This window comes from Anaeromassilibacillus sp. An172 (genome assembly GCF_002160515.1).
GTDB lineage: Bacteria > Bacillota > Clostridia > Oscillospirales > Acutalibacteraceae > Limousia > Limousia pullorum.
Window position 1 is genome coordinate 1 of sequence record NZ_NFKS01000018.1, and the last position, 57,671, is coordinate 57,671.

Genomic DNA, 57,671 nt, shown 5'->3' on the forward strand with positions numbered 1-57,671 from the left:
TCTCTGTTTTTTCTGTTTTTCTCTATCATTTTTATCACCTGCTTCTATTTTACCACTTTTATCGAAAAAAGCCCAGCGAAAGCTGAGCTTTTTCGACAGGCTGAAGCCGGCATCTTAAATGATGCCGGCTTAGCTGTTTTATTTATTAAGTTTATTCTCGATAATATCCGCTGCTTCTTCCAAAAGATTTCCCGGATAAAGCTCTACTGTACCTGTATCGGCGCATTTTGCCATATCAGGGTCAATAGGAAGCTTTGCCAAAACGTCTGTGCCGTACTCCTTGGCAATCTCGTCAATGTGGCTTTCGCCGAAGATGCTGTATTTCTTGCCGCAGTCAGGGCACATGAAATAGCTGTAGTTTTCAACGATACCCAAAATCGGCACGTTCATCATTTCTGCCATCTTAACAGCCTTTCCAACAATCATGGAAACCAAATCCTGCGGTGATGTAACAACGATAATTCCGTCAACAGGCAAGCTCTGGAAAACTGTAAGAGGAACATCGCCTGTTCCTGGAGGCATATCAACAAACATGTAGTCAACATCCTTCCAGATAACGTCTTTCCAGAACTGCTTTACTGTATTTGCAATAACAGGACCTCTCCAGATAACCGGGTCTGTTTCGTTTTCAAGCAAAAGGTTTACTGACATAACGTCGATACCTGTCTTTGATGTTCTTGGAATTATACCGAACTCGTTTCCAAGGCACTTGCCTTTAATACCAAAAGCCTTTGGAATTGACGGGCCTGTTACGTCTGCGTCCAAAACCGCTGTTTTGAAGCCTCTTCTGTTAAATGTAACAGCCATCATGGAAGTAACCATGCTTTTGCCTACTCCGCCCTTACCTGAAACAACCGCAATTACCTTTTTAACGGAACTGAGGTCGTTAAGCTTTTCAATAAGGCTTTCGGGGCTGTTTGTCTTTCCGCTGCAATTCTCTCCGCAGCTTGAGCAATCGTGAGTACAACCCATTTTTAATCCCTCCGAATTTTTTTACTTTTCTTTATTATATCCTATAATACACACATAATCAAATTTCCAAAACGGGAAAATAAAAACCATACGGGCAATTCGCTCCCTATGGTTTTATTTTCTCTTAATTAAGTTTTAGAGAAATTAAATTACCAGTCGTATTACCACTCTAACAATAATACACCAATAATTTAAAATATCAAGTACACAGGAGAATTTTAGTCAACTTTTTCTGACTTTTCATCCTCTGCTTCATCGCTGTCCTCAGAGCTTTCCTCTTTTTCAGCTTCTTCGCCGTAATAGAAAGCTGCTTCTTCCGCATTGTTCTCTGCGTCCAGCATATCCTGCTCGCCGAGGATTTCCTGTTCTTCTTCCGGAAAATATTCTGTATTTTCCAAGTCAGCCATTTCTTCTTCGTTTACCTGAGTTTCCTCTGTTTCCTCAGTGCTATCCTCAGAAGCTGTCTTATCCTCCAGAAGTGCTACAGCATTTTCTTCTTCCTGCTGCTCTTCCTCTTCCGGAGCGATTTCATATCCGCTGACAAAAGTATAAGGCAAGCCGTAACCGAAAGCCACAGCAGCCACAGTCATAATCAGGGCATTTTCAGCAATAGCGCTTCCGAAAGGCATTGCCGGAATAAGATAAGCCAAAATTATGTAGAATGTTGGAAGAACAAGAAATACAAGGGTCATTGGACTGAAACGCAAAACCTGTTTGCCCTCTCCCACTCTTGTGGCATAGAAAAGAATCACACCGAAAACGGAATAAATCAAAACATTTATAATTCCGCTCATATTTGGATTCATTGTAGATGCCAGCTGAGAAAAGAAAAATGAACAAATAACATAAGCTGTTACAAGAAACGCTGAAAAGAACAGGTTTATAGTATCTCTTTTGTTGTTTTTCTTCACTTTTGAAACCTCCGACCGTTTTATAATTTCTTCAACAACGTATATATTATTATATCAATGTGATAAGTGTTTGACAAAATTATAATGGTGTACAAAAATAACAGTGCGTTTACATACAAACACCTTTTATTTTCTTAAAAACTATCATTTTGCCTTTGCCACAAGGCATACCCAGCCGTTGTCTGCGATTTCCTCAACGATTTCAAAATCATTTTTAATTGCATTTACCACATCGTCACGTCTTGTGTCGATTATACCGCTCATAATATACACTGTGTTTTCATCCATAAAGTTTTTAACCCCTGATGAAAGCATGATAATGGCGTCAGCCACAATATTTGCGGCGATAACATCGTATTTTCCGCTTACCTTATCTGTAAGGTTTCCGCACACAACATTAAATCTGTCGGCAACTCCGTTCATCTGGGCGTTTTCCTCTGCTGTCTTTACTGCCATCTGGTCGATATCTACGCCGAGAGCCTCTTTAGCTCCCAAAAGCAGACCTGCAATAGCCAGAATACCGCTTCCGCAGCCAACGTCAAGCATTTTTTCTCCGCCGTGGATATATTTTTCCAAGGTTTCAAGGCAGAGTCTTGTTGTTTCGTGGTTGCCTGTACCGAAAGCAAGACCCGGGTCAATATTCAAAACAATTCTTTCGCCCGGGTCGTAGTTATCTCTCCATGTAGGACGGATGAGCAGCTTCTCGCCTATTGGTGTGGGGTGGAAATACTGTCTCCAGTTATTGAGCCAGTCCTCTTCCTCACAGCCCTTTGTTTCTATTTTATGGTCGATACCCTCTGCTGTATATCTTTCGCTGAGAAAAGCAATAGCCTCTGCTGGATTTTCCTCAGGGCTTATATAAACGTGGATAATCGCACGGCTTCTGTCCTTTTGCAAAAGCTCCTCGTCAATCAAATCAATATGTGCAATCTCCTGAACCTGCTCCTCGAGTCCTGTGTAGTCCTCAATATAAATTCCGTAAGGTACAACCATCTGGGCAATATCTCCAGCCTTATCCGCATCCTGGGGCAAAACTGAAATATTTATCTCTGTCCACTCCATGCCTCTCTTCCTTTCTGTCTGTTTTAACGATTTTATTATATACAAAATTGACGCCATGTTGTGAAACAATTATTTTATAATCTCTTACATGGCGTCTGTTTATGCAAATGTATCAGTTCTCTTCAAACATTCTCTTTATCTTCTCAAAGAAGCCCTTTCTCCGGGCGTAATTTTTCTCTCCCGTTGAGTTGTCAAGCTTCTTAATAAGCTCTCTCTGAGCGTTTGTAAGGTTCTTAGGAACTTCGATTGTGACCTTAACATACTGGTCGCCTCTGCCTCTTCCGCCAAGGTGCGGAATACCTTTGCCTTTAAGCTTAAAGATATCGTTAGGCTGTGTTCCCTCGTGAACGCTGTACTTTATCTTTCCGTCGATTGTAGGAACGGTGATTTCTGCACCCAAAGCCGCCTGAGCAAATGTAATCGGGATTTCACACCATACATCGTCACCACGGCGCTCAAATATCGGGTGAGGTCTTACATTTATATATACATGAAGGTCGCCTGCCGGGCCTCCGTTTGTACCGCTGTTGCCTCTGCCGGCTACATTTAAAATCTGACCCTCATTGATACCTGCGGGAATAGTAACGTCAACTGTTCCGTTTCTCTTAACTCTGCCGTTGCCGCCGCACTTCTTACATGGGTTATCAACAACTCTTCCCTTGCCCTTACAGGTGTCGCAGACTCTTGAGGTCTGAACAACGCCGAAAGGTGTTCTCTGATTTATTGTAACATGACCAGAGCCGCCGCAGGTTGGACAGGTTTTCGGTGAAGTGCCTTTCTGTGCACCTGTGCCGTTACACTCGTCACAGGTTGTAATATGATTGTAATTAACCTGTTTTTTAGCGCCCTTTGCCGCTTCTTCAAAAGAAATATAAATTGTTGTTTCAACATCAGTGCCACGGACAGGGGCGTTAGGATTTGCGCTTCTTCTGCCGCCAAATCCGCCGAAACCTCCGAAAAAGCTGTTGAATATATCTCCAAGGTCAATGTCCTGACCGAAAGGACTGCCGCCTGCTCCGCCTGCACCGAAGTTGGGGTCAACTCCTGCATGACCGAACTGGTCATATCTTGCCCTTTTCTCCTTATCCGACAAAACCTCGTAGGCTTCGTTTACCTCTTTAAATTTAGCTTCCGCCTCTTTATCACCGGGGTTAAGGTCAGGGTGATATTTTTTAGCCATTTTACGGAAAGCTTTTTTTATGTCATCTTCTGAGGCATCCTTATTGATACCCAGAACCTCGTAATAATCTCTTTTATCTGCCAAATTTCTCACCTAACTTTTAAAAAATAATGCAGTCGTTTTGCACCGTAAAACCATAACAAGGTTTTGACTCTGACAATGTCAGACCTATAATAATATATTTAATAACACCGCTGTCTGTCAAGTATTTTTAAAGATTTTTTATTTTATCTTAAATCACAAGTCAAGGCGACAGCATTACTGCCGCCGCCTTTTAGTATTTTCAATCAATTAGTTCTGACCGTCAACATCTGTAAAGTCGGCGTCATAAACGTTTCCGTTTGGCTGTGCGCCGCCGTTTGGAGCCTGGCCGTAAGGATTGCCGCCCATGTTGCCCATGTCAGGTGCGCCCTGTGGGTTCTGCTGTGGAGCAGCCTGCTGATACATCTTTGAAGAAACCTCATAGAGCTTCTTCTGGAGGTCTTCCTTAGCAGCGTCAATCATTGTCTTATCGTTCTTAGCGATAGCGTCCTTAACAGCAGCAGCCTTTGTCTTGAGAGCTTCCTTGTCGGCAGCGTCCATCTTGTCGCCGCTCTCGTTTACAAGCTTCTCAGCCTGATATGCCATGTTCTCAGCTTCGTTCTTAGCGTCAACCTCTTCACGGCGCTTCTTATCCTCTGCTGCATACTGCTCTGCTTCTCTAACTGCTTTGTCGATATCGTCCTTGGACATGTTTGTTGAAGAGCTGATTGTAATCTTCTGCTCCTTGCCTGTGCCAAGGTCCTTAGCGGATACGTTAACGATACCGTTAGCATCTATATCAAATGTAACTTCGATCTGAGGAACACCTCTCATTGCCGGAGCAATGCCGGAAAGTGTAAAGAGACCCAGCTGCTTGTTATCTCTTGCAAATTCACGCTCACCCTGGAGAACGTTGATTTCAACCTGTGTCTGATTGTCAGCAGCAGTTGAGAAAATCTGGCTCTTCTTTGTTGGGATTGTTGTGTTTCTGTCGATAACCTTTGTCATAACGCCGCCCATTGTTTCAACACCAAGTGAAAGCGGAGTAACGTCCAAAAGGAGAAGTCCTTCAACTTCGCCGCCGAGAACGCCGCCCTGGATAGCAGCACCTACTGCAACGCACTCGTCAGGGTTGATGCCCTTGAATGGCTCTTTGCCGATAAAGTTCTTAACAGCTTCCTGAACAGCCGGAATTCTTGAAGAACCGCCAACCATCAAAACCTTATCGATTTCGCCGATCTGAAGTCCGCTGTCGGAGAGAGCACGTCTAACCGGGCCCATTGTGCTTTCAACAAGGTCTGAAGTAAGCTCGTTGAACTTTGCTCTTGTAAGAGTCATGTCAAGGTGCTTAGGACCTGTTGCGTCTGCTGTGATAAATGGAAGGTTAATGCTTGCTGTTGTGATACCTGAAAGGTCAATCTTTGCCTTTTCAGCAGCTTCTTTAAGTCTCTGCATAGCCATCTTATCGCCTGAAAGGTCGATACCTGTTTCTGACTTAAAGCCCTGGATCATCCAGTTGATAATTCTCTGGTCAAAGTCGTCGCCGCCGAGACGGTTGTTACCTGCTGTTGCCAAAACTTCCTGAACGCCGTCGCCCATCTCAATGATGGATACATCGAATGTACCGCCGCCCAAGTCGTAAACCATAACCTTCTGGTCTTTTTCCTTATCTATGCCATATGAAAGAGCCGCAGCTGTTGGCTCGTTGATAATTCTCTTAACGTCAAGGCCTGCAATCTTACCTGCGTCCTTTGTTGCCTGACGCTGTGCGTCTGTGAAGTATGCAGGAACTGTGATAACTGCCTGTGTTACTTTCTCGCCCAGATATGCTTCTGCATCAGCCTTAAGCTTTTGAAGAATCATAGCGGAAATTTCCTGTGGTGTGTAGCTCTTGCCCTCGATATTTACCTTGTAGTCGGAGCCCATCTCTCTTTTGATTGAAGAAACTGTGTTAGGGTTTGTGATAGCCTGACGCTTTGCAACCTGACCTACAAGTCTTTCGCCGCCCTTAAATGCTACAACTGACGGAGTTGTTCTTGAACCCTCAGCGTTAGGGATAACTACAGGCTCGCCGCCTTCAATAACTGCTACACAAGAGTTTGTTGTACCTAAATCTATACCTATTGTCTTTGCCATAATAAATTCCTCCCGATAATACTTATATCATAAATTAGTATGTTGTCTGTTTAATTTTTATCAGTCACAGTTGGCAACCTGCACCATTGCGTGTCTGATTACTCTGTTTCCTATTTTGTAACCTTTCTGGAAAACCTGAGAGATTGTGTTTTTACCAAGCTCTGCATTTTCCGCTGTGGAAATTGCGTTGTGAATTTCCGGGTTGAACTCTTCTCCGATTTCTCCGAAAACCTCAACCTTTAATTTAGCAAGTGATGCGACAAGCTGATTTTTTACAAGCTCAAGTCCTTTTTTAAATTCATCCGGAGCGTCGCCCATATTCATCAGTGCCATATCAAGGCTGTCTGCTACAGGCAAAAGCTGTTCAACTGCCTTTGCGGTAGCGTCGTCATAAATTGAAAGCTTTTCCGCCTGAGTGCGCTTTCTGTAGTTGTCGTACTCTGCGGCAAGTCTTAAATAGCTGTCCTTTTGAGCCGCCAATGCGTCCTGAGCCTTTTTAAGCTCTTCTGCATTTTTGTCCTGTGTTTCTTCCACAGGCTCCTGATTTGCCTCAGTCTCAGTCTGAACCTTGGTTTCCTGAGCTTCGGTGTTCTTCTCTTCTTTTTTCTTACCCATGTTTTCATCTCCTTAAAATGAAAGGGATTTTTATTTATATATTATAGTTAACTTTTAAACTTCAACCAGTTCATTTATAAGATTTCCGGCTTTCTCTGCTGTAAACTTTACAACCGACATAACCGCCGCAAAATCAATTCTTCCTATTCCTACCGCTGCTACGGCTCCCGCCGTTCTGCCTGCAATATCGTATCTCGATACCACCAGCGAGCAGTTTTTAAGCTCCGGCTCTCCGCTTTCCTCACCTATAAATATACGGTTTTCGGAAACCTTTGTATGGAGCAGTTCAGAGAGTCTTTCTCTGTCGTTTAAAAAACTAACTGCCGCCCTTACATCTGTCATATATTCTCCGCCGGAGAACATAAGATTAGTCATACCGGAAACTGTCATCTGGGTTTTTGTCGCCTGCTGAGCCGCTTCGCTTACCGAAACCAGCACGCTTGGCATAAACAATGAAAGATTTCCGAATGACGCCGCCGTGGTCTGGATAAAGGGAATGGTGATGTCCTCAAGAGGCATTCCCGCAAAGCACTCGTTTAAAGCCGCATCAAACACCCTGAGCATTTCAGGTGTCAAAACAAACTCTGTTCTGAAAAGCTGGGTCTTAATCATTCCCGAGGAGGTCACAAGCACCGTCATTCCCGTGTGCCTTCCTGTCTGTACAAAGTGGAGTCTGTGAACTCTCACGTCCTCAGAAGGAGGCGTTGTGGTTATCGCCGTAAGTCCCGTGACCGTTGCCACAACCTTTGAGGCTTCGGACAATATGCTTTCAGGAGCTTCAAAATGCGACTCCAGCGACCTTGTGATATACTCTGCAACCCTGGGGTTTATGGGCTTTATCTCCATGAGGTTATCTATATAATACCTAAGTCCCATCAAAGTGGGGATTCTTCCTGCGGAAGTGTGAGGCTGTTCAAGATAACCCATTGCGGAAAGGTCCGCAAGCTCGTTTCTTATTGTTGCCGAGGATACATTCAAATCCGTTTCGGTCTGAAGAAACTTGGAGCCCACCGGTTCACCGGTCATCAGATAGTTTTCTGCAACGGCGGATAAGATTTTTTGTTTTCTCTGTGTAAGCTGCATTTCACTCACCTCAAATCAATCGCCGTTATTCATTAGCACTCTATAAACCCGAGTGCTAACTACATCTATAATGTACCATTAAAGTCAGCAAAAGTCAAGTGTTTATTTTAAATTTTTTAATATTCATTTTCTATTCACCTTTCTTTCATATAAGGAAAAGTAAATCCGATAAAAGCTGTATATCACCATATTTAATGATTTATGATATTTTTTGACACATTACAATAAAAACCGATTGACAACCACTGTTAAACAAAGATATAATTAACATAAAGTATTTATTTAGTAGTCTGTTAAACTACAGCTATTATTCGCAGACAAAGGAGATTTTCATTATGATAATATTTACAATCATATGTGCGGTAATGTATTTTATCTCCGCAATAATTCTTTTTATGCCAAAGTTCAGAAAGTACCCGTTTTTTAAGCCTTTCGGTGTTTATATGGCATATCAGGGTATCTGGACTCTTTTAAGCTACCCTGTAAATCAGCTTTTCCCTACAAATCAGGTTATGACTGTTTTGAACTACATTGGAAGCTTTGTTTTCTGTCTGTATTTTCTCTTTATTTATTTCACCTCTCAGAAAAACAAAGGCAACTCAGGCAAAAAACCTGTTAAAGCCAAAAAGTCAACTCCTGTTAAAGAAAAGAAAGCTGAACCGAAACGACGTCAGCCAAGATACAAGGATGACTCCGAGGATTTCGATTCTGTTATAGCTTCAACAAAGAAAAAGCGTTATACCGAAAAAACAGAAGAACCGGAAATCACATCAACCTATATTGACGATGAACCTGTCGCTCCTAAAAAGAGCAGCAGATTTGAAGAAAACAGTAAGGGCGCATCTAAATACAGCATAGATGATGAGGACCTGCTTTACAGCGAGTTCGACGATGAGGACGAGAACAAAGCAGACGAGCTGGAAAACGTAGAAATCACCGACGAGGACTTGGAATATTACGACGATGATAATACAGACGAGGATACCGAGGACGAAGAAGAGGTTGATTTGTACGACGACTTCGATGACGATATGCTTGATGATGAGGAAGAAGAGGAAGAACTCCCCGACGATTACGACGACGATGACCTTTATGTTGATTTTGACGATGACGATGATGACTTAGAAACATTAAGGGGCAGAAGATACAGGAAATAATAAGAAATCCGGAGGAATTACATGGAGCAATTTACAGGTTATCTTTTTACCGCAGTATGGGCAGTTATAGGAATTTATCTTGTCTATATGGGTAAAAAGGTACACAAGTTTTGTTATTATATAAGTCTGCTGTTATTTTTCATGTTCGGATGGAGTCTTGCCGACCAGCTTATGACCGCCGACCTGTTTTCCGGCACGGCAGCCATTGTATACAGAGTTATAATAGCGCTGTTTTTGATTGTAGGTGTAATCATCTACTTTAAAAAAGTTCGCAGCAGCGATGATAAATAACATTAAATTAAAAAGGAAAGAAGTCTTAAAGTTGACCCAAAACGAAAATCACAAAATCATTCCTTATGAAGAAAAATATCTGAAAGACGCAGCCGCAATCTGGAACGAGGTTGTTGAGGAGCAAAACAGCTTTCCTCAGAATGTACCTTTTACAGAAACGGGAGCTGACGAGTTTTTCAAAAGCCAGACAAGAACCGCTTGTCTTTTTGAGGACGGCAAGATGGTTGGAATATACATTCTTCACCCCAACAACGCAGGCAACTGCGGACACATAGCAAACTGCTCTTACGGACTCACCAAAAGCGCAAGAGGCAAGGGCCTCGGCAGACTTTTAGTTGAGGACTCCATAACAGAGGGACAAAAGGCGGGATTCAGAGGAATACAGTTCAACGCAGTTGTAAGCACAAACTATGCGGCGATAAAGCTCTATCAGCGTTTGGGCTTTAAGATTTTAGCAACCGTCCCCGGCGGATACAAAAACCCAGACAACACATACACCGACACATACATTATGTTTCGTCTTTTAACTCCGCCTTGCAAAACTTCTCTTTAAAAATCAACCCCATTTCAAGGCGGGCGAAACCTTTTATTTAGTCTTTGGAATGGCTCGCTCACATTGGGGTTTATTTTTTGAATTTACAAATTCTAAATTAGTGATATAATATAAAAAAACAATGGGCCTGTAGCTCAGCTGGGAGAGCGTTCGGTTCGCATCCGAGAGGTCAAGGGTTCGAACCCCTCCAGGTCCACCAAAAAATCCGCAGTCTGCAAAAACACACTGCGGATTTTAAATTTTCTATAAAATATAAATATAAAATGTACAACTAAAACTTTTTTTGATTTTATGGTATAATGAAAATATCAACAAAAGAAAATGAAGTGATTATATGAAATACAAACTTATTGCCGCAGATATGGACGGGACTCTTTTAAACAGTGAGGGGAAAATAAGTCCTAAAACCTCAAAAGCCATAAAAAAGGCTGTTGACATGGGCGTTGTTTTTACCGTATCCTCAGGCAGACCTATTCAGGGTATACTAAAATACGGCGAATTTCTGCCCCTTAATTTTCCTGCAATCACCTACAACGGGGCTATGATTGTAAATCCCGAAAACAATGAAATACTTTTCCACAAAGCGTTGGAAAAAGATGACGCTTTAAAAATCTTAAAGTTAGGAGAGGAACGCTCCGTCACAATCTGTCTTTGGTGCGAAAACCAACTTTTTGTGAACCGCATTGACGAAAGGGTAAACAAATACAAAAGGCTTTCCGGAGTTGAACCCATTTTGATTGACAGTAAAGAAGCTCTTGCGGAAAAGGGCGTTACAAAAATTCTCTGGTACGACGATACGGAAAAGATAAAAAGTTTTCAGGAAACTTTACAAAAAGAGAGCTTTAATGAGGTCACATTCTGCACCTCAAAGCCTGAGTTTTTGGAGTTTTTTAACAGTGGTGTTTCAAAGGCGGCGGCTATGGAATTTTTGGGCAAGCTTTACGGCATTAAAGTCGAAGAGATGATAGCAATAGGCGACGGCGACAACGACCTTGCAATGATTGAATACGCAGGTCTTGGGATTTCCATGGAAAACGGCTCGGAAAAAGTAAAAAAAGCCGCCGGTTACATAACCGCTTCCAACGATAACAACGGCGTGGCTTTAGCAATCGAGAAATTTATATTAAATCATATTTAATGTACGCCTTGTTATTTTATTGAAATTTATGTTATAATCAGAACAAAGAAAAAAGAAGAGGAATTGAGCTTTATGGCAAACGTAATATTAAAAAAAGGCGAAGGCAGACTTTTAAAATCCGGCGGAATGTGGATTTTTAACAACGAAATCTCCAAGGTTAAAGGGGATTATAAAAACGGCGACATTGTAAATGTGCTGGACTTTGACGATTACCCAATGGGCAAGGGTTTTATAAACGGAAATTCAAAAATCAGAGTTAGAATGCTTACAAGAAATCCTGAAGCTGAAATCGACGAAAACTTTTTCCGTGAGAGAGTTAGAAACGCATGGGAGTACCGCAAAAAGACTGTGGACACCTCCTGCTGCCGTGTGATTTTCGGCGAGGCGGATTTTCTCCCCGGACTTGTTGTTGACAAGTTTTCCGATGTTTTGGTGGTTCAATCATTGGCTCTGGGAATTGACATTCACAAAAAACTTATAATGTCACTTCTCGTGGAAGAAATGAAAAAGGACGGAATTGAAATCCGTGGAGTTTATGAGAGAAGCGACGCAAAGGTAAGGTCTTTGGAGGGAATGCCACGCACCAAGGGATTTTTGGGCAAGCCCTTTGACACAGACGTTATCATAACCGAAAACGGTGTTAAATATCATGTGGACATTGAAAACGGTCAGAAAACCGGATTTTTCCTTGACCAGAAATACAACCGTCTTGCAATTCAAAAGCTTTGCAAGGGCGCATCTGTTTTGGACTGCTTCACCCACACAGGTTCTTTTGCTCTCAACGCAGGAATTGCGGGAGCTGAAAGTGTTTTAGGCGTTGACGCCTCCGAGCTTGCAGTTGAACAGGCAACAAAAAATGCAGAGCTTAACGGGCTTTCCGATAAGGTTAAGTTTATCTGCCGTGATGTTTTCGAGCTTCTTCCTGAGCTTGAGGAAAAGGGCGAAAAATTCGACGTGGTTATCCTTGACCCTCCGGCATTTGCAAAGTCACAGAACTCCGTAAAAAACGCCACAAAGGGCTACAGAGAGATAAATTTAAGAGCCATGAAGCTTGTTAAGGACGGAGGATTTTTAGCCACCTGCTCATGCTCCCACTTTATGACCTACGAGCTTTTCACAAAGACAATCGGTCAGGCGGCAAAAAACGTACACAAAAGACTCCGTCAGGTTGAATTTAGAACACAGGCTCCAGACCATCCAATACTCTGGGCGGCTGACGAGTCCTATTATCTGAAATTCTACATTTTCCAGGTTTGCAATGAGTATTAAAAACTTCACTCAATAAAAATACCCATGATTATGGATTTAAACATAATCATGGGTTATATTTTTATAATTAACTATTAAAAGAAATCTCTGTCCTTTTCGGATTTTAAAATTGTTCCGTCCAGGGAAACCTCGTATTCGTACTCATAGCCGTCTGCCTTAAACTCAATTTCATAACGGTTGTGGTCAAGCTCTATTTCCTTTTTTGTCACTGCGTCCGCTGAAATTCCTGCGTGATTATAGGCAATGTTCAGAGCCTCGTCAAAGCTTATTGAGCCAGCACTTGTTGATGAAGGGATGTTGTTAATGGTTTCTTTATCAAACTTTACAACTTCGCCTGTTGCTTTTCTCACGTCAACCTCATACTTATAGGTTCCGTCGGAAAAATCAATCTCGTAATCTCCGTCGTCAAGCTGTTCTTTATACATTGTCACGTTTTCCGCTGAAACACCTGCGTACTCATAGGCTATTTTTTTGGCTGTTTCCAAGTCAATCTCATTCTGAGCTGTCTGGCTGTCTCCGTTGCCCATGTAGTTTGCATCCTTTTTATATCTTACAACCTCGCCTGTGGTTTTACTTACATCAACCTCGTGTTCAAAGCCGTCGTAGATAAATTCGATTTCATAAACTCCATCGTCAAGTTCAGCCTTGTAGATATCTGTGTCTGAGGGTGATATTCCCACATATTCCAAAGCTATTGTCTTTGCCTCTTCAAGTGAGATTTCGCCTGTTGTCTGTGTATTTGAAGTGCTTTCAGCTGTTGTTTCAACCTGGTTCTGTGTTGTTGGCTGTGGTTCTGTAGCCGCCGGTGAACCTGCGCAGCCTGCAAATACAGAAACCGCCAATGTCAATACCACTGCCAAAACCGCTGTCTTTTTAAATAATGTTTTTTTCATAATCAATTCCTCGCTTTCTTTATTTGAAAAACTGTTTTATTTTGTTTTCATAAAAAGAATACGCAGAAAATTTTCTAAAATCGGGGTCTCATGAAAATTTTTTTAAATTTTTTTATTTAATCATCTATTTGATATTTTTGATTTGATGTATCTTTAAGATAATCGTCCCAAGATGATTTCTCAACCTCTATATCGTATTTCTCCTCGGCGTAATTTTCAAGGCTGTCCGCCGCTCTTTCAAGGGCAGGATTGTCGTCGTTATACTCATTCTCAATAGCCACAAAAATCTCGCTGTCCTCGTTAAGATAACTCATTGAGTAAGCCTTTTCAAGAAGCTCGATAGATATATCCGTAATATTTTTATTTTCTATATCAACCTGAGAAACTGCCTTTCCCGTTTCGTCAAGGCCTTCAATCTTCGTTACCTTATTTTCGCTGTCGCATGTGACTGCAATATCTCCGCCCATATAGAACCTGTAGACCCTTGAGTCACCGCCGCCGGAAATAACCCCGGAAAACAGTAAAAACCATGCCCCTATTCCCACAATGGCAATCAACGCTATAAACAGAGCCAAAAAGCCCATTCGTTTTTTTCTTTTAGCTTTTATATCCTCCATTGGCACAACCTTTGTCAAAGTCTGGCCGGGAGCATAATCCATATTTGCAACCTTAAAAAATCTGCCGTTTTCGTCAAGGACAATAACATAGCTTTCGTGTCGTTCCATTACAAGATATTTCATGGATTTTCTCCCTCCTTTTTAGGGTTTATTCCCTTAATGTGGTTTCTGATAATGTCGTATCCGTTGGTATAAGCAAGAGTAATTGCCACAAGGTATTTTCTGTGGCGTTCCAAAGTCTTTTTATCCACCTTGGTGTTCTTTGAAATCTCCGTTATGGGGATTTTTCTTGTTTTAAGAAAGTTTTCCATAAGGCGGCTGTCGTTTACCATGTATTCCAAAGCTTTAAAGCAAGCGTTTAATGTTCTTTTTTGCTTTGGGGTGTTTTCGGCGATTTCTGTTAAATCAACGGAAAATTTCTCAAGCTGGGTGGAATACTCCTTAATTTCCGCCTTTGTATCGCTTAAAGCCTTAAACTCCTCCAGCTCGTTTTTTGTTTCCTCCAAAGTATCAACAAGGGCGGGACTGTCCTCGTATTCCGTTTCCGTATCAAGAGAAATCAAGCCACGGTGACGTTTCTCTTTTCTGTAAAAATCTATAAGCCTGTGTTTAATGTGCAAACGGGCATAATTTATAAAAGGCCCTTTAAAACGGCTGTAGTCAAGCACCGCTTCATGAAAAGCAATCATGGCAATACTCAGCTCATCGTCCTGACCCAGCACCGCCTCTCTGCCTAAAAACTTTGTGGTTTCAGACTTTATAAAACCCATGTAAAGGCGCACAAGGTTGTCCGCTTCACGGGAATTGTTTTTCGCTTTGTAAATCATTTCCATCAATTCGTTGTTTTTATCCGCCATTTTCTCACCCCTGACTTATTATTCACTCTTATAATAATAGATTACGCAGAAAAAATCAATTTTTCGGTGTTTAAAATAAATTTTTTATATAAAAAGAAAACCGCAGACCTACTGCCTGCGGTTTCTCCGTTTCTCACCAGATGTATTTCACGACAATACAATCTGTAATTATGTGCCAATTTGCGGGACGGGCACATAAAAATAAAACAAGGAAGAATGAAAAAAATGATGAAAAGAATGTTCAGTGTTAAAAACACCTGAAATGTCTTCAACTGTGTTAAATTATAATATATTTTTTCATAATTGTCAACTAATTTTAATAAAATTTTCAGAATACATCACAATTTCACCCTGTTTATTACCTCACAAAAGTAATCAAACCACACATCGAAGTGTTATATTCTGTTTGAGTTTTTAGCATAGTTCATTAAACGCTCAGCTATTTCATCTGTGAGATATTCTCTGCTTGCTCTCCACTTCCAGTTGTCGCCCAAGGTGGAAGGTGTATTCATTCTTGCTTCGCTTCCCAGCCACAAAATATCCTGAAGCTGAATTATAACTGTGTTTGCCTTTGAATTATAAAGGGCTGTGAGAATCATGTCAAGAACTTCTTCGTCGGAAAGCTTCAAATCCTCTGCAAGCTTTGCGTCCTGCTTGTATTTTATAGTAAGTCTGCGGTCACGCTCTTTTTTCTTTTCCTCTTCCTCAAGCTTTTTGTTATACTCTTCAAGCTCTTCGGCAGTGAGTTTTTCAAGGTCGATTTCTTCCTTTTCCTCTTCCGGCTTTTTCTCCTCTGAGGTTTCCTCCGGCTCTTCCTCTATTTCCGGAACTTTGTCGGGATAACATTCGCTGTAAATTCTGCCCAATGTGAGAGCAGGTTCTTTCTCAAACCAGCCTCTAAGTGTATCGTTGTCGTGGGTTCCTGTATAGGCAACGCAGTTTTCGCAGTAGTTGTGTGGCAGATATCCGTTCTGGTCGTCGCCGTCAAAAGCAAACTCGAAAACTCTCATGCCGGGATAACCGCTTTTTTCCAAAAGCACATAAACGCTGTCTGCAAGTGAACCCAAATCCTCTGCAACAATCTCAGGGTCACCAAGCTCTGCTTTAAGCTTTTCAAAGAACTCAATTCCGGGGCCGTTGAGCCATTCGCCGTTTACTGCGTCCTCGGCAGGATACGGAATTGCATAGTATGTATCAAAAGCACGGAAGTGGTCTATTCTTGTTATGTCGAAAAGCTCGGTTGCCGCCTTTACACGCTTTATCCACCATTCATAGCCGGTTTCTTTCAGGTAATCCCAGTTATAGAGAGGATTTCCCCAAAGCTGACCTTTAGCTGAAAAATAATCCGGCGGACATCCTGCAACACGCACCGGCTTGCCCTCTTCGTCAAGCCAGAACACATCCGGGTTTGCCCAGGTGTCTGCGCTGTCCATAGCAACATAAATCGGCATATCGCCCAGAATTTTTATTCCCAGATAGTTTACATAGCCTCTGAATTTTTCCCACTGCTGATAAAATTTGAACTGAACAAATTTCCAGAAAAGAATTTTATCTGCGCACTTAACCCTGTATTTTGCCAAAGCCTCAGGCTTTCTGAGACGGATTTCCTCGTCGTCCCATTCTGTCCAAGCCTTGTTTTCAAACTCTGCCTTTACTGCCATGAAAAGTGCGTAGTCCTCAAGCCAGTCCTTGTTCTTCTCGCAGAAGCTTTCATAGGCATCCTTTTCCGGATTGTTTTTGTTTCCGAAAAATCTTGCGCAGGCATCCTCAAGGACAACAAATCTGCACTTGTAAATTCTCTCGTAATCAACATAATTTTCGTGTCCGCCCCAGTTAAAATATTCGATAAGGCTCTTTTTCAAAAGACCCTCTTCCCACAATGCTTCAAGGTCGATAAAGTATGGGTTTCCCGCATAGGCGGAAAAGGACTGGTAAGGTGAGTCGCCGTAGCTTGTTGGGCCTACAGGCAGTATCTGCCAGATTTTCTGTCCGGATTTTTTGAGAAAATCTGCAAAGTTTCTTGCTTCCTTTCCCATTGTTCCTATTCCATAGGGTGACGGCAGAGATGATATAGGCATCAGTATTCCCGCCGCTCTTTTGTTGTTTACAGTTTCCATTTATATCAGCTCCGTTTCGGTTATTGCAAAAAAATATATAATAAAGACTTTTCCCTTTTCAATTTAAAAAATCAGAAAAGGAAAAAATCAAAGCTTGTTAATTTTACCATATAATGAAATAAAATTCAAGTCTTTTTGTATTTTTTCTACAATATAACCAAAATATGCCTATAAAATTATAGCTTTGAAACCTCTTCAAAAGCCAACAGCAAAACCGTTTTTGCCGCAGCTTCCCTTATGTTTTCTCTTCCTGAGGTTTTGAAAAACTCCCCTCTCACCGCAAAAACGCTGTCATTTACACACACACCCATGTATACAAGTCCCACCGGTTTTTCAGGTGTTCCGCCTGTAGGGCCTGCAACTCCTGTTGTGGATATTCCAATCTGCGCCTTTGCAAGGTTTTTCACGCCCTGTGCCATTTGGCAGGCGGTTTCATAGGACACTGCACCGTATTTTTCCAAAACAGAATTTTCAACGCCCAAAACCCTGTTTTTTATCTCGTTGGCGTAGGAGCAAACACCGCACTCAAATATTTCAGAAGCTCCCGAAACCTCGGTTATTTTCTTGGAAACAAGGCCGCCTGTACAGCTTTCCGCTGTTGAGATTTTTATTCCCTTTTGGATGAGTTTTTTTACAAGCTCTGTCTGGATTTCATCCTGTGAAATTCCGTAGGCTCTGCATTTTTCATCAACGTACTGTTCGTTTATTATTCTTTCGGTTTTCATAAAGCCGACCTCCTTTGCTTTTATACATTATACACCTTTTGAGATAAAAGGGAAAGAAAGCTCGGTTGCAATTTACTCTCAATTTTGTTATTATATATGTTAGAATTTTCTAAGAAAAGAGGCAGGTTTTATGCCCAGATTTTTTATAGACCGCCCTGTGGACAGGGAAGAAACAAACATTATAATTGACGGAGAGGACGGACGCCATATTGAGCGTTCTCTGAGAATGGCGGCAGGTGAAGAAATCGCCGTCTGCGACTCCAATGAACAGGAGCATTTCTGCAAAATAACATCAATTCAAAACGGCGTTGTAACTGCGGAAATCCTCTACAGCCAGCCCTGCAAAAACGAAGCTTCAATAAAGGTCACACTTTATCAGGCTCTTACAAAAGGCGACAAAATGGACACCATAATCCAAAAGGCAGTTGAACTTGGAGTTTACAAAATTGTGCCGGTTATTACAAAACGCTGTGTTTCCCGACCCGACCAAAAAAGCCTTATGAAAAAGTGCCGGCGCTGGCAGAAAATCGCCCAGCAGGCGGCAATGCAGTCCCACAGAGGAATTATACCTGAAATCGGCGAACCTCTGGACTTTAAAAAAGCCTTGGAGCAATGCAAAGAAAACAGCAAAAACATATTGTTCTATGAAAAGGGCGGAGAAAAAATTTCCGACTCCGGAATTAAGGACATTGAATCTCTGGGAATTTTCATAGGAAGCGAGGGCGGCTTCGACCCTGAGGAGGTTTCAGAGTTTTTGAAAACAGGTGGAACCACCGCTACCCTTGGAAAAAGAATTTTGCGTGCGGAAACAGCTCCTTTGGCGGCTCTAACAATAATTATGTACGAAACAGGAAATATGGATTGAGAAAGGATTTTTAACATGACAGGAATTATCTGCGCCATGGCTATTGAAGCCGACGGCATTAAAAATATGATGAGCGACATAGAAAAAACAACCGTGGCAAAAATCGAGTTTACAAAGGGAAAAATCCACGGCATGGACGTTGTTGTGGCTGAATGCGGCATAGGCAAGGTAAACGCCGCCATGTCAACCCAGATTATGATTGATTTATACAAGCCCCAGTCCATTGTAAACAGCGGTGTTGCAGGCTCTCTCAGCGAGAAGCTTTCCGTAGGGGACATTGTTATCTCAGACAGGGTCTTACAGCACGACATGGACATAACAGCCCTGGGCGACCCTTTGGGACAGATAAGCTTTAACGATGAACAGCTTATCTACATTCCCTCCGACAAAGACGTGACAAACAGACTTCTTTCCGCCTGCAAAAAGCTTGAAAACACAACTGTTTTAACAGGAGCCATAGCCTCCGGCGACAAGTTTATTTCCGATGTTGAGGAAAGACTTAAAATCGGCAAAACCTTTGAAGCAATGGCATGTGAGATGGAGGGCGCATCCGTCGGACAGGTTTGCTACAGAAACGGAGTTCCTTTCTCAATTCTGAGAAGCATTTCCGACGACCTGAAATCCAACGAGGGAACAGACTACATGGAATTTTGCAAATCCGCCGCAGAAAAATCCATAGCGGTTATTGAAGAATACATATCAAATATTTAATTACATTTGCTAAAAACAACTTTTAGAGGAAAAATAAAAATGATAGAGGCGAGATAAATGGACAAAGTTGTAATACTTGATTCCACTCTCCGTGACGGAGCTCAGGGAGAGGGCATTTCATTTTCATTGCAGGACAAGCTTGCTATAGCCACCGCCCTTGACAATTTGGGAATAGATTACATAGAAGCGGGAAACCCTTTTTCAAATCCCAAGGACATGGAATTTTTTGAAATGGTTAAAACCAAGAAAAAATTTAAACATTCCACCCTTGTGGCATTCGGAAGCACAAGGCGCAAGGACAAAACCGTTGAAGAGGACAAAAACATAAAGGCCCTTTTGGATACCGAAACCTCAGCCGTGGCGGTTTTCGGAAAATCATGGCTTCTCCATGTTACAGAAATCCTTGCTACAGACGGTGAAACCAATCTCAGTATGATATACGACACGGTAAAATATCTCAAAGACAAAGGCAAAGAGGTTTTCTTTGACGCAGAGCATTTCTTCGACGGCTACAAGGACAACAAAGAATACGCCGTAAAGGTTTTGCAGACCGCCTACGATGCAGGCGCAGACGCCCTTGTACTCTGCGACACAAACGGCGGAGCTTTCCCCGATGAAATCTTTGAAATCTGTCAGGAAATGAACAGCCTTTTCCCGGATAAAATAGGAATACACACCCACAACGACAGGGGTATGGCTGTTGCCAACACGGTTATGGCGGTAAAAGCCGGAGCTACCCACGTTCAGGGAACATATTTAGGCTTCGGCGAAAGATGCGGCAACGCAAACCTTTCCACCATAATCCCAAATCTCACCATAAAGCTTAACAAAACCTGCATACCCGAGGGAAAGCTTTCCAAGATTACTCCCTCCGCCAGAAAAATTGCGGAGATATGCAATATAAGTATAAAGAGAAACGAGCCTTATACAGGAACTGCCGCCTTTGCCCACAAGGCAGGTATGCACGCCGACGGAGTTTTGAAGCTTCCCAGAAGCTTTGAGCATATAAGTCCGGAAACCGTGGGAAACACAAGAAAAATTCTCATGAGTGAAATAACCGGACGTGGCGCAGTTTTGCAGGAGATTAAAAAAATAAATCCTCACATAACAAAGGACAGTCCCGAAACTCTCAAGGTTTTGGAAGAGCTTAAAAAGCTTGAGGCTCAGGGCTATCAGTTCGAGGGTGCGGACAGCTCCTTTGAAATGCTTATCCGCCGCTGTCTTGGAGCTTACAAGAACTTTTTCGAGCTTCTCAATTATAAGATTGTAACAGGCAGACCCTGCGAAGAGGGATGTTCAGCCACCGCCACAGTAAAGGTAAAGGTGGGCGACAAAACCCAGCTTATGGCGGCAGAGGGAAACGGCCCTATCAACGCCTTTGATAAGGCTCTGCGTTTCGCCCTTGAGGTATTTTACCCAAGCCTTGTGAAAATGCGGCTTATCGACTACAAGGTTAGAGTTATGGAGAGCAAAAAAGCAACCGCCGCACCGGTAAGAGTTTTGATAACCTCCACCGACGGCAAGCGTATCTGGACAACAATAGGAGTTTCCGGCGACGTTGTGGACGCCTCAAGACTTGCCCTCACCGAGTCAATAGAGTACAAGCTCATAAAAGACACAGTAGACAACGCAGTCACCCTTATTCCGGTAAATGTTTAAAACAAACGCCATGCAGTTTTTATTTCTGCATGGCGTTTATTGTTTTGTTATTCTTTTTTCAAAAGCTTTTTATAAAGCTTATCAATGCAGATAGCTCCGAAAGGTGCTGTTATAAGTATTGCTATTACCGCAAGGGCTAAAACCTGATTTCCGCAGGCAAGACCCATTGAAAGTGGCACTCCGCCGATTGCCGCCTGTACTGTGGCTTTTGGTGTATAAGCCACCATGCAGAAGCCTCTCTCTTTTTTATCAAGCTTTGTTTTAAGCAGACAGCAGAAAACCCCTGCCATTCTGAACATCATGGCGAAAACTACAACGCACACGGACAAAAGTCCCGCAGTAGCCACATAGTTTAAATCAACAGTTGCGCCAACCAGCACAAAGAGCAGAATTTCAGCCGCTACCCACAGCTTGTTGTATTTTGAGGAAAGTCGAACCGCCAGCACATTGTACCATTTATAAAGGGCAACGCCCATGCTCATTATAGCCAAAAGTCCCGATATAGGAACTATTCCCTCAAGTTCATTTTGCAGTTCAATAAGCAAAAAGGAAATACTCAAAAAAATCAAAAGCTTTACCGAATCCCTCATGTGGAACTTTTTGAAAAACCATATAAGGGCAAGTCCGCATACAAGACCCAAAGCCACGCCCAAAAGGATTGATATTGGAATTTGAACAAAGGACACGGGAGAAACCTCTCCGCCGCTTTCTATGGATGTAAAGGCTGTAAACAAAACTATTACGAAAACATCGTCAACGGAAGCGCCTGCCAAAATAAGCTGAGGTATACTTTTTTTCACACCGTAGCCCTCTTCCATTATTCTTAACATTCTGGGAACTACAACCGCCGGAGAAACCGCCGCCAGCACGCTTCCCATTATTGCGGCTTCCGTAACAGAAACCCCAAGCAGCGGTACGGCTATTAAAATTACACCTACAATCTCGAAACATGCAGGCACAAAGCACATCAAAATTGCCGGGCGTCCCACCTTTTTCAAATCCTCAATATTCAGCGAAAGACCTGCTCTGGTGAGAATTACAACCAGCGCCACCTGCCTTAAATCAGCCGATATTCCCATAATTGACGGGTCAAGAAGATTTAAAGCATAGGGACTTAAAATCATTCCGGTTATTATCATGCCCAGCAGTGAGGGAAGCTTCAATTTATTAAAAATACTTCCCATAAGCAGACCCACAAGAAAAATTAACGCCAAACTTCTCAACATAAATTTTTAACTCCTCTCCTTGGAGGACTCTGTCCTCCAAACCTCCTGCCAAAGGGACGGTGGTCCCTTTGGAATCCCTTTACCGCTCCAGGCAAGCTTTCTGCTTTATACATTATTATAAAACAAAAAAAGCCGACAACTTCTGCGTGGAAATTTCGCAGAAGTCATCAGCAATAATTGCGGTTCGGGATTTATCCCGGGGAGAACTTCATTCCCCTTACCTTTTTATAATAACATATTTATTTATAAATTACAAGATAAAACAATTATCTTTCGTCCATTGTCTTGTACTCATGTCTTGGCTGTACATTTTCATAAGCAGGTCTGATAATCTTGCTTGGATTTACCAGTTCTTCAATTCTATGTGCGCTCCAGCCTGTAACTCTTGCGATTGCAAAAAGCGGTGTATAAAGCTTAAGTGGCAGATTGAGCATACTGTAAACAAAGCCGCTGTACAAATCGATATTTGCAGAAACGCCCTTGAATGTATGTCTGCGCTGGGAAATAAGCTTTTCTGCTGCCTTTTCAACATTCTGATAAAGAGCAAACTCATCCTCTTTGCCCTTTTCCTTGGAAAGGCTCTCAACATAACCCTTGAATACCATTGCACGTGGGTCGCTCTTTGTATAGATTGCGTGACCCATACCGTAAACAAGACCGGTTTTGTCAAATGCTTCCTTATCGAGAATTTTTGAAACAAAGGCTTCAACCTCGTCGTAGTCGTGGAAGTCCTTGACATTTTCCTTGATTTCATCAAACATCTGAACAACCTTAACATTTGCGCCGCCGTGCTTAGGGCCTTTAAGTGAACCCAAAGCCGCCGCAATGGCTGAATATGTGTCTGTGCCTGAACTTGTTACAACGTGTGTTGTAAAGGTGGAGTTGTTACCGCCGCCGTGCTCTGCATGAAGTACCAAAGCCATATCAAGAAGCTTTGCTTCAAGCATTGTATAAGAGCTGTCAGGTCTGAGCATGTGGAGAAAGTTTTCCGCAGTTGAAAGATTAGGCTGTGGAGAATGTATGAACAAGCTCTGATTGTCGTGGTAGTAGTTGTATGCCTGATAGCTGTAAACAGACAAAACAGGGAAAAGTGCAATAAGCTGCAAGCACTGTCTTAACACGTTTTCAATAGAAGTGTCGTCGGCTTTAAGGTCATAGGAATAAAGTGTCAAAACCTCTCTTGAAAGGGCATTCATAATATCACGGCTTGGAGCTTTCATGATTATATCTCTTACAAAGCTGTTTGGAAGAGTTCTGTAGTAACCCAAAAGCTCGTTAAACTTTTTAAGCTGTTCCCTGTTTGGAAGCTCACCAAAAAGAAGCAAATAGGTTATTTCTTCAAAGCCAAAATGCTTATCGTTAATAAAGCCGTTTACCAAATCGCTTATATTATAGCCTCTGTAAAAAAGCTGGCCGTCAATAGGAACTCTTTTGCCGTCCACAACTTCAAAGGCGTTAATTTCTGAAATCTCGGTAAGGCCTGTCAAAACACCTTTACCATTTTTATCTCTAAGACCTCTCTTTACATCGTATTTATTGTAAAGCTCAGGGTCAATCTTTCCGTTTTTCTTACAAAGTTCACTGTATTCTAAAATTTCCGGTATTAAATCGCTGTAGCTGTTCTGCACTGCAATCACTCCCATGAATTTGTTTTTACCATTTGTTATTTTACCACCATATGCAGGAATAATCAATATATTTTTCAATTAAAATTAAATATTTTACAAATACTTGAATTTTCTAAGTTTTTAAAAATAAAAATGAATAAATAAACTCAAAATCCTGCATTTACAGTTTTATTTTACCCTAATTTTCCGTTTTTTACCAAAGTTTCCCTCTTTTATGACTTATAAAAAATAAAATATAATCAAAACTTATATTATTTTAAAAAACACAGCTATATTTCTCCGCAATATTGACTAAAAATTAAATAAGTGTTATAATCAAACTGTAATTTTTTGACCAAAGGAGGACATACATATGTTATTGGTTACTACAGATTTTATCCCCGGCGTTCAGTTTGAGGCTTTGGGAATTGTTACGGGAAGCACCGTAAGGGCAAAACACATGGGAAAAGATTTTGTGGCTTCATTTAGAAACATCGTGGGCGGAGAAGTTACAGAATATACCGAGATGATGAGAGAATCAAGAGAAATCGCAACTCAGAGAATGATGGACGACGCCGCAAGAATTGGCGCTGACGCTATAGTAGGCGTAAGATATACAAGCTCTGAAATTATGCAGGGTTCAGCAGAAATAATGGCATACGGAACAGCGGTAAGATACAAATAATTATATTTACAAAGAACGCCGGCAGGAAAACTGCCGGCGAAGTTTTTATTCTGTCTTTTGTCTTTTACCTGCAAACAACATAACACCTATTAAAATAACAGATATTCCGCAGATAAATATCAGCAGCATATTGTTATTATTTTCCTGTCCTGTCTGAGGAGGCGGAGGAGTAGGCTCAAAGCTTTCTCCTTTTGTCTGGGTTTCAACATCCATCACCCAGTCGCCCTCCGCATTTTTATACGGAACAGATACAAGGAAAGAATTTACCAGTCCGTAATCTGCGGAGTCTGTCTGAACAATCAGATATATTCCCATATCCAGATTATCAAATTTAACCACTCCGTTTTTATCGGACTCTGCAGTAATTCCTGCAGCACCGTTTTCCTTTGCAACTGCGCTGAGTTTAGACGCAGCGTTTATATTGTCCTGAGCAGTTTCCAATTTGTTAAAAACCACACCTGAGGACTTAAACTCTTCAGTCAAGGTCCATTCAACAGCATTGCTTCCAAGAGGCACGCCAACCTGATAGCAGGTAAGCTCTACCCCTTCAAAATCTGTACCCAGATCGTTTAAATTCACATGGATACTGCCCTTTTCGCCGGTTGCTGCGGCGCTGACACTTACAAAGGAAACAAGCTGACAGAAAATCAACACAGCTGCAAATATCAACTTTTTAAATTTGAAGTTGCTTTTCATTGTTTCCTCCTTTCCCTTTTACGGCAGGGAAAAAGAAGAATCTTCCCCGCTAAAATCAATACTATTATAGAAATTATAAATATTATTTTAAGCATGCCGCTTATGCCCTCTTCGATATGCTCAGTAGTGCTTTCCGCTTCTTCATCTACAGAGTAAACCCTGTGTCCCGTTACAAGAAGCCTGTGAGAATTAACTCCGTACGGCGTACATGTCACTAAAGTTACCAAATCCTCGCCCTGTTTTATCACAAGACTTTCCGTTTCATGAGGCAATACCGTTTCTATTGAATCAAAGCGATATTCAAGGGTCTCATCCATCACTTTTATATAAAAGTAATCTGCTGTATCAAGCTGGTCAAGGTTTGTGAAAAGCTCCTTTGACGGCAGTCCACTGTGAGAAGACAGGATTGCATGTGTGCTTTCTCCGCCCACCGGCAATGAGCTTCCATAAAGGTGACCCGCTCCGCTTTCCAAAACAGATGCTGATGTGCCGTGATAAATGGGTATATTTACATCTATTTTCGGTATGCTTATATATCCCATTATTCCGTCGCCGCCCGGATTTAAAAGACCGTTATATTCTTCATCAGCTTTATATGCAGTTGAAAAAGCGTCGGTAATTCCGGTTTGACTTTGGGCAAGCCGCTGGTTGTATTCATTTGCCAAAGAGATAATCTCAGCTTTCTCATCTTCCGACATATTTTGTACTATGGATTCGTAATTGTTAATTACCCGGCTTTCGCTTCCTTTATTTACCCATTGACTTACAAAAGGATAGTTTATAATCATAAGCCCCACAAGTACAAACAGAAATAAAATTCTCTTTCTTGTGCTATCCTTCATATTTTTTCCTCCATGAACGGAGTTTAAAGAAAATCATAAGCAAAATAAGGAAAATTATCAAGCCCACAATTACTCCGTAAAAATATTGCCTCATCCATTGGCTTCCGGTTTTTTTCTCTGTTTCCTGAGAAACCGCCTCTGCCTCTTGGTAAGGGATTCTCTCTCCCCTTACCAAAAGTCTGTGAGAATTTACACCATATGGTGTACAGGTTACAAGAGTAACATAATCTTTGTCGTGATAAATTGAAAGTTCTGAAACGTCATCAGGCTCGGTAATCTTTATCCGGTCAACCTGATATGCCAAAACCTCGTCAAGCACATATATGTAGAATATGTCGCCTTCCTCCAATAATTCAAGGTCGGTGAAAAGTTTCTTTCCCGGCAGTCCTGTATGTGCAGACATAACCGTGTGTGTTCCCTCTCCGCCCATCGGCATTGAGGTGTATTCAAGATGACCAACACCGCTTTCCAGAACTTCTGCGCTTGTACCGTGATAAATACTCAGCCTTACATCTATAGCAGGTATGTACAGAAATCCCATAACTCCGTCGCCGTTTAAATTAAGCAGAGAATTATATGGCTCTGCCTGTGCGTTTCTTATTGCGTCAGGGTCAAAAGGGTCGGTAAGCACAACATTGGCATTTAAAAGGCTCTTATTATATTCTACTACTTTTTGTTTTTCTTCTTCTACCGCTCTGTCCCCTTGATTTTCCACATCCGTCACATAATCTGTTATAACCTCGTCCTGACGAAGCTCATAAAGATAATTGCTGACAAACGGATATGCCGCAAGACATATGCCTATGGCGACAACAAAAACGGTAATTGTCACCCTTACGGATTTTTTCATTTAAGGGGATCAGTCCTTTCTGCCAGTATACAGGGAGCGTAAAAACTCCCTGTACCTTTCAATTATTTGCGGATTTTTAATTTATTGTATTCCTTAAATTATGTTCTCTTTTTACGTGTGATAACATAGAAGGTTACGCCGCCGCCGATTACAAGAACACCAAGGATTGCGAATATCCATGCACCCATTCCGCCTGTTGTAGGAAGCTGGAAGCCTGAAGTATTGTTAATTGCAAATGTAACAGCTGTGTTGCCTGCTGTCAAATTTGCAGCTGTACCGTTTACTTTTGAAATATTTGCAAGTACACCTGTGTATTCGCCGTCATTGCCCTTAGCAGGAACAAGATTAACCTTTACAGGTTCTTTAAGAATGTTGTAGCCTTTTGATGTTACAGTTTCTTTCAAATAGAGGTCAACACCTGTAGGAACACCCTTTATGTAGAGCTTGCTGTTTCCGTCAAGCATAAGTTCTGTTGCCTCTCCGGAACCGCTGTATACATAGTTTCCCTTATCGCCTGTAACTACAATACCCTTTGTGCAAGCTTCATCTGTATAGAGCTTAAATCTAACATCTACTGCCAAATCATTTTTCTGAGCATTGTCAAACAGCTTGTTTGCTTCCATACCGAAGATAAATTCTTTTACTTCTTTCCATGTTGTATCAATTTCATGGCTCTGTCCTGCCTGGAATGTAAGCTTAACCTTGTTTGGGTTGCCTGCTTCTCCTACAATAGCCTCAGAATTTACTGTAGCTGTGTAGTAAACATAAACTTCACCGTCACTCATAGCTTTTGCAAGATTTGTAAGCTTTGCAAGACCGTCCGGAGTAAATGTAATGCTGAATGTGCTTCCGCCTTTATATCCTTCTGTGCCAACATCTACGCCCTCTGCTACTGTATAATCTGTTCCAAAAGTATAACTTACATTATTCTTATCTGTGATTACTATGTTAGCATCAGAGAATGTTTCCGGAAGGGTAAGACCCTTGCTTATTGCGTCGGTGATTACATATTTGTCAATATCAATAGCTGTATTATCTTTACTGTCTGTAAGGTCAGGAACCTTTGATATAAATTTAAACTCTACAACATCGTTAACATTTGTTACGTCAGTATCATTGAGAACTTCTCCGTCAGCATATCCAAGTGTTCCGTCATATGAGCGAACAATCTTCTTGTCGATATCAGCTGTACCTGTTACGTTCTTTGCTGTTGCATTGATTTCTGCAAGCCAGCCGTTATTATCTACATCATAGATAGGAGCGGAAACAACGTAAGGAGCCTGCTTTCTTGTGATTGTGATGTATTCCCAGTCAGTAGCATCGGCATTTTTAATCTGTGCCTCTGCAACGCTTGATTCAACTACAAGATAAAGACCATATTTTTGTCCTGTAAAAGTAGCAAGACCGTTATCATTTGTAGTTTTTGTATTATCGTCTGTAATATTGTAGCCCAATTCATCATTATAACCTTCAGGGAATGTCTTCATAAGGGCTTCATTTATTTCTTTGTAGTCCTTAACAAGAACGTATTCTCCTCCGTCCTTTGTTACGGTGTAGTCACCGATAAGTCCTATAGTTTTTGCCAATGAATCTGAAATACCATATGCCATAAGGGTATCAGTTCCATCCTGTACCTGGAAGATATCACCAATCTTCCAAATGCTGAAATCTACTCCTCTTACAGGTGCATTTGTATCTGCCTGTGCAGGATCAGAATTATCAACCTCAACGTACTTGCTGATATTGATTGTTGCGTTAGCCGCTGCTGTTGGCTCTGCACCAATAAGTCCATTGTAATAAGCCAAGTCTGCTATTGTTACATCAGACTCATCCAAAGGTTTTGCGGCTGCGGACGCTGTCATTGAGAAGCATCCTACTGCCAATGCCGCTGTCATAAAGAAAGCAATCAGTTTTTTAAACAGTTTATTTGTCTTCATTTTTTACACCTTTCTTTCTAAAATTTTGTTTTTATTCTATTAAGCAGATGTACTCTAATCTGCATAATATTAAAGCTTTGATTTTGCCTTACGGCGTTTTCTGTCTTCTCTTATTACATAGAAGAATGCTACGAGAATAAGAGCTGATACTCCTAAAATACCCGGATTAAAGAATCCGCTTCCGCCTGTTGTCGGGATTTCAAGGGATGCATTGTTTCCGATTGTGTATGTTATTTCGGCGTAGTAATATAGTCCGTTTATCTCTGTATCATACAACGGATTTTCGCCCTTAGTATCACTTCCAAGCGGCAGATATACTTCTATAGGATTGATAAGCTTGTTATAACCGTCTGCGGAACTAAGCTCTGTAATCTTATAATTCACATTAAGGTCAAGCTTGTCGAATACAGCAACACCGTCAACTCCGTCAGCTCCGGTTACTTTTCTTTCTACTTCTTCCCAGCTTTCAGTTCCTGTGGCTGAATCATTTACCTTTTTCTCCAGGAGGAAAGTAGCTCCGTTAAGCTTTTTATCATTCTCATCAACCTTATTGATTGTTATCTTGCCAAATCGCTTATTGGTAAAAAGTACGTAATCCATATCGGCAGGCTTGCTGTTAGGAATAGTTACCGAGGCGGTATTTCCCTCTGTTTCCGTTCCGTTGTTTACCTTATAGAAAGCTGTATATTTTCCGGAATTTTCGGTTATAGTATAGGTTTTACCCTTCTTCAAACCATAGATTACAATATACTGATTATCGGAAAGTTCAAAGTTTGTTTTTCCCGAAGCAATTACCATCTGACCTTGCTCTGCAAGCTCATCCTGCACCGCAGCTCCGTCACCCTTATTATACTTTTTATAATAAAGATTGATATTGTCCATATCTCCGGAAATTGTGAAAATAAACTTATCATTTACAACAGCTCCGTCAACATACTTTTCAACCACCTTTTCAATCCTAAGCTCTGTAAGCTCATTGGTGATTGAGTATGCATTTTCTTTCGTCGGGTCTGTATTATCCTTATTCAATTCAGTATCACCGTCAGTTGGATATGCATTTTCAGATGTTTCTACTATTCTGTAGATTGTCTGCTTAGCGTCTCCCTCTCCGGTAGTTGCTGAACCCGGCATAACCTTTGGAACAAAGTTCCATACTGCGTGCCATGCTATGTCCTCATAGCAAGCCGGCAGGTCACTTTGGTTAACATCATCAGGCTCACCATTTAAAGTAACCTTTGCAGGGGTCTTAAATGAAGTCCACTGACCGGCTGTATCCTGATACTGAAGCTCAAAGGTAACAGGTGAAATCATATCAATCGGAGTTATTTCTCCGTATGTATCCTCCCAATTCTTTGTGGCTTCAAGCTCAATGGTTATCATATGGTTTGTTACAGATGAGGTATAAAGGTTATTCTCTGCATCAGGCTGAGTATCTTCGTCATAAATAGCCTTATAGATATCTCTGTAGATTTCCTCATTATTTATGACTATGCTGTTGTAAACTTCTCTTGCACAATACTCAAACTCCACAATATCATAACCTGTGTTGCCCTCATTAGGTAAAACACCCAATACCGGAAGATTAGTAACTGTATTGCTCTTGTTATCCTCGCTGTTTTCACCGGTAATTGTTATGGCAGCAGCATTGCTTCCATATTTAAAGTTTTCCCAGGAACTGCTTGGATTGTTCTTGTCTTTATATTGTATATTAAAGACAATCTTCCATCCGTCACCGTTTGGTTCTCTTGTACCATAAATATTCTCGGCGTCATCCACCCAAGTTTTCTCAGCCTTAAGATTTGTTTCGCCATACAGGTTAACAAAAGTGCTTTCCTTTTTGGTATTTCCATCATAGAAGTTAATATATGGGTAAATAGATTTATCCGTTGTAATATCCTGTGTATTTGTATACACTGACCTTAGTCCTGCATCGTGGATATTATTAAGAATTTCTTCACTGGAAACAACAGGTTCAAAAATATTTAATGCAGTTTCCTCATAAATACCATTGATTGTATCCTTAAGAATATATGACTGTGTATCAAGATAAAAACCTATTCTTGAAACGTCTGGATAATCTTTTCCCTTTTTATTATAAAGTTTAAATGTCGGTGTGAATTCCTCATAATAAACGGTAGTATTTGAAGAATTTATAAAGCTGAGTTTACTTTCAATCATATAATATTTGAGATAGTAAACATTGCCGTTATACATAACTGTCACAGGAAGATGTTCAGCATCTATACTGATTGCCGCATTCTTTGCTCCCAAAGTTGCGCCGTTATTTATTGTAACGCTTCTGTTTTCCTGTACGTTGTATGCACTAAGAATATCTTTAAATTCTGAAGAGGTAACAGTTTTCCACAAATCAGGATTATTATACTGTTCAGCATCCGGAGCTGTTCCGTCAGGTTTTGCCTGAACTCCTGCAACATATAATGTTGAATCAAGCTTTATATTATATCCTGTTTTATTTGTTGAATTCTGAAAGTCGCCGATATCTTTTCTCCAGTTCTTCCACATAGTATATGAGGTTTCAACACTGTTTTTAAACAATTTTGAAATTGCATTTCCCATTGTGTTGTAACTATTTGTTCCCTTTGAATATGTGAACTGGACACCATCGGAGCCTATAGCTATGTTGTAGCCATTTAAACCTGTGTCAATCTCAGTTATTTTGTACTTCCACGGCATACTGTTAGGCGCATAAATCTCCAATCCCTCAAGCTGGAACAGCCAATATTTGGATGTTGCAAAATCACCTGTGCCTGTCCAGTCGGCAGAATTTCCGGAGGCTGATATTACTGAAATATCTAAGTTTTTAACCATCTCTATAGATGTGTTATCAATGGTTATATTTTCATTTGCAGGATTATTGCTAATACTGTTTATCTCATTCCAATTATCGGGCATAGTTACTGTAAATGTGCCTATTTTTGTTTCAGAAATAGCGTTTCCCTGTCCTGACTGAGCGTCTGCACTTCTGTATATTTCAAATGTTAGGGTCTTCGGTCTTGAACCGTTTGTATTGTTATTGTCAACCCACTCTTTTCCGAAATACAATGAAGCGTCATCACCTGTGTTGTACACGTTTTTAAATGTAGCCCAGTTTGTAAGATTGCTGTTCGGGCGTGCAGGTGGATCAGGAATAGTTCCATCATCGTTATTCTTTATAGGAATAAGTCCGTCAACCTCTACTATACCGTCTTTATTGTCGTCAGTTACAGTGTATTTTCCGTTTGCATCCTGTGCCAAAAGTCCATTGCCTGCGGTCATATCGTAACCGCCCTGCATAAGCTTATTAGCATTTTCGGCAACTTTATAGGTATAATAGTTTCCGTTCGGCGCATAAATCGGTAGGTCTTTAAATGTTATATCGGCAACTCCATTTACAAAGTCTTTGTAGTCAATTTTCATAACTTGTATGAAATGCGGGTCGGAAACAACATTTCCTTCATCGTTTTTATATGTTCGTGTAAGGGCAAAATAGATTGTCGGCTTTTCCTCGTCGTCATTAAACGGCGTTGTATCAAGCCATTTTCTTACACTTACACTTCCCAGCTGAGGATTATAACCATTTGTTATAGCGTAGTTATTTATTACAGGCTGTTTAAATACAAGGTTAATGTCATTTGCATCTGAACCGTTCAAGCCTATAACCTCTTCACGAAGCCGGTAAACATGAAGCTCACCGTTATCATCATACTTAGGAAGTCTTCCTTGGTCTGCCCCAACAGGTTCAGCCACCAAATTACCTTCACTATCTATGCTATTGGTATTTTCACCATCGTAAGAAATCTTAAAGTTATATTCACCATTAACAATCTGTTTTGACCAGTCTGTTACTGTAAGTGTTGCTATCGGAGTTTCTTGGTTTAAATCTTCGTCATTTCCCGGGTCTGTATCCTCTATAAACTGATAGATAGAAAACTTTACTTCCGGAAGATCTGCCTGCAAAAATCCTGATGGAAGATTTGCCCATATCTTTTTACCGTCTATGGTTACATTTGCGGCAATTTTATTTACGAGCATTCCTCTTTCTTTCAGCAGGTAAACTTTTTCGCCGTTTTCTACATACTCTCTAAGCAATGTTTTATCTTTTTCTGTAGACAGCAGGCCGCCGTATTCGGTACCTATATCACGGTATTCTTCCCAGTTAGGATGTTCCTCATCAATTACCGAATTATCGGAAGGGTCTTCCCAGTACTTATATTCAACCTCAGTATAGTCAAATATTTCTTTATTGATTCTCATTTTCTCTCGGGCATAATAGAAAATTTCATATCCCAAAGAGTCATATTTAGGCATCGAACCGAAGTTACAGGTTGAATAGTTTACATCATTATGGAAACTCCACTTGCTATCCAAATAGATGTTCTCTATTTTTTCAACCACATTACCCTCTTCATCTTTCACATGAACTACTCTGTAAAGATCCAAGTATATGTCAGGGCGTTCGCCGTTTTTATAACGATAAGCATCTTTCCATTCTTTTCTGAAAAAGATTTCTTTGCTTCCTGACAAACCATTAGTAACTGCAACTCCCTGTTTGTCATTTTTATGCTGACCTTCTGAAAGCTCATAGCTTACCTGATAAGAGTTTGAATTATACTCTGTATCTATAATTCCATTAGCTTTTAATTCAGCTAAAGAATAATACTTATCTTTAGCTTCATCATAGACATACTCAGTAACCTGATAACTTACAAGTGTTCCAAACTCATCATATTTTGGAAGATTCCAGAAATAGTATGTGGAGTTTGCTGTTTCTTTTGAAACATCCTGAACTGCTGAAACATAATTGTTGTTGTCATCTTTAATAGGTTCTTTTTCATTTACCATGGTAACTGTATTTTCTTCGTAATCAATATAGCCCTTATCTTCGTATCCGGGAGCAAACTCCAATTTCAAAACAAGCTTGTATCCCAGACCTTTAAGGTCAGATATAAACTTCTTACGTGTCTCGTTAGAAATATATTCATCCTCACCGTCAACCCAGTTTTTCTCAACGGTAATATCTATATTTCCCAGACGTCTGTTGGAAACAGTATAGAAATTAAGATTTTCCAGCTGAACCATCATATATGTAGCTTCATATTTATGATAGTCTGTTTCATATTGTATAAATGGAGAATCCTCGTTTTTTCCATTTTGTATATTGAAAATTGTTTCAATACTTCCTGGGTCCATTGGATTTCCTTCTTGGTCAAAGTAGTCTATCCTAACGTTTCCTACTTGTGTTTCAAGAACAAGTAATTTTTTGTCTTTATACTCCGCATTAAGATTAACCCGCTTCCACCAGTTATCCTGAGCTGTAATCACCTGTTTTGCGATTTCCGTAAAGCTTCCGTCATTTTCCTGGTAGTATATAGTGTAGGTTACATCTTCTCTGTGCTGTGCGTCACCATCGTCTATCCAGCGTTTACGCAGATAAATCTTAAAGCTATCTACAACAGGAGGGCTGTTGGTGATAACTGTGGTTATTATTCCTTTATCATCAGTTGTTGTGGAATAATCTGTATACCAGTTTCCATGTGTTTCCTCAAGAAGAATATAGTCATATGGATGTCCGTCTTTATCATATCTGTCCAGCTCTGTAAAGTGAGCTTTCCAAGGCTCTGTTTCCTGAACATAGCCCGCAAGAAAATGGTTTCCTGTTCCATCTGCAAATATATAAAGCGGTGTAGGTTCTTCATCCACATTTCCGTCGATTTCAAAGTTTCTCTGACTTATGGTTCTTAAAGGATATCTTGTGGAATCGTACCCTGCCCTATAGAGCATAAGTTCAACAGGTGTTCTCTGTTCTATAGGTATTTCATCGCTCCATTCCTTTATTGCGATAACCTCTGTCTTATCTTCAATCTTATTAAGAATAGACGTGTGATACACACCAGCCTCTGTTTTATCTATTGACAACGTGGAATTATAATAAACTTCATATCCATTTTGATTAAGGATAAAACTTCCGTCAGGGTTCAATAGGTTGGTATCATTGTTTTCTCCTTGATATATTTCCTCTTCAACCCATCTGTATTCCAGTTCACGTCCGAAGTTATCATACTTCGACATACTCTGTGAGTAACTTTGTTCAAGATTTTCAGCGATGAAGTTGTCCATTTCATGGGTTATTTCTGTATCAACCCAGTTGTCTTCATCTCCTTGATCTGCATCAACCGGTCTGCACTGAAGTTTTAAAACAACCATTACATCTGTCAATGCGCTCTGGAAAGCGGCTGCGTCCCAAATTTTTTCAACCGATGTCGTTACATTTCCGATAAGTATATTACTTACAGTTCCTCCGTTATAAATACTGTTGTCGAAACCGTCTCTTTCGGTCTGGTCATAAAGAAGAGTATCCTTTATTGTTCCGTCAGGCTGAACGCTTCCGTATACAACCTTATATTTTGATACACCTTCTCCGCTCATATACTCTCTTGTGAAGTATATATAGGGATAACCTTCCTTATCGTATTTAGGCAGATAACCTTCTTTTATTCCTGCAATCGGATTAAACATTTCTTCAAAAGATATTTGCTGTGTATCTTCTGTACTGTTTGCCTCAATAACAAAGGTTGCAGTCTGTTTATCTGTTTTATCTTTTACAGGCGTTGCTGACTGATACAGAGTAGAAAGGTCATCGCCAGGTCTATACGCAACACGCCAAAGCTGGAACTCAAGCCTTGGTCTTGTACTGCTGTCCGCTTCGTCGTGCCATTCTTTAGTTGCGTTATACTCTCTATATCCTGTTCTTGTGAGGATGAGCAAACCGCCTGTATGTACACGTTCTGTATCTGTTCCGAAGTTGGAAACCAAGTCGTTTTCAACTGTTTCCAAAAGATAGTCATCACCTGGAAGAAGGTCTTCTCCGTTGTAAATAAGATGTTCTATCTTTTTAGATTCTTCGCCCTCTTCAGGTCTGTCTATGTAATACAAAATTTCTGAACCGTCAAGATTGTACATAGGAAGATGTTTTACTGTAAAGGTATTTGTTTCCTTAAATGTATTTGTATCGTAATCCCATTCTCCCCAAACAATATCATTTCGACTTGTCAAATCACTTATAGCTGAATGTTCTTCTACAAGCTCTCCCTCTACATAAACATTTGTAACATAGTAGAAGTGGTACAAATCAGCAATAACCTCATCTATACCATACATAGCCTGCTGTCCACGTCTTACTTCAATGTCTATGCTGTAATCCATGGATTTTGAGAAATACCAGCCAAAATTTCCGCCTGAAACAGGCCACTGATCTACAGTATTTTCATTTACATCAACGTAATAATATTGATCTGTGTAGAGCTCTGTATCAAGGGTGTAATCCCATGTAAGTTTTATATTTTCATATGTCTTATCCTCAACAGTAATTTTTGCTGCTGACGGAAGACCTGAACTGGCAACATTAAACACATAATGATTTGTTCCGCCCAAATCTGTAACTGTCACTTTGCTTTTATCAACACCAAGCTCAGCTAAGGTTCTTGTGAACGTTCCTATATGCTCCTCATTGTTCTCTGTATATGTGTATGTAGCGGTAAACTTTACGTTGTTATAAAGCTGTTCCTTTACATCATCCACACCGGGTCTTACATTATTGGAATTATTATTGTCTATCCAATAAATATCCTGTTCTTCAGCCTGTGAGTTATATGCTGTAAATTTAATTAAAACTCCGTTTTCATCAATATCATAATCGTCTGCCAATAAAGATACATCGGAATTATTTTCGGCGTTTGAAACTGCCTGTGAAGATTCCTCTGTAGGTTCTGTCTGAGCTGTTTCCTCTGTTGCAGGCTCTGTAACCTCTTCCGTTGTAATCTCTTCAGTTGTTTCGGCAGTCTCTTCTTCAGTCGGCTCAGGAATCTTTTCCAAAGAAATCTGACCATTTATTTTTGAAATATCATCGATGTTTTCAACTTCCTTTTCAAATGTAATAACCAGATTGCCGTTTTCTAATTTGTACAAAGCAAAAGGCTCTGTGTTGCCTTCAACTAAAAGATAATTTGTAACAACAGATTTCTCAGCTTCAGACTCTTCCGCATTTTCAGCTTCTGCCGGTTCAGCATCGATCTTCTCTGATTTAATCTGCCATTCCTCACCTACAGCAATTACAGCTGTATCTCCTTCCATAGGAGGGAATTTGTCCTTGTTTTCGTTAAATGAAAACTGAACTGTCTTTTCGTTTTCGCCGTTGTCTGTCTGTGACACTGTGAACTGTTCTGTTCTTTCAGACCACTCAACAGTTTGTCTTGCAGGAAGCTGTATTTCCAGACTTCTTACCGTTCCGTCCTCAAGTGTTTGAATATCCCACTTTGACTTTTGTTCCTCAAAGGTCAGAGCTTTTCTCATAAGATTTATCTTTATCATTATTCTTCCGAACAATGACTGGACATTCTCCACCTGCTCGATATAATCGCAGAATACAACCTCAACTACTTGAGATTTTACAGTATATTCTGCAATCTTTTCTCCTTTCACCTCGGTTTTTATATCACCAAAGGATGCTGAGGATTCGCTGTAAATTGCCACCGCTTCCTGTGTATCTTCAGCGGTGAAAATATCTGACGGCAGACTAAAGCTGAATTTATCCCCCGGGTTCACCTTATAGTCACCCTGAGGATTTTCAACCATAAAATCCAAGCTCAGATTATACGCAAGCTCATCCTGAGTTTCCTCCATACCGGCTATAGAGAATACGAGATTGTTATTTCCAGATATATCCTTTACGGCTATGGTTTGCTGTTTGTCACTATTATCCGGCTCATCGACAGCAGCTGCAATACTAAGACTTTCAAAAGCCAAAACAAAGCACAAAAAAGCACTTAAAGCTTTTTTATAGGTTTATATCAAGCAATATCATACAAAAGAATTCAAAAACCCTTCGAGAGATCCCTTTAATTTTTATAATAATATTGTTTTACAATTCTTTTACAAGAGATACTTCCAATTCAAAAAGTTTGTTAAACCATTTTTTTACATTCGCTTTTTTTGCATAATTGAAATATTAAAATATATCAGTAAATTATAGACTTATCAGAATTGATTGTACTAAATAGCAAAAAAACATTTCAAAATTTCTATAAATACACCAAAAAACAATTTTGTATATTAATCAAAAATAAAAAAACGTTTAAAATTCATTGAAATCAATGAATTCTAAACGCTTTTAAATACTATTTTATAAAATTCAATTTACGCTGCTGCAAATTGTTTTGAGGATATATATTCCTCTACGTTTTGTTCAACTACATTAAATGGCACTGAACCGCTTTTTAGGATTGCCTCGTGGAAAGACTTATCGTCAAACTTTGAACCTAACGCCTGTTGTGCGTCCTCTCTCAGCTGGTAAAACTCCAAAAAGCCTATATAATATGGCAGGAATATTCCAGAATTGTATACAAGCTGGTCATACACAGGCTGCAGGGTTTCCGCATCATTTACGGAATATCCCAGCTCTGCTGCCATTTCCTCCAATGTCATGCCGTGATAGTTTACCTGTATATCAAGATATGCTACTGTAAAATAGTCGTACATATTGTAAAGTCTTAAAAAGTTCAGGTCATCATCGGAAATACCCTCAACATCGGAAAGATATTGCAGGCTGTATAATTCAACATATGTCGCATAACCCTCTGTATATCCGGTAAATCCACAGAGAATATTTGCCCATGGACTTAAATTCTCATAGGAATAGGCGGTCTGATACATATGTCCCGGAACACCCTCGTGAGCTATTGTGGTAAAGGTGCTTGCCGAGGACACATCGCTTTGGGAGCTTGTATTTACTCGTATTTTCATAGGTGAAGATTGGTCAAGGGCAGGAATAACAAAGTACGCCGCAACTCCCTCAACCTCCATATCCTCTTCCAGCGGGTCGGCAACATAGTCCGGAAAATCTATTGCAGGGAAATCCTCCTGGTATCTTCCCTTTAAATACTCTATTATTTCTTCATAACTGCTAAAGCCTGTTGTTATATCCTCTCCCAAAGTTGTGGCAAGCTGGGGATTTTCATATATAATCATCTGAAGCTGATACAGAATCTGCTGTCTGAGGCTGTTCAGCTCTCTTACAATATCGTCGATATCCTCGTCCACACTTGTCTGTGAATAAAACAGAGCTTCGTAATATTCCTGACCGTACTCAAGCTCCCAAATACTTCTGGGCTGAACGCTTTCATCTATGCTTTTCATCTCGTCGATTATACTCTGATATGCAGGTATAATGCAGTCGTTGTAAACCTCGGTAATCTCTTTTGTATACTGGTCAAGCTGTTCCTCGGTCAAATCAACCTTTTTAATATTATTAAGCATTCCATGAAGCATGGAGCAATCCTCGCCCTGGTCGATTATATCCTGACAGTAGTCGGTAACCTCCTGGGCGTCTCCAGTCCATTCCTTTCTGCTCACCTGAATTTCTGTGTAATCTATCAGTGAATCAATATAGGCGGGAATGTCCCTTATAATCTCTATTAAATCCTTTATATCCTGTTCCGAACGGAAATCCCATTCTGATAAAACACTGGGCAGCTGGGCATGTATTCCGCTGATTGATTCAAATGCGCAGCCGTAATATCTGAACTCATCCTGGCTGAGCCTTAAAGAAGATTCGATATAAAATTCCAGATAATAATAAATCGCCTGCATATCATCCGACAAGGTTTTCGGATTGTATCTCTTCAGCTCAGATTTCATATATTCAAGTGATTCCTTGCTTTCCTCCCATGTGCTGTCGTCAAAATGAGGGGACAATTCCAAAGGACAAAGGCTTTTATCAACGCCGTAATCCTCCGGATTTTCCATCATAATATGTGTGGTCATATATGAGCTTTCGGCGGATTCCACAGCCATTGTTTCCACCAGCTCTTCAAACTCCTCCTGAGTTCCTTGGTTAAGCAAAACATCTGTAATCATTCCGGTCATACCTATCAGATTGCACCCGGAAAAGCCAAAAGCCATTATCACACAGAGAAGCAGAGCCAAAGCCTTTTTAAAAGCTTCCCCCGAGATTTTTTTCTTCAATAAAATCAACCCTTTCCTTATAATCACGCAATACCTATATAGTTATAAATAATTATATCATCATTTTGCCGAAAAACAACAAAAATCTCAGTCTTACAATAATTATTTAGTAAATCTTCACAGAATATACAGACTAACTTCAAATAAAAAAACAGCGCCGTTTCCGACGCTGCAAATATGTATTAAATTTTAAAATCACAAAAGATAATTGTGCATAAGGGGGCCGCTGCCTTTGCCTAAGTCGAAGTTTACTTTCAAAGCTCCTGTTATGTATTCCTTGGCGCATTTTACGCTTTCTTCAAGGCTTTTTCCTGCGGCAAGGTTACAGGCTATGGCTGAGGAAAGTGTACATCCTGTTCCGTGGGTGTTTGGATTGTCTATTCTCTCACCGGGGAACACATAAAACTTGCCGTCACCATAGAGCAAATCGTCGGCGGTATCCTCAAGGTGTCCGCCTTTAACCAAAACATTTGCCCCTGTCATTTCGTTTATTTTAACAGCTGCATTTTTTATATCCTCGTGGCTCTTTATTTCAAAGCCGCAGAGAGCCTGAGCCTCGTGGAGGTTCGGGGTTATAACTCTGCCCAATGGCAAAAGCTCATTTATAAGCATCTGAGAAGCGTCCTCGGACATCAAACGGCTTCCGCTGGTGGAAATCATAACCGGGTCAACCACAATATTTTCCGCCTTGTACTCTCTAAGCTTATCGGCAATCACCTTTATAATGTCTTTATTTGAAACCATGCCGATTTTCACGCTGTCAGGTCTTATATCGTTGAACACGCAGTCAATCTGCTGGGCTACAAACTCCGGAGTCGCCTCCATAACGCCGTAAACACCTGTGGTATTCTGAGCGGTCAAAGCTGTGATAACGCTCATGGCGTACATTTTATGAACGGTAATTGTCTTTATATCAGCCTGAATACCGGCTCCTCCGCTGCAATCGGAACCGGCGATGGTCAATACTTTTTTAATCATTTTATCAAATCCAATTCATCAAAAGATTTTAAATACAGGTCGGAAAGCTTCACAAGCTCCGGCTGATTTTCATGGGAACAGCTGTCATATACGCAAGCGACTTTAAAACCGGCTTTTTTTGCGGTCTGCGCCGCATGGAGAGCGTCCTCAAAAACCCATGTTGTTTTAATATCGGTTTTGAGAATTTCCAAAGCTTTATAAAAGATTTCCGGACTGTCCTTTCCCGTCTTTATGTCATCGCCGCAAAGAACTGCGCAAAAGCAATCATAAATCCCGTTTCTTTTCAGTGCCGGAACTATAAGCTCTCTGTCGGTGGCGGTTGCCACACACATTCTTATTTTCATATCCGAAAATTTATTTAAAAGCTCTTTTACGCCCGGCTTCATTTCCGCCTGATTTTCATAAAATTCTCTTATTATATCGTTGGTTTCCGAGATAATTCTATCTGTGGACAAATCCAAACCGTAATGAGTTCTGTAATAGTCCGCCGCCTGGGAAACAGTGCAGGTTTTTAGCTTTTGGCTAAGTCCCTCTTCCGGTGTAATTCCCTTTGACATGAGGTATCTTTCCGCCAAGCCTTCCCACACCTTCATGGAATTTAAAAGGGTTCCGTCTACATCGAAAATCGCTCCGGTTATTTCGCTGGGGAAATTCATCCTTTTACCACTTCCGAAACAAGTCTTTTAAGATTTTCTGCGGCTTCCTTTGGGTTTTCCTTGCCGTAAATTGCGGAAACCACCGCCACTCCGTCTATTCCTGTTCCTTTAAGCTGCGAAACATTTTCGGAACTGATTCCGCCTATGGCAACCACCGGAATATCTACCGCTTTGGTTATAGCCTTTAAAATTTCGTGGTCAAGAGGTTTTGCGTCCTCCTTTGTGGAGGTTGAGAAAACTGCTCCAACTCCCAAATAGTCAGCGCCTGCGTTTTGCGCCGCCATTGCCTGTTCCACTGTTCTTGCGGAAACTCCTATTATTTTATCCTTGCCAAGCTTTTCCCTTACCGCTCCGGCTTCCATGTCCTTTTGTCCCACATGAACGCCGTCGGCTCCGCTTTCTATGCAGATTTCCACATTATCATTTATAAGCAGGGGAACTCCGTATTTATGGCAAAGCTCTTTCATCTCTTTGGCTTCTTCCAAAAACTCCTGAAAACTCAGGTGCTTTTCCCTAAGCTGAACCAAAGTAACTCCGCCCTTTAAGCTTTCCTCCACCTGCTGCAACAAAGTTTTTCCGTGGAGGTTTCCCCTGTCGGTGACTCCGTAAAGCAGCATGGTTTCCTTTGATATACTCATTGTGTACCTCCGTATGTAAATAAATAATACGGCTTTATTATATCACAAATTTATTTCTCTGTGCAGAATTCTACCTTTTTTCCATCCAAAATCATGTTGGTGGTTCTTACTGCGCACATTTTACCGCACATTGAGCAGGTATGTCTATCCTTTGGAGGTGTGCTTTCAAAATATTCTCTTGCCTTTTCTCCGTCTATTGCAAGGCTGAACATCTCTTCCCAGTCAACCTTATGTCTTGCGTCTGACATCTTGTTGTCAATATCTCTTGCCCCCGGGATACCCTTTGCGATATCTGCGGCGTGAGCGGCAATTCTGCTTGCCACGATTCCCTCTTTAACGTCGTTGATATCAGGAAGTCTTAAATGCTCAGCAGGTGTTACGTAGCAGAGGAAGTCTGCGCCGTTAGCGGCGGCGATTGCTCCGCCGATTGCTGATGTTATATGGTCATAGCCCGGAGCGATATCTGTAACGAGAGGTCCCAAAACATAGAAAGGAGCGTTATGGCAAATTCTCTTCTGCATAACCATATTGGCTGCAATCTCATTCATTGCCATATGACCTGGGCCTTCAACCATAACCTGAACGTCCTTTTCCCATGCACGCTTTGTAAGATTTCCAAGCTCGATAAGCTCTGCAATCTGTCCTGCGTCGGAGCTGTCGTCGATACAGCCTGGTCTTAAAGCGTCGCCCAAGCTGATTGTAACGTCATATTCACGGAGGATTTCAAGAACATCGTCATAGAACTCATAGAATGGGTTTTCATTTCCTGTCATTTCCATCCATGCAAAAAGCAAAGAGCCGCCACGGGAAACAATATTCATTCTTCTTCCCTCACGCTTGAAAGCCTCAACCGCTCTCTTATTGATACCTGCGTGGATTGTCATAAAGTCAACGCCCTCTTTTGCGTGGGCTTCAACAACCTTCAAAAAGTCCTTTGCTGAAATTTCAAGCAAGTCCTTATCAAGATAACCGATAGCGTCATACATAGGAACAGTTCCTATCATTGCAGGAGATTTCTCAATAAGCTGCTGACGGAAAGTATTTGTCTTACCGTAGTTGCTCAAGTCCATAATAGCCTCAACGCCAAACTTTATAGCCATATCAACCTTCTGCATTTCCACGCTGTAGTCCTTGCAGTCGCCGGAAATACCCAGGTTTACATTGATTTTTGTTTTAAGTCCTGAACCGATTCCCTCCGGCGACAGTGATGTATGGTTGATATTTGCAGGGATTGCAACCTGTCCGCAGGCAACCAGCTTCATAAGCTTATCAACGCCCATATTTTCCTTTGCGGCAACAATCTCCATTTCAGGTGTAACTATCCCCTTTTTAGCCGCTTCCATCTGTGTATAATACTCTCTCATACCATTTCTCCTTTTCTTTTTTAGTTCCGCCTTGCAAAACTTCTGCTTAAAAATAAACACCGTTTCAAGGCGGGCGAGGCTTTTGTTTCCGCCTTGCAAAACTTCTGCTTAAAAATAAACACCGTTTCAAGGCGGGCGAGACCTTTTCCTTATTACTTGGAATGGCTCGCTCTTGGTTGGGTTTTTATTATTCTTTCTAAAAAACAATCCGTCACTTCGTTTGTTATGAAGGATAAAAAAATAAGCGATACCTTTTTGGGGTATCGCTAAAGTTTTTTTGAAAATTCCTACGTTGGCATTACCCAAATCAGGTATACGGGTCGAAGCTTTCACTTCCTCTCAGCCTGCACACAAGCTCCCCGGTTCATCCTATTAAATTTTACAGACAAAGTATAACATCAAAATTATACAGTGTCAACATTTTCCTTTTATCAGCCCTTGCCCGACAAAGCTCTTTCAAGCCAGATATCGGCTATATCTATTGCCGCATAAAGTCCCGGCTTTTCGCTGGATTTTATTATTCTTCTTCTTGGGCTTAAATCCTGGTCGGTGCTTAACAGCTGAACAGAAACCTTTGTTGCGGTTTCAAGACCGTTTATCTCTTCTTTGCTTTTGATTGCAAGTCTTATAACAAAAGGGTCAGCCATACTGCCGTAGTACAACTCGTCACCGCAGCGAACCAATGGCTTACCCTTATAGGTAAAAAACTTCTTTTTAGTCACTGTAAAACCTCCTACTACTTTAAGTTTAGATAGGACTTCACAAGTGCTTCCAGCAAATCATCACGGTCAATTTTACTGATAATGTTTCTCGCATTATTATGAGTTGTAATGTAAGTGGGGTCCTCAGAGAGAATATAACCAACTATCTGATTGATAGGATTATAACCTTTTTCCTTGAGCGCCTCATAAACTATCTTCATAGATGTTTTAATCTGATCGTCTTTTTCATTCTGCAACGAAAATACCATTGTTCTGTCGTGCATGGAAACACCTCCTAACTATGTTATTATACTACAATTATTAACATATTACAATAGTATAAGGTACAAAATTTGATGTGTTTGTGACAATTATGTGAATTTTAATATACAAACTCTTTTAACTGACTTCTATGCTGATTTATAATAAATTTATTTTCTCTTGACATTTATTATATCAAGTATCAAAATAAAAATGATAAAAAATAAAAATTTTTTTGAAAACTTAAAACCTTTTCTCCTTTTGACTTGTCTATATAGTGTAACAACAAAAAATTACAAACAAAAGGAGTAATCAACATGAAAAAAATAATTTTAATTCTTTCCTCTCCTCCGGTCTGCTTTTTTAATGAAAGCAAGCGTTATTATGACAGAGCTTAATGTATTAAAATGGTTTTCCGCCCTTTTGAAAAAAGAGCGTTGTGAAAACAAAACAGACAGAGAAACAAAGGAAAAAATATACGAAAACATCATAAAGAGAGGTAACGAAAATGAATTACACAAAAACAATAACTGACGCCGTAAACGGAAATAAAGAAGCATTGGCGGCTTTATACGAGGACACCCAGAATGACATGTACTACATAGCTCTTAAATACACAAAAAACAAAGAAGACGCTATGGACGTTGTTCAGGACGCATACATCAAAGCATGGCAGTATCTGCCCACATTGAAAGACCCTGAGAGCTTCCGTTCCTGGCTCAGCAGAATAGTCGCCAACACTGCAAAAAATCTTCTTTCAAAGAAAAATCCTACATTATTCTCCCAGATAGAGCCGGAAGACCAGGACGACAGCTTTATTTATGACAGGGAGGACGAAAACAGAGATTACCAGCCTGAGCTTAACTACACAAAAAAAGAAACTCAGGAGCTTGTAAGAGAGATGATAGACAGTCTTTCAGATGAACAGCGCCTGTGTATTCTCATGTTTTACCTTGAGGGTCAGAGCATAAAGGACATTGCTCAGTCCTTTGAAATCCCGGAAAACACCGTAAAGTCCCGATTGAATTACGGAAGAAAAGCATTAAAGAAAAAAGCCGACGAGCTTGAACAGAAGGGCTACAAGCTTTTGGGTATCTCCCCGATTTCTCTGCTTTTGTATTTGCTCCGTCAGGAAAAATTTTTCCCGGAAATCCAGACAGTCGCAAACATTGCAAAAGAAGTCTGCAAAAAGGAAATCTTAAATTCCATAGGAGAAGCCGCAAATCACGTTGGCAAAGGCGTTCAGACAGCAGCAGGAAAATCCGCCGCTGCCGGTGCAAAAACCGCCGCAGGTCACACCTTTATCCACACCGCCCTTGGAAAAACTCTGATAGGTTTGCTTTCAGTGGCTATAGTTGCGGGAGGAGCCACCGTGGCTGTAAAGCTTGCAGGAAACTCAAACAATCAGCCAACGGAAGCCATAACAGAAACTGTAGAAACAACAGAGTCCACCACAGAAACCACTGAACCGACCACAGAAAACACTGAGCCAAAAGATTTTACCGAGGATATGTACCCAACTATGATTGCGGGAAATCTTACAATGGACGAGTTTAAATATATTCTTTCCTATGGTCCTAAGGAAATGAACGACGGTGTTCCCACACAAAGTTATGCAGAGCTTTTGAATTATCTCTGTGAGCCTTCAGGCCGCAACGGAAATTACATTGCCGATTTAGGAAACACCTCCGACTGGAAAGCAATGTATTCCCTCAGCGATGTAAACAGACTGTTCTCTTCATTTACAGACTTTAGATTCACCGCAGACAACGCTTCACAAGCCAACGCATATGTAAGCGGCGACGCAATTATATTTTCCCCTGCCACAGTGGGACATATGATTACTTCCGACATAACATCCGCCAAGTATACCGACGATGAACTTATAATAGATTTCACCTATAACTACACCTCAGGCGGCGGCAGCGGAAGCTACACACTCTACAAGGAAGCTGTTTTAGTTCCAAACAGCGAGGGACTCTATCAGATAACCGATATATACGAGAGAAGCGAAGAAGAGGAACCAACCGAAGCCGAAACATCCCAGACTCAGGACAGCCAATCCTCTCAATCAAGTCAGGACAGCGAGGATGAAGTAAACAAGCTGTATCAGGACACAATAAACAGAGTAAAAGCCAAGGAATCAGGTTTTGCCTTTACAACCTATCCGGACAGCAGTTACAACGGCGAATATTCATACTTCATACGTGACCTTAACAATGACGGAAAGCCGGAGCTTGTTGTGGCGGCAAGAGCTGCGGAAGGTCCTTTTATAGTGTACAATTACAGGGTATACGGCTATGACCACCAGGGCGACACCTACACTCTTAAAACAATCTCAGATGATTTATCCGCTTTAAATCTTTTAATCCCTGAGGACGGCAACGGACTTTTTATTTATAATTTCAGCCGTGGCACAGGAGAGGAGAATTTCCACAGGGCAACAATAGAAAACGGCAGCTTTGTGATTTCCTCTGCTTCGGAATACACCTACACAATGGGAACAGATGCTTCAAATCAGTTCCACAGTTCAAACCCATCCGCTTTTCCGGATTAAAATAATAAGTTAAAACAAAAAGGACTGCAATTCAAAGTGCAGTCCTTTAATTATTTAAAACATATATTTTCCGGCTTCACGGATACAGGCGGCTGTTTTCTCTATGTCCTCATCTGTGTGGGCGTAAGATACAAACATCGCCTCGAACTGGGACGGGGCTATATATATTCCCTTTTCCAGCATAAATGAAAAATATTTTGCGTATTTTTCCGTATCGCTTGAAAGTGCGTCAGTATAGCTTTCAACCTTTTTATCGGTAAAGAAAGGACAAAGGAGAGAACCCACACGGTTCACATTAAAGCCTGAGCCTTTAAAGGCTTTTTCCAAAATCTCTGATTTCTTTTCAAGCTCTGTATATATATTTTTATTCTCTCTGAGAATTTTAAGTGTTTCAATTCCTGCGGTTACGGCGATTGGGTTTCCTGAAAGAGTTCCCGCCTGATACACTTTACCGATCGGAGCCACGTTTTCCATTATATCACGTCTGCCGCCGTACACCGCCAAAGGCATACCGCCGCCGGCGATTTTTCCAAGAGAAGTCAAGTCCGGCTTTACGCCGTAATACTCCTGAGCTCCGCCCAAAGCAAGTCGAAAACCTGTTATAACCTCGTCGAAAATAAGAAGAATACCGTTGTCCTCGGTGAGCTTTCTAAGCTCCTGCAAAAATTCCTTTTTAGGAGGAACAACGCCCATATTTGCCGCAACAGGCTCGATTATCACACAGGCAATTTCTCCCTTGTTGCTCTCTATAAGCTTTTCCACAGAGGAAATATCGTTATATTCTGCAATCAAGGTATCCTTTGTGCAGTTTTCGGGAACACCTGCGCCGGATGGTATTGACTGGGTCAAAAGTCCCGAGCCCGCTTTTACCAGCATACAGTCGGAATGGCCGTGATAACATCCGTTAAACTTGATTACCTTATTTTTTCCTGTAAATCCCCTGGCGGCACGGACAACACTCATAACCGCCTCTGTTCCGGAATTTACCAGGCGCATCATTTCCATTGATGGCATCAATGAAGAAATCAATTTTGCAAGTATTGTTTCCTTTTCGGTGGGAGCGCCGAAAGTAAGTCCGTCCTCGCAGGCTTTCTGCACCGCAGCTATAACCTGAGGGTGGCTGTGACCCAAAATTCCCGGGCCCCATGAACATACAAAATCCACATAGGAATTTCCGTCCACGTCGTATATATAACCTTTCTCTGCTCTTTTTATGAACAGCGGTTCTCTCTTTACCGCCTGATAAGCTCTGACAGGGCTGTTAACTCCGCCGGGCATATATTTTTTTGCCTCTTCAAAAAGACTGTGTGATTTTTCGGTATTCAACTTTTTCACCCTTAATCAATCTTTAAATTTCTTTCTTTAAATTTCTTTCAGCCACTGAACAGCTTCAATGGCGTGATATGTTATTATAATATTTGCGCCTGCACGCTTTATGGCGTAAAGGTTCTCAAGAACAATTCTCTTTTCGTCAATCCAGCCGGAAAGAGCCGCCGCTTTTACCATTGCATATTCTCCGCTTACATTGTAGGCGGCAACAGGAACGTCAAATCTCTGGGAAGCTTCCTTTATAACGTCAAGATAAGCCAAAGCAGGCTTTACCATTACAATGTCTGCGCCCTCTTCTATATCGTTGGAAATCTCTCTCATTGCCTCTTTTACATTGGCAAAATCCATCTGATATGTTTTTCTGTCGCCGAACTTTGGGGCAGAGTGTGCGGCATCTCTGAAAGGTCCGTAATATGCTGAGGCATATTTTGCGCTGTATGCCATAATCGGCACATTTTTAAAGTTGTTATTGTCGAGAACCTTTCTTATATATTCAACTCTTCCGTCCATCATATCTGACGGTGCAACCATATCAGCACCGGCCTGAACGCAGGTGAGAGCCATTTCTGCAAGGTATGGAAGTGTTTCGTCGTTTAAGATTTCGCCTTCGTTGACAATTCCGCAGTGACCGTGGTTTGTATAAGCACAAAGGCAAATATCAGCCACTACCACAATGTCCGGATAATGGTTCTTTATATATTTAATTCCCTTCTGGGCAATTCCGTCCCAGCGGTATGCTTCACTTCCCTTGGAATCCTTATGCACAGGAACGCCGAAAATCATAACTCCGCTTATTCCTGAATTTACAACCTGCTCCATTATTTCGTAAAGTCTGTCAACGGAATAGTTGTACACTCCCGGCATTGAGGGGATTTCCTCTTTTATGCCTCTGCCCTCTGTAACAAAAATAGGATAAATAAGTTCAGAGGGAAGCACTGTTGTTTCTCTAACAAGACTTCTCATTGTGCTGTTCTGTCTTAATCTTCTGTTTCTGTTCATAGCAATTCTCCTTTACAGCTTTAGCTAAGCCTTTACAGCTAAAATTATCCGCTGTAATTATTTTCATATTTCCTATCAAACCCCTGTATTTTTCAATCTGTTTCTTTGTTTCCTCACCTATGCAGATAACCACTGTGTCCTGTGAGAAAAAGCTCTGAGGATTTTTCATTTCCTCAAAAAATATTTTAACTCCGGAACCGCTGGAAAATGTTATTCGGCTGTATTTTTTCTCTGCGCCGTTTTTTTCAAAATTTTCTATGGCGTCCTTGTCAGCGCCGACGCTGTATGTGCTCACATCCGTAAAGTCAAAGCCTTCCTTAGTGAGAATTTCCTCAAGAGACTTTGAACCCTGGGCGCTTCTGAAAGCCACCGCCGATTTAACTCCGCCATTTTTGCGGCAGTCCTCAGCTATGGCCTTTGCAAGTTCTTCTACTGTATATTTTTGGGGAACCACATCGGGAATTAACCCGTAATTTCTAAGCTTTTCGCAGGTTCCGCTTCCCACAGCCGCAATTCTTGTTCCGTATATTTTGCGTACATCAATTTCATATCTTTTCAGCAAATTGAAAAATACATCAACACCATTAGGTGATGTAAAAATAGTATAACATCCATTTTCTACTTTTTCAATTCCCTTTGCAAGCTCTTGTTCGCATGTGGATATATTTATTTTTGACAAAATCAATTTTTCCCCATGCAAGCCCAATTTTTTTAGTTCTTTTGACAGTTTTTCTGTGTGTGTGGCTGTTCCGGTTATCAGTATGTTTTTTGTTTCCTGCTGTTGTTTTTCTCCGGAAAAATCACAGGCGGCTGTATCTCCTATAACAATAACCGCCGGGGATTTCATGTTATTTTCTTTCACATCTTTTTCGGCATTTTTTAAGGTGGTTCTTATAACCCTTTGATTTTTTCTGCATCCGTCGGATATAACCGCCGCCGGGGTATCTTCTGAAAGTCCGCAGGAAACAAGGGTATCTGCGATATATCCTATAAGATTTAATCCCATTAAAACCACCAAGGTTCCCTTTGTACGGGCGTAACCCTCAAGAACCTGTCTGTCCACGGGAGTTCCGTCGGATTTTCTGGCTGTGATAACCATAAAGCTTCTGCTTGTGTCCCTGTGGGTCACAGGTATTCCTGCCCTTTGAGGAACCGCAATGCAGGAGCTTATTCCCGGCACAACCTCATAGGAAATATTCTCCTTTTCCAGAGCCTGAGCCTCTTCGCCCCCTCTTCCAAAAACAAAGGGGTCGCCGCCCTTGAGCCTAACCACTGTTTTACCCTCTAAGGCTTTATTTAAAATTATTCCGTTTATTTTACCCTGCAAAAGGGAAGGTTTTCCGAACCTTTTTCCCACGTATATTTTCTCACAGTCCTTACGGGCGTTTAAAAGTATATCTTCATCAACCAGGCTGTCGTAAATTATCACCTGGGCGTTTTTTATGCAGTCAAGGGCTTTCAGGGTCAGAAGCTCTTCGCCTCCGCAGCCTGCGCCCACAAGATAAACCTTTCCCTGTGGTTTTATTTCTCTCATAGAATTTTCCTCTGCTAAACTTAAATCATATCCCTTATATATTTTTCCGCTGTTGCCTTAAAGCTTTTTTCATCGGTTTCAAAATAACTTCTTTTATCGCCGTACATAACGGAGCAGGAAATTATTCCCTCGTTAAATTTTGCAGACGCACCGATAGATGCACTGCAATCTCCGCCCAACAGCTTCAAAATATATCTTTCACAGTCGAACTCTTTTCTGGTTTTTTCGCACTGAACCGCCTTTATAAGCTCTGATACATCCGAGTTTTTCAAAGCTTCAATTACAATTATTCCCTGACAGGCGGCTGGTATCATTTCTTCCTCGGTAAAGGGTCTGAAATCAAAACGGCTGTCCTTATAAAGCTTTAGACGGTCAAGGCCTGCGGCGGCAAGAATTATTCCGTCGTACTCGCCCCTGTAGAGCTTTTCAAGCCTTGTGTTTATGTTTCCCCTGATAAGCTTAAAGTCGCAGTTTTCAACAAGCTTTGAACACTGCAAGGCTCTTCTTTTGCTTCCTGTTCCTATTGTTTTCAGGTTTTCAAAACCTCTGCCCTTTTTAGTCACCAAAACGTCACGGCGGTCGTCACGGCTTAAAACTCCGGAAATTTCCAAGCCCTCGTAAAGCTCCAAGGGCAAATCCTTTCCGCTGTGTACTGCAAAGTCTATTTCACCTGTTTTAATAAGCCTTTCAATTTCGCTTACAAAAAGTCCCTTGTCGCCTATTTCACCCAAAGGCTTTTCAAGGTTTCTGTCGCCTCTTGTGCTTATTCCCACTGTTTCAAATTCCAGTTCCGGAAATCTGCTTTTCAGTGCGTCTACCGCCATTTCAGTCTGCTTTAACGCCAAAAGGCTTTTTCTTGTGCCGGCTTTAATTACCCTTTTCATCTTCCCCCGCCTATGTATTTCTTCATTATTTTATTTGCAAGCATAACGGATTCTTTGGAGTCGCCCTCCTCATAAACAAGGGCGTTGAAAACCTCTTTTAAAAATTCCGCTCTTATATCGCTGCTGTAAATAAATCTTTTGGCATTTTTTCTCTGGTTATACATGATGTCTATTATGTTATCAAGTCTTTCACCGTCAAGCTCCTGAAACTTTCTTCTAAGGTAAGCGGCGCACAGTGGGCTTTTTCCCTCTGTGGTAAATGCCGCAGTATAGTTTCTGCCCTTTGAAACCGACGGGAAAATAAATGTGCATTTTTTAATATCGTCCACCACATTTACAGGCAGATGTCTTTCAACGCACAAATCGTAAATATGGCTGTTGAGATGGTCGTTATCTGTGGCGGCAATTACAAAACTGCACCCGTCAATATCAGAGTCCATAAAAAGATGATAAACCATCTCTATTTTACTTTTAATTTTATCATCGTAAAAACCATCGCAAAACTTTTTTGAACAAACCTTTATTTTGCAGTCAAAAAGCAACAGTTTTTCTACCTTCCTCAAAGCAACCTCTCCGCCTCCCACAACAAGACACTGCTTGTCGGTAACATCCATAAAAAACGGAAAATAGCTCATATATCCACCTCGTCAAGTTCTTTCATTATTTTTATAAGCTGGGAAAATCCATGGCTGTCCATTTCCTTTTTGGCCTTAAACAAAAGCTTTGCAAGGCTTACAGTCTTTTCCCTGTCGATGTTTTCTCCTGTTCCAAATTCATCGTGAAAAATCATGTCACGGTTCAGCTCGTCCTGATAATTTTTGCAGATTTCCACAGCCCAGTCCACCGCCTGAAGCTTCAGCCTGTTGTTTTCCTCTGCGATTATTTCAAAATCATCTATTGTCACAAGCCTTGTGTTTTTCATCTCCGCCACATTTTCATCTATATCTCTGGGGACGGCTATGTCTATAAAAAGTCTTTTTTTATCGCTTATGTTTTTCTTTTCAATCTCCCTGCGCATCACCGTGTAATGGGGGCTTGATGTGGCACTTACCACTGCATCCGCCCAGTCCATATATTGGTATCTTTCCTCATAAGGCACGCATTTTACACGGCTTTCATCCTTTGGCACAAACCCCAGTTTTTTTCTTAAAGGACATATTATGTATATGTTTGGCTTTGACAAAAGATTATTGAGTATGGCTTTTCCCATTTCTCCGGTTGCGCCTATCAAAAGCACGTTTTTATCTGTCTTTGAAAAATCCTCATAAAAAACGGTTCTTGCGGTAAGTGTCGCAGTGGAAACCGGCGTCTTTGAAAGTGGCGTGTCTGTCTTTATCTTTTTGGAACAGGCGATTGCCTTTTGAAAAACCGAGTTGAGAATAAATCCCGTTGTCCCCGCTTCGTGGGCAAGGCTGTAAGCGTTTTTAACCTGGCCTAAAATTTCATCCTCGCCTATAATCATGGACTCTATTCCACAGGTAACTCTGAAAATATGCTCTATGCTTTTTTTATCGCCGTATATTCTGAAAAATTCCTTTATATCATCCAAGGACACATTGGAAACACGGGAAACCAGCTTTTCCATTTCCAAAACAGAATTTTTATCTCCGCAAAAATAAAATTCCGTTCTGTTGCAGGTGCAGAGCACCAAAGCTTCCTTAACAGAAAAAATACTCCGCATTTGTCGGAGCAACTCTATCTTTTCTTCTTTGCTGTAATTAAATTTTTCTCTTATTTCCGCCGGAGCTGTCTTATGGCTGATGCTTACACAATACAATAAAATCCACACCCAAATCCAATTTAAAATCCGAAATCTTCTGTATTTTTTGATTCGGCTCGATGTTATTCTACATCTTCTTTGTTTATTTTATGATACCATGAAAAGGCATTAAAATCAAATAATATATGTTTATTTTTGTATAAATTCATGTTATAATATAGCCGCAGCACTTTGCATAAATATTTTATTGATAAGGCAGATGAAAATATGCTTGATTTCAGAACAGATACATTTCTTTCCGTATGCAAGCACATGAATTACACAAAAGCCGCCGAAGAATTAAACATAACCCAGCCGGCAGTTTCCCAGCATATAAAATACATAGAGGAATACTACGGCGCAAAGGTTTTCGGCTTTAACGGCAAAAAAATGTATTTAACGGAAGCCGGCGAAATGCTCTACGAAGCCATAAGCACCATGAAGCACAACGACAGCTTTCTTCGTGATTCCATACACAATATAAGAAATCACAATTCTACCCTTTCCTTTGGGGCAACCCTTACCATTGGGGAATATGTTATTCCCGGCAAGCTTGCCGCCTATTTAAAAAAATATCCGGAAACAAAGGTAAACCTCACCATTGCAAACACTGAAAAGCTTCTTTCAATGCTTGACAAGGGTGAAATCGACTTTGCGGTTGTAGAAGGGTATTTCGGAAAAAATCAGTATGAACACATTGTCTGTTCTTTGGAAAATTATACCGCTGTGTGCTGTAAAGACCACCCTTTCGCCGAAACTGAAAAATCCCTTGAGGAGCTTTTCTCCCAGACTCTGATACTCCGTGAAAAAGGCTCAGGCACAAGGGAAATTTTAACAAGAAGCTTAGAGGAAAAAAATTTAGGTATTTACGATTTTAAAAACATTATCGAGCTTAGCAACATAAACGCCGTAAAGACACTTGTTGAAAAGGACTGCGGCATAACCTTTATCTATGAGGCGGCGGTTCAGGAGGAACTCAGAAAGGGAACTCTTAAAAAAATATATGTAAAAGACCTTATAGATAAGCACGAATTTACTTTTATTTGGCGAAAGAATAGTATTTTTTCTGACTATTATAAAACAATTTATGATAATTTAATAAATTCGGTACTTTAAATAGCAATGAATATATGCTATAATACAGGTTGGGTTTAAAACTCACAGGAGGATATCTTACTTTGCGGCAAACAATTCTGTTTTTATAGATAGTTTTAAAAATACAATATTTCGTAAAGATTTTTCAGGAGGTATTCAGCATGATACTGTCAGAGCTGCTTTGCGCAGAAAATTATAAGGTTATACAGGGCAGATTGGATATAGAAATCAGCGATGTTATATACGATTCCAGAAAAGCCACAGAGGGCTGCGCTTTTGTATGCCTTAAAGGCTACAACACCGACGGCCACACCTATGTTGAGTCAGCCATAAAAATGGGAGCTGTTGCAATTATAGCCTGCGACACAGTTGAGGTTCCCGAAAACGTGACCTTGATTATGGTTAAGGACACAAGAAAAACCCTTGCCCTTATGAGCCGTGAGTATTTCGGTCATCCGGATGAAGAGCTTAAAACAGTGGCAGTAACCGGTACAAAGGGCAAAACCACCACAGCCGCCATGATACGCTCTATTCTCGAGTGCGGCGGAATTAAAACCGGTACAATCGGAACTTTGGGAATTATCATAGGCGACAAAATCTACAAGACAAACAACACAACACCTGAGTCATACGAGGTTTATCAGGCAATGAGAAAAATGGTTGAAGCCGGCTGCGGCGCACTTGTTATTGAGGCTTCATCTCTTGGTCTTAAATGGCACAGAGTTGACGGTATACTCTTTGACATAGGCGTTTTCACAAACTTCTCCCACGACCATATAGGAGCCAGCGAGCATAAGGACTTGGAGGAATACTTCTCCTGCAAGGCTCTTCTTTTCAGACAGTGCAAGCACGGCATATTCAACATGGACGACCCAATGTGGAAAAAGATGACCGAACACTGCACCTGCACAGTTGAAACCTTCGGCTTTGACAAGGATGCGGACTTTGTGGCTTCCGACGAAAGCCTTATTGCAAGACCCGGATATATCGGCGTACACTTTGAAGCATCAGGCAAGAAAAATCTTTCCCTTGACGTGGCAATCCCGGGAAAATTCAGCGTTTACAACGCAATCTCCGCAATAGCTGTTTGCAGTCACTTTGACATAGACGACAAGGCAATTATCGACGGACTTAACAGCGTTAAGGTTAAAGGACGTGTAGAGGCTGTTCCGGTTCCTGGAGATTACACACTGCTTATCGACTATGCGCACAACGCTGTTTCCATGGAAAATGTTCTTGAAACTTTGAGAGAATACAAGCCAAACAGAATTGTCACCATGTTCGGAGCAGGCGGAAACCGTCCAAAGGTTCGCCGTTACGAAATGGGAGAGGTTTCCGGACGTCTTTCCGACCTTTCGGTTATCACCGAGGACAATTCACGTTTTGAAAATGTAATGGACATAATCGAGGACATAAAGGTCGGTATCGACAAGACCGACGGAAAATACGTTGTAATTCCCAACCGAGTTGACGCTATAAGATACTGCATGGAAAACGCTCTTCCGGGAGATATTATAGTTCTTGCCGGCAAGGGCCACGAGGACTACCAGGAAATCAAAGGCGTTAAATACCACATGGACGAAAGAGAAATTGTAGCAGAAATTTCCGAGTCCATGAAAAATTACCAGCACGACGGAAAATGCGAATACTGCAAGGACGACGAGGCTGAGGAAGAATAATTTTAACAAATATAAAACGCTCATAAGGAAACAAAATCCTTATGAGCGTTATTTTTTAAGCGTCAAAACATTCGTTTATTATTTTCTTTGACCACTCAAATAATTTTTCAGAAATCTCTTTAAATTCCTTTTCGTCAATATGACAATTCTCTCGGAGCAGGATAAATTCTCCGATTATATCCGCATCCTCCGGCTTTACCAGCTTGTAAAGCTCTGATTTTCTCTTTATGTACTGTCCTGTTTCCGCAAAATACTTCGCCTGTATCACAAACATGGCTGTTTTGCAGATTGAAACAAGCAGTCTGCTGTCCTTTTCGTGGAGCATATTGTGGACGCACATGTGGTAAACATTGCATGCGCCTATGAGAATACTTCTCTTCACGTCCTCTTCGGAAATAAGCTTTAAAAGGTAATCAATGTTTCCGTAGTAAGAGACAGTGTCGTTATAAAACTGGAAAAGCTCTGATTTTTCCCACTTAATAAGCTCCTCTTTTCCCGACATAAAACCGCAGACCTTTTGTCTTTGTGGCATGTCTGATACTATCATATCGTAGGTTTTTATGTCGTTGGCGGAAAGCTGGTCTAAAATAACCACCACGTCAATATCGCTTTCCGCAGTTTCCTCGTGTCTGCCGTAGCTTCCCTGCAAACCAACAAATTCCAGTCTGTTTCCAAAAATTCCTATGAGCCTGTCCGTAAGCTCTTTCATCCAACAATCAATATGGAACATAATCTCACTCTCCCTTTGCTCCTAATCACTTGAAACACAGTGCATGTGGCTGTCGGCTTCATTCCATTTCACCGCATAGCCGGCGCCATGGGAACAGAAAACCGAATCCGCCGTATTTTCCGTATCTCTGTCCGAATTATATCCTATTTTTTCCACTACTTCCTCAGTGTTGTGACATTCTTTGTAACCGCAAAATCTCAGGGAAATCACCGCCCTGCCGGAGGTAAAGGACATAAGCTCCTTGGGATAGCTTCTGAAAGACTCCACAGGTGCTTCACCCTTTATTATAACATTGTTTCCCTCTGTTTCAGGTGGCAGAAAGCTTCCGTACATTCTTTGAATATCGGACATTATTCTTCCTGTAAATCCGCTGTCCGCCTCTATCTCAAAGCTGTACCATGGCTCTAACAGAACGCTTTCCGCCTTCCTCAATCCCTGACGTATTGCCCTGTATACGGCTTCCCTGAAATCTCCGCCCTCTGTATGCTTGAGATGGGTTCTTCCCGTAAGCAGGACAAATTCTATATCTGTTATGGGCGAGCCTGTAAGCACGCCCTTATGAACTTTTTCAAAAACATGGGTTCTAACCAAATTCTGAAAGCTTTTTTCCAAAACCTCCAGAGAACACTGGGAGGAAAAGGAAATTCCACTTCCCCTCTCTGTTGGCACAAGCCTTAAATGAACCTCCGCATAGTGGCGCAAAGGCTCGAAATGACCTCTTCCTACCACCGGATTTTTAATGGTTTCAAGGTATAGAATTTTACATTCCCCGAAATACACATCTATATTAAATCTCTGTTTTAAAACAAACTT

The 57,671-nt window shown here is 41.0% G+C and carries 46 protein-coding genes, 1 tRNA gene and 2 riboswitches (1 of these 49 running past the window's edge); of the genes, 13 read left to right on the forward strand and 34 right to left on the reverse strand.

The genetic code is table 11. The annotated features are described in order from the left end of the window. Positions 1 to 138 precede the first annotated feature (138 nt). The 7 genes from B5F08_RS08870 to hrcA all read right to left on the reverse strand — a co-directional run bounded on the left by B5F08_RS08870 (position 139) and on the right by hrcA (position 7,980). Positions 139 to 972, reverse strand: coding sequence for an Mrp/NBP35 family ATP-binding protein (locus tag B5F08_RS08870; RefSeq protein ID WP_087378448.1), 834 nt, complete (start codon positions 970 to 972; stop codon positions 139 to 141). Between the two features lie 218 nt (positions 973 to 1,190). Next, positions 1,191 to 1,883 carry a hypothetical protein gene (locus tag B5F08_RS08875; RefSeq protein ID WP_087378450.1) on the reverse strand — a complete coding sequence of 231 codons (693 nt, stop codon included), beginning with the start codon at positions 1,881 to 1,883 and terminating at the stop codon, positions 1,191 to 1,193. Between the two features lie 144 nt (positions 1,884 to 2,027). Next, positions 2,028 to 2,945: a 50S ribosomal protein L11 methyltransferase gene (gene prmA / locus B5F08_RS08880; protein ID WP_087378452.1), complete on the reverse strand. Its 918-nt coding sequence runs from the start codon at positions 2,943 to 2,945 to the stop codon at positions 2,028 to 2,030. 112 nt (positions 2,946 to 3,057) lie between these two features. Continuing rightward, positions 3,058 to 4,209: a molecular chaperone DnaJ gene (gene dnaJ, locus B5F08_RS08885; protein ID WP_087378454.1), complete on the reverse strand. Its 1,152-nt coding sequence runs from the start codon at positions 4,207 to 4,209 to the stop codon at positions 3,058 to 3,060. A 207-nt stretch (positions 4,210 to 4,416) separates the two neighbouring features. Further along, positions 4,417 to 6,282, reverse strand: a complete 1,866-nt coding sequence (gene dnaK / locus B5F08_RS08890) for a molecular chaperone DnaK (RefSeq protein ID WP_087378456.1) — start codon at positions 6,280 to 6,282, stop codon at positions 4,417 to 4,419. A 60-nt stretch (positions 6,283 to 6,342) separates the two neighbouring features. Continuing rightward, on the reverse strand, positions 6,343 to 6,897 hold the full coding sequence (grpE, locus tag B5F08_RS08895) for a nucleotide exchange factor GrpE (protein ID WP_087378458.1): 555 nt from the start codon (positions 6,895 to 6,897) through the stop codon (positions 6,343 to 6,345). 54 nt (positions 6,898 to 6,951) lie between these two features. After that, the gene (gene hrcA, locus B5F08_RS08900) at positions 6,952 to 7,980 is read right to left on the reverse strand and encodes a heat-inducible transcriptional repressor HrcA (protein WP_087378460.1); all 1,029 of its coding nucleotides are present in this window, start codon (positions 7,978 to 7,980) and stop codon (positions 6,952 to 6,954) included. 335 nt (positions 7,981 to 8,315) lie between these two features. On the opposite strand from hrcA, the gene B5F08_RS08905 reads away from it, so the two are divergent. The 6 genes from B5F08_RS08905 to B5F08_RS08930 all read left to right on the forward strand — a co-directional run bounded on the left by B5F08_RS08905 (position 8,316) and on the right by B5F08_RS08930 (position 12,388). Continuing rightward, positions 8,316 to 9,137, forward strand: coding sequence for a hypothetical protein (locus B5F08_RS08905; RefSeq protein WP_087378462.1), 822 nt, complete (start codon positions 8,316 to 8,318; stop codon positions 9,135 to 9,137). A 21-nt stretch (positions 9,138 to 9,158) separates the two neighbouring features. Further along, a complete protein-coding gene (locus B5F08_RS08910; RefSeq protein ID WP_087378464.1) occupies positions 9,159 to 9,428 on the forward strand; it encodes a hypothetical protein in 270 nt (89 codons plus the stop codon). A 31-nt stretch (positions 9,429 to 9,459) separates the two neighbouring features. Next, positions 9,460 to 9,981, forward strand: coding sequence for a GNAT family N-acetyltransferase (locus B5F08_RS08915; protein WP_242968391.1), 522 nt, complete (start codon positions 9,460 to 9,462; stop codon positions 9,979 to 9,981). 123 nt (positions 9,982 to 10,104) lie between these two features. Next, positions 10,105 to 10,180: transfer RNA gene (locus tag B5F08_RS08920), tRNA-Ala, on the forward strand. A gap of 135 nt (positions 10,181 to 10,315) precedes the next feature. After that, entirely contained in the window at positions 10,316 to 11,119 is an 804-nt protein-coding gene (locus tag B5F08_RS08925) for a Cof-type HAD-IIB family hydrolase (RefSeq protein WP_087378468.1), read from the forward strand. 72 nt (positions 11,120 to 11,191) lie between these two features. After that, positions 11,192 to 12,388 carry a class I SAM-dependent rRNA methyltransferase gene (locus B5F08_RS08930; protein WP_087378470.1) on the forward strand — a complete coding sequence of 399 codons (1,197 nt, stop codon included), beginning with the start codon at positions 11,192 to 11,194 and terminating at the stop codon, positions 12,386 to 12,388. Positions 12,389 to 12,462: 74 nt separating this feature from the next. On the opposite strand, the gene B5F08_RS08935 is transcribed toward B5F08_RS08930, so the two are convergent. The 5 genes from B5F08_RS08935 to B5F08_RS08955 all read right to left on the reverse strand — a co-directional run bounded on the left by B5F08_RS08935 (position 12,463) and on the right by B5F08_RS08955 (position 17,597). Next, positions 12,463 to 13,281 carry a PepSY domain-containing protein gene (locus tag B5F08_RS08935; protein WP_087378472.1) on the reverse strand — a complete coding sequence of 273 codons (819 nt, stop codon included), beginning with the start codon at positions 13,279 to 13,281 and terminating at the stop codon, positions 12,463 to 12,465. Between the two features lie 116 nt (positions 13,282 to 13,397). Then, on the reverse strand, positions 13,398 to 14,021 hold the full coding sequence (locus B5F08_RS08940) for an anti-sigma-I factor RsgI family protein (protein WP_087378474.1): 624 nt from the start codon (positions 14,019 to 14,021) through the stop codon (positions 13,398 to 13,400). Further along, entirely contained in the window at positions 14,018 to 14,755 is a 738-nt protein-coding gene (locus tag B5F08_RS08945; RefSeq protein WP_087378476.1) for a sigma factor, read from the reverse strand. Before B5F08_RS08945 ends, B5F08_RS08940 begins: the two co-directional genes overlap by 4 nt. 395 nt (positions 14,756 to 15,150) lie before the next feature. Beyond that, complete coding sequence (gene malQ / locus B5F08_RS08950; RefSeq protein ID WP_087378478.1) at positions 15,151 to 16,872, reverse strand: 4-alpha-glucanotransferase; 1,722 nt, start codon at positions 16,870 to 16,872, stop codon at positions 15,151 to 15,153. Between the two features lie 176 nt (positions 16,873 to 17,048). Further along, a complete protein-coding gene (locus B5F08_RS08955; RefSeq protein WP_087378480.1) occupies positions 17,049 to 17,597 on the reverse strand; it encodes a CinA family protein in 549 nt (182 codons plus the stop codon). Positions 17,598 to 17,727: 130 nt separating this feature from the next. On the opposite strand from B5F08_RS08955, the gene B5F08_RS08960 reads away from it, so the two are divergent. The 3 genes from B5F08_RS08960 to cimA are packed head-to-tail and all read left to right on the forward strand — an operon-like array spanning position 17,728 to position 20,832. Beyond that, positions 17,728 to 18,462 carry a 16S rRNA (uracil(1498)-N(3))-methyltransferase gene (locus tag B5F08_RS08960; protein WP_087378482.1) on the forward strand — a complete coding sequence of 245 codons (735 nt, stop codon included), beginning with the start codon at positions 17,728 to 17,730 and terminating at the stop codon, positions 18,460 to 18,462. A gap of 15 nt (positions 18,463 to 18,477) precedes the next feature. Continuing rightward, the gene (locus tag B5F08_RS08965; RefSeq protein WP_087378484.1) at positions 18,478 to 19,173 is read left to right on the forward strand and encodes a 5'-methylthioadenosine/adenosylhomocysteine nucleosidase; all 696 of its coding nucleotides are present in this window, start codon (positions 18,478 to 18,480) and stop codon (positions 19,171 to 19,173) included. 57 nt (positions 19,174 to 19,230) lie between these two features. Beyond that, on the forward strand, positions 19,231 to 20,832 hold the full coding sequence (gene cimA / locus B5F08_RS08970) for a citramalate synthase (RefSeq protein WP_087378486.1): 1,602 nt from the start codon (positions 19,231 to 19,233) through the stop codon (positions 20,830 to 20,832). A gap of 47 nt (positions 20,833 to 20,879) precedes the next feature. Here the strand turns inward: cimA and B5F08_RS08975 are convergent, their stop codons facing one another. Then, positions 20,880 to 22,058, reverse strand: coding sequence for a cation:proton antiporter (locus B5F08_RS08975; protein WP_087378488.1), 1,179 nt, complete (start codon positions 22,056 to 22,058; stop codon positions 20,880 to 20,882). Positions 22,059 to 22,209: 151 nt separating this feature from the next. After that, a riboswitch (Fluoride riboswitch) is annotated at positions 22,210 to 22,283 on the reverse strand. Positions 22,284 to 22,324: 41 nt separating this feature from the next. Next, positions 22,325 to 23,701, reverse strand: a complete 1,377-nt coding sequence (locus tag B5F08_RS08980; RefSeq protein WP_087378490.1) for a citrate/2-methylcitrate synthase — start codon at positions 23,699 to 23,701, stop codon at positions 22,325 to 22,327. 337 nt (positions 23,702 to 24,038) lie between these two features. Between B5F08_RS08980 and B5F08_RS08985 the strand changes: the two genes are divergently transcribed. Beyond that, positions 24,039 to 24,350: a YbjQ family protein gene (locus tag B5F08_RS08985; protein ID WP_087378492.1), complete on the forward strand. Its 312-nt coding sequence runs from the start codon at positions 24,039 to 24,041 to the stop codon at positions 24,348 to 24,350. Between the two features lie 45 nt (positions 24,351 to 24,395). On the opposite strand, the gene B5F08_RS08990 is transcribed toward B5F08_RS08985, so the two are convergent. From B5F08_RS08990 to B5F08_RS09045, 12 genes are all read right to left on the reverse strand, one after another. After that, positions 24,396 to 25,046: an LPXTG cell wall anchor domain-containing protein gene (locus B5F08_RS08990; protein WP_087378494.1), complete on the reverse strand. Its 651-nt coding sequence runs from the start codon at positions 25,044 to 25,046 to the stop codon at positions 24,396 to 24,398. Then, the gene (locus B5F08_RS08995) at positions 25,043 to 25,888 is read right to left on the reverse strand and encodes a class C sortase (protein ID WP_087378496.1); all 846 of its coding nucleotides are present in this window, start codon (positions 25,886 to 25,888) and stop codon (positions 25,043 to 25,045) included. Before B5F08_RS08995 ends, B5F08_RS08990 begins: the two co-directional genes overlap by 4 nt. Further along, positions 25,878 to 26,738, reverse strand: coding sequence for a class C sortase (locus tag B5F08_RS09000; RefSeq protein ID WP_087378498.1), 861 nt, complete (start codon positions 26,736 to 26,738; stop codon positions 25,878 to 25,880). Before B5F08_RS09000 ends, B5F08_RS08995 begins: the two co-directional genes overlap by 11 nt. A gap of 98 nt (positions 26,739 to 26,836) precedes the next feature. Beyond that, on the reverse strand, positions 26,837 to 28,675 hold the full coding sequence (locus B5F08_RS09005; protein WP_087378543.1) for a SpaH/EbpB family LPXTG-anchored major pilin: 1,839 nt from the start codon (positions 28,673 to 28,675) through the stop codon (positions 26,837 to 26,839). A gap of 69 nt (positions 28,676 to 28,744) precedes the next feature. Beyond that, positions 28,745 to 37,477 (reverse strand): DUF7601 domain-containing protein, encoded by an 8,733-nt coding sequence (locus tag B5F08_RS09010; protein WP_143256384.1) that lies wholly within the window; start codon positions 37,475 to 37,477, stop codon positions 28,745 to 28,747. Between the two features lie 390 nt (positions 37,478 to 37,867). Next, the gene (locus B5F08_RS09015; protein ID WP_087378502.1) at positions 37,868 to 39,694 is read right to left on the reverse strand and encodes a DUF885 domain-containing protein; all 1,827 of its coding nucleotides are present in this window, start codon (positions 39,692 to 39,694) and stop codon (positions 37,868 to 37,870) included. Between the two features lie 195 nt (positions 39,695 to 39,889). Further along, the gene (gene thiD, locus B5F08_RS09020) at positions 39,890 to 40,672 is read right to left on the reverse strand and encodes a bifunctional hydroxymethylpyrimidine kinase/phosphomethylpyrimidine kinase (RefSeq protein ID WP_087378504.1); all 783 of its coding nucleotides are present in this window, start codon (positions 40,670 to 40,672) and stop codon (positions 39,890 to 39,892) included. Then, complete coding sequence (locus B5F08_RS09025; RefSeq protein ID WP_087378506.1) at positions 40,669 to 41,328, reverse strand: HAD family hydrolase; 660 nt, start codon at positions 41,326 to 41,328, stop codon at positions 40,669 to 40,671. Before B5F08_RS09025 ends, thiD begins: the two co-directional genes overlap by 4 nt. Beyond that, positions 41,325 to 41,966: a thiamine phosphate synthase gene (thiE, locus tag B5F08_RS09030; protein ID WP_087378509.1), complete on the reverse strand. Its 642-nt coding sequence runs from the start codon at positions 41,964 to 41,966 to the stop codon at positions 41,325 to 41,327. Before thiE ends, B5F08_RS09025 begins: the two co-directional genes overlap by 4 nt. Before the next feature lie 50 nt (positions 41,967 to 42,016). Then, positions 42,017 to 43,330 carry a phosphomethylpyrimidine synthase ThiC gene (gene thiC, locus B5F08_RS09035; protein ID WP_087378511.1) on the reverse strand — a complete coding sequence of 438 codons (1,314 nt, stop codon included), beginning with the start codon at positions 43,328 to 43,330 and terminating at the stop codon, positions 42,017 to 42,019. Positions 43,331 to 43,596: 266 nt separating this feature from the next. Continuing rightward, positions 43,597 to 43,702: riboswitch (TPP riboswitch) on the reverse strand. A gap of 59 nt (positions 43,703 to 43,761) precedes the next feature. Further along, positions 43,762 to 44,052: a hypothetical protein gene (locus B5F08_RS09040; RefSeq protein ID WP_087378513.1), complete on the reverse strand. Its 291-nt coding sequence runs from the start codon at positions 44,050 to 44,052 to the stop codon at positions 43,762 to 43,764. A gap of 14 nt (positions 44,053 to 44,066) precedes the next feature. Further along, positions 44,067 to 44,315, reverse strand: coding sequence for an IreB family regulatory phosphoprotein (locus B5F08_RS09045; protein ID WP_087378515.1), 249 nt, complete (start codon positions 44,313 to 44,315; stop codon positions 44,067 to 44,069). A gap of 485 nt (positions 44,316 to 44,800) precedes the next feature. On the opposite strand from B5F08_RS09045, the gene B5F08_RS09050 reads away from it, so the two are divergent. Further along, positions 44,801 to 46,849 carry an RNA polymerase sigma factor gene (locus B5F08_RS09050; protein WP_087378517.1) on the forward strand — a complete coding sequence of 683 codons (2,049 nt, stop codon included), beginning with the start codon at positions 44,801 to 44,803 and terminating at the stop codon, positions 46,847 to 46,849. A 54-nt stretch (positions 46,850 to 46,903) separates the two neighbouring features. On the opposite strand, the gene hemL is transcribed toward B5F08_RS09050, so the two are convergent. The 6 genes from hemL to hemA are packed head-to-tail and all read right to left on the reverse strand — an operon-like array spanning position 46,904 to position 53,372. After that, positions 46,904 to 48,175: a glutamate-1-semialdehyde 2,1-aminomutase gene (hemL, locus tag B5F08_RS09055; RefSeq protein ID WP_087378519.1), complete on the reverse strand. Its 1,272-nt coding sequence runs from the start codon at positions 48,173 to 48,175 to the stop codon at positions 46,904 to 46,906. Between the two features lie 36 nt (positions 48,176 to 48,211). After that, a complete protein-coding gene (hemB, locus tag B5F08_RS09060; RefSeq protein WP_087378521.1) occupies positions 48,212 to 49,177 on the reverse strand; it encodes a porphobilinogen synthase in 966 nt (321 codons plus the stop codon). After that, positions 49,125 to 50,711 (reverse strand): uroporphyrinogen-III C-methyltransferase, encoded by a 1,587-nt coding sequence (cobA, locus tag B5F08_RS09065; RefSeq protein WP_087378523.1) that lies wholly within the window; start codon positions 50,709 to 50,711, stop codon positions 49,125 to 49,127. Before cobA ends, hemB begins: the two co-directional genes overlap by 53 nt. Before the next feature lie 20 nt (positions 50,712 to 50,731). Continuing rightward, the gene (gene hemC, locus B5F08_RS09070) at positions 50,732 to 51,595 is read right to left on the reverse strand and encodes a hydroxymethylbilane synthase (protein ID WP_087378525.1); all 864 of its coding nucleotides are present in this window, start codon (positions 51,593 to 51,595) and stop codon (positions 50,732 to 50,734) included. Beyond that, positions 51,592 to 52,230 (reverse strand): precorrin-2 dehydrogenase/sirohydrochlorin ferrochelatase family protein, encoded by a 639-nt coding sequence (locus B5F08_RS09075; RefSeq protein WP_087378527.1) that lies wholly within the window; start codon positions 52,228 to 52,230, stop codon positions 51,592 to 51,594. The genes hemC and B5F08_RS09075 overlap by 4 nt, the downstream gene beginning before the upstream one ends. Then, entirely contained in the window at positions 52,227 to 53,372 is a 1,146-nt protein-coding gene (gene hemA / locus B5F08_RS09080) for a glutamyl-tRNA reductase (RefSeq protein ID WP_158096271.1), read from the reverse strand. Before hemA ends, B5F08_RS09075 begins: the two co-directional genes overlap by 4 nt. Before the next feature lie 210 nt (positions 53,373 to 53,582). Between hemA and B5F08_RS09085 the strand changes: the two genes are divergently transcribed. Both B5F08_RS09085 and B5F08_RS09090 read left to right on the forward strand, forming a co-directional pair. Continuing rightward, entirely contained in the window at positions 53,583 to 54,470 is an 888-nt protein-coding gene (locus tag B5F08_RS09085; protein ID WP_087378531.1) for a LysR family transcriptional regulator, read from the forward strand. 140 nt (positions 54,471 to 54,610) lie between these two features. Beyond that, entirely contained in the window at positions 54,611 to 56,128 is a 1,518-nt protein-coding gene (locus B5F08_RS09090; protein ID WP_087378533.1) for a UDP-N-acetylmuramoyl-L-alanyl-D-glutamate--2,6-diaminopimelate ligase, read from the forward strand. 55 nt (positions 56,129 to 56,183) lie between these two features. Here the strand turns inward: B5F08_RS09090 and B5F08_RS09095 are convergent, their stop codons facing one another. Further along, positions 56,184 to 56,858, reverse strand: coding sequence for a nucleotidyltransferase domain-containing protein (locus B5F08_RS09095; protein ID WP_087378535.1), 675 nt, complete (start codon positions 56,856 to 56,858; stop codon positions 56,184 to 56,186). A gap of 21 nt (positions 56,859 to 56,879) precedes the next feature. Further along, on the reverse strand, positions 56,880 to 57,671 hold the final stretch of the coding sequence (locus B5F08_RS09100) for a GTP-binding protein (protein WP_087378537.1). 1,152 nt of this gene lie beyond the right edge of the window; the window shows 792 of its 1,944 coding nt (coding positions 1,153–1,944); its start codon lies off the right edge, out of view — the gene reads right to left on this strand; the stop codon is at positions 56,880 to 56,882.

Excerpts from the sequence above, each read along its gene's own strand:
- B5F08_RS08870 (WP_087378448.1), bottom strand. The coding sequence starts at position 972 with ATGGGTTGTACTCACGATTGCTCAAGCTGCGGAGAGAATTGCAGCGGA.
- prmA (WP_087378452.1), bottom strand. The coding sequence starts at position 2,945 with ATGGAGTGGACAGAGATAAATATTTCAGTTTTGCCCCAGGATGCGGAT.
- dnaK (WP_087378456.1), bottom strand. The coding sequence starts at position 6,282 with ATGGCAAAGACAATAGGTATAGATTTAGGTACAACAAACTCTTGTGTA.
- grpE (WP_087378458.1), bottom strand. The coding sequence starts at position 6,897 with ATGGGTAAGAAAAAAGAAGAGAAGAACACCGAAGCTCAGGAAACCAAG.
- hrcA (WP_087378460.1), bottom strand. The coding sequence starts at position 7,980 with ATGCAGCTTACACAGAGAAAACAAAAAATCTTATCCGCCGTTGCAGAA.
- B5F08_RS08905 (WP_087378462.1), top strand. The coding sequence starts at position 8,316 with ATGATAATATTTACAATCATATGTGCGGTAATGTATTTTATCTCCGCA.
- B5F08_RS08910 (WP_087378464.1), top strand. The coding sequence starts at position 9,159 with ATGGAGCAATTTACAGGTTATCTTTTTACCGCAGTATGGGCAGTTATA.
- B5F08_RS08925 (WP_087378468.1), top strand. The coding sequence starts at position 10,316 with ATGAAATACAAACTTATTGCCGCAGATATGGACGGGACTCTTTTAAAC.
- B5F08_RS08930 (WP_087378470.1), top strand. The coding sequence starts at position 11,192 with ATGGCAAACGTAATATTAAAAAAAGGCGAAGGCAGACTTTTAAAATCC.
- B5F08_RS08935 (WP_087378472.1), bottom strand. The coding sequence starts at position 13,281 with ATGAAAAAAACATTATTTAAAAAGACAGCGGTTTTGGCAGTGGTATTG.
- B5F08_RS08940 (WP_087378474.1), bottom strand. The coding sequence starts at position 14,021 with ATGAAATATCTTGTAATGGAACGACACGAAAGCTATGTTATTGTCCTT.
- B5F08_RS08945 (WP_087378476.1), bottom strand. The coding sequence starts at position 14,755 with ATGGCGGATAAAAACAACGAATTGATGGAAATGATTTACAAAGCGAAA.
- malQ (WP_087378478.1), bottom strand. The coding sequence starts at position 16,872 with ATGGAAACTGTAAACAACAAAAGAGCGGCGGGAATACTGATGCCTATA.
- B5F08_RS08955 (WP_087378480.1), bottom strand. The coding sequence starts at position 17,597 with ATGAAAACCGAAAGAATAATAAACGAACAGTACGTTGATGAAAAATGC.
- B5F08_RS08960 (WP_087378482.1), top strand. The coding sequence starts at position 17,728 with ATGCCCAGATTTTTTATAGACCGCCCTGTGGACAGGGAAGAAACAAAC.
- B5F08_RS08965 (WP_087378484.1), top strand. The coding sequence starts at position 18,478 with ATGACAGGAATTATCTGCGCCATGGCTATTGAAGCCGACGGCATTAAA.
- cimA (WP_087378486.1), top strand. The coding sequence starts at position 19,231 with ATGGACAAAGTTGTAATACTTGATTCCACTCTCCGTGACGGAGCTCAG.
- B5F08_RS08975 (WP_087378488.1), bottom strand. The coding sequence starts at position 22,058 with ATGTTGAGAAGTTTGGCGTTAATTTTTCTTGTGGGTCTGCTTATGGGA.
- B5F08_RS08980 (WP_087378490.1), bottom strand. The coding sequence starts at position 23,701 with ATGGGAGTGATTGCAGTGCAGAACAGCTACAGCGATTTAATACCGGAA.
- B5F08_RS08985 (WP_087378492.1), top strand. The coding sequence starts at position 24,039 with ATGTTATTGGTTACTACAGATTTTATCCCCGGCGTTCAGTTTGAGGCT.
- B5F08_RS08990 (WP_087378494.1), bottom strand. The coding sequence starts at position 25,046 with ATGAAAAGCAACTTCAAATTTAAAAAGTTGATATTTGCAGCTGTGTTG.
- B5F08_RS08995 (WP_087378496.1), bottom strand. The coding sequence starts at position 25,888 with ATGAAGGATAGCACAAGAAAGAGAATTTTATTTCTGTTTGTACTTGTG.
- B5F08_RS09000 (WP_087378498.1), bottom strand. The coding sequence starts at position 26,738 with ATGAAAAAATCCGTAAGGGTGACAATTACCGTTTTTGTTGTCGCCATA.
- B5F08_RS09005 (WP_087378543.1), bottom strand. The coding sequence starts at position 28,675 with ATGAAGACAAATAAACTGTTTAAAAAACTGATTGCTTTCTTTATGACA.
- thiD (WP_087378504.1), bottom strand. The coding sequence starts at position 40,672 with ATGATTAAAAAAGTATTGACCATCGCCGGTTCCGATTGCAGCGGAGGA.
- B5F08_RS09025 (WP_087378506.1), bottom strand. The coding sequence starts at position 41,328 with ATGAATTTCCCCAGCGAAATAACCGGAGCGATTTTCGATGTAGACGGA.
- thiE (WP_087378509.1), bottom strand. The coding sequence starts at position 41,966 with ATGAGTATATCAAAGGAAACCATGCTGCTTTACGGAGTCACCGACAGG.
- thiC (WP_087378511.1), bottom strand. The coding sequence starts at position 43,330 with ATGAGAGAGTATTATACACAGATGGAAGCGGCTAAAAAGGGGATAGTT.
- B5F08_RS09045 (WP_087378515.1), bottom strand. The coding sequence starts at position 44,315 with ATGCACGACAGAACAATGGTATTTTCGTTGCAGAATGAAAAAGACGAT.
- B5F08_RS09050 (WP_087378517.1), top strand. The coding sequence starts at position 44,801 with ATGAATTACACAAAAACAATAACTGACGCCGTAAACGGAAATAAAGAA.
- hemB (WP_087378521.1), bottom strand. The coding sequence starts at position 49,177 with ATGAACAGAAACAGAAGATTAAGACAGAACAGCACAATGAGAAGTCTT.
- cobA (WP_087378523.1), bottom strand. The coding sequence starts at position 50,711 with ATGAGAGAAATAAAACCACAGGGAAAGGTTTATCTTGTGGGCGCAGGC.
- hemC (WP_087378525.1), bottom strand. The coding sequence starts at position 51,595 with ATGAAAAGGGTAATTAAAGCCGGCACAAGAAAAAGCCTTTTGGCGTTA.
- B5F08_RS09075 (WP_087378527.1), bottom strand. The coding sequence starts at position 52,230 with ATGAGCTATTTTCCGTTTTTTATGGATGTTACCGACAAGCAGTGTCTT.
- B5F08_RS09085 (WP_087378531.1), top strand. The coding sequence starts at position 53,583 with ATGCTTGATTTCAGAACAGATACATTTCTTTCCGTATGCAAGCACATG.
- B5F08_RS09090 (WP_087378533.1), top strand. The coding sequence starts at position 54,611 with ATGATACTGTCAGAGCTGCTTTGCGCAGAAAATTATAAGGTTATACAG.
- B5F08_RS09095 (WP_087378535.1), bottom strand. The coding sequence starts at position 56,858 with ATGTTCCATATTGATTGTTGGATGAAAGAGCTTACGGACAGGCTCATA.